This is a genomic window from Streptomyces sp. NPDC014991, from assembly GCF_043080665.1.
In the GTDB taxonomy this organism is placed as follows: domain Bacteria; phylum Actinomycetota; class Actinomycetes; order Streptomycetales; family Streptomycetaceae; genus Streptomyces.
In genome coordinates, this window is record NZ_JBIBVY010000011.1 from 1 (window position 1) to 55,030 (window position 55,030).

Here is a 55,030-nt window from a genome sequence, read left to right on the forward strand (position 1 = left end):
CCGGCTTCTCCTCCTGCGACCCCGGCCGCCTCTTCCTCCCCGCGATCATGGACCCGGTCCACGGCTACCAGGTCACCAACGTCGAGGCCTCCATGTCGTCCCCGTCCAGCCTGCTGCACTGGACCCGCCGCATGATCGAGATCCGCAAGCAGAACCCCGCCTTCGGGCTCGGCTCCTTCACGGAACTGCCGTCGTCGAACCCGGCGGTGCTGGCCTTCCTGCGCGAGTACGGCGACGACCTGGTGCTGTGTGTGAACAACTTCTCCCGCTTCGCCCAGCCCACCGAGCTCGACCTGCGGGCCTACGACGGCCGGCACCCGGTCGAGCTGATCGGCGGGGTGCGTTTCCCCGCCATCGGTGAGCTGCCGTACCTGCTCACCCTCCAGGGCCACGGCTTCTACTGGTTCCGGCTCACCCGAGTCGCATCCCGCATCGGCCGCCGCCGCTGATCCCGGCGCCGAGGAAAGGACGCGTCACCATGCCGAAGACCATCACTCCCCGACCGAGAACCGCCGTCGGCGTCGACGGCCCCCTGGTCTCGCTCGGCGCACTGCTGCGTGAGTGGTTGCCGAGGCAACGCTGGTTCGCGGGGAAGGACCGGCCCGTCACCGACCTGTCGGTGCTGTCCGTGACAGAGCTGTTCCCGGGGTGTCTGCACCTGCTGGTGCACGCCTCGCACGCGCCGGTGCCGGCCCCCGGCGGCACTCCCCCGCCCGGTGACTGCTACCAGCTGCTGCTGGGCCTGCGCCCGCACCTCGCCCCCCGCCTGGAGCGGGCCTTCATCGGGCGGGCGGTGGAGGGCCCGCTGGCCGGGCTCGCCGTCTACGACGCGCTGCACGACCCGCGCGCGGCCCATCTGCTGCTGGAGCGGCTGCGGCAGCCCGGCACGGCGGGCCCGCTGCGGTTCGAGGCGGACCCGGCCGCCCATGTGCCCGGGGAACTGCCGCCACGGCTGCTGGACGCCGAGCAGTCCAACTCGTCGATCGTGTACGGCGACGCCTACATCCTGAAGGTGTTCCGCCGGATCCAGCCGGGCGTCAACCCGGACCTGGAGGTGTCGGCCGCACTGGCCCGGCAGGGCTGCACCCGGGTGCCCCCGCCGGTGGCCTGGTTCACCACGACCGCCCCGCGCCCGGCCACCCTCGGGGTGCTGCAGCCGTTCCTGCCGGACGCCACCGACGGCTGGACGCTGGCGCTGCGCGCGCTCGCCGCGGGCGACGACTTCACCGCCGAGGCCCGTGCGCTGGGCCGGGCGATGGCCGAGGTGCACCTGGCGCTGGCCGGGGCGTTCCCGTCGGCCGGACCGGGTGAGAACAGCGGTACGGCCGAGGCGATGTGCGCGCGGCTGGACGCCGCCGCGCACGCCGTGCCCGCGCTGGCGCCCTTCGTCCCCGGCCTCAGGGCCGCGTTCGGGGCGCTCGCCACCTGCGACACCGGACCGCCCGCCCAGCGCATCCACGGCGACCTGCACCTGGGGCAGGTACTGCGGGCCGGCCGCGACTGGTTCGTCATCGACTTCGAGGGCGAACCCTCCCGCCCGCTCACCGAGCGGCGGGCCCCGCAGTCCCCGGTGCGCGATGTCGCCGGGATGCTGCGCTCCTTCGACTACGCGGCCCGGCAGCGCCGCCCCTGGCGGCCCGAGTGGGCGCGCCGCTGCCGGGAGGCGTTCTGCGCGGGCTACGCGGCCCGCGCGGGCTGGGATCCACGCAAGAAGCACGCGCTGCTGCGCGCGCACGAGACGGACAGGGCGGTGTACGAGGTGCTGTACGAGGCAAGACACCGGCCGGACTGGCTGCCGGTACCGATGGCGGCGATCAAGCGGCTCGCCGTGTGGGGAGGCTGACCCATGGCACTGCGCGACACGACGCCTCCCGAGGCCGCGGGCCCGAGGCCGCCCGAGGCCGACCCTCCCCCGGACGCCGTCCGGGTGGACCCCCATCCCGTTGCGCTGGACCCCGCCGACCGCGGCCGGCTGCTGGCCGGCACGCACCACGATCCGCACGGTCTGCTGGGCGCCCACCCGGTGCCGGGCGGCACCCTGGTCCGGGCGCTGCGCCCGAACGCCCGGGCGGTGAGCGTCCTGGCCGACGGGACGCGCACCGCGCTGACGTCCGAGGGCGACGGACTCTTCGCTGCCGTCCTGCCCGGTTCGAAGATCCCGTCGTACACGCTGCTGGTGGCGTACGACGACGGGGAGCAGGAGGTGCACGACCCGTACCGCTTCCTGCCCGCCCTCGGCGAGCTGGACCTGCATCTGCTCCGGGAGGGCCGGCACGAGCAGCTGTGGCGGGCGCTGGGGGCCGAACCGATGGTCCACCAGGGCGTGGCCGGCACCCGCTTCACCGTGTGGGCGCCGAACGCCCAGGGGGTGCGGGTGGCCGGTGACTTCACGTACTGGGACGGCACCCAGTACCCGATGCGCTCGCTCGGCGCGTCCGGGGTGTGGGAGCTGTTCCTGCCCGGTGTCGGCGAGGGCACCCGGTACAAGTTCGAGATCACCTCCCGGTACGGCCACCGGTTCCTGAAGGCCGACCCGATGGCGCGGCTCACGGAGGTGCCGCCGGACACCGCGTCGGTGGTGACGTCCTCGCGGTACGCATGGGGCGACACGGAGTGGATGGCGCACCGCGGTGACATCCCCGTGCACCGGGCGCCGTTCTCGGTGTACGAGGTGCATCTGCCCTCCTGGCGCCCGGGCCTGACCTACCGCCAGCTGGCGGAGGAACTTCCCGCCTACGTCCGGGAGATGGGCTTCACGCACGTGGAGCTGATGCCGGTCGCCGCGCATCCCTTCAGCGGTTCCTGGGGCTACCAGGTCACCTCCTACTACGCGCCGACGCCCCGGCTCGGCTCGCCGGACGACTTCCGGTACTTCGTGGACGCCTGTCACCGGGCCGGCCTCGGTGTGATCATGGACTGGGTGCCGGCGCACTTCCCCAAGGACGACTGGGCGCTGGCCCGGTTCGACGGTGACCCGCTGTACGAACCCGGGGACTCCCGGCGGGCCGAGCATCCGGACTGGGGAACGTACGAGTTCGACCTCGGGCGGACCGAGGTGCGCAACTTCCTCGTCGCCAACGCGGTCTACTGGTGCGAGGAGTTCCACATCGACGGGCTGCGCGTGGACGCCGTGGCCTCCATGCTCTACCTCGACTACTCGCGCGACTCCGGCCAGTGGGAGCCGAACGTGTTCGGCGGGCGGGAGGACCTGGACGCGGTCGCCTTCCTCCAGGAGATGAACGCCACCGTGTACCGGCGCTGCCCGGGCGTGGTGACCATCGCCGAGGAGTCGACCGCCTGGGAGGGCGTGACCCGGCCGACGGACAGCGGCGGCCTCGGGTTCGGGCTGAAGTGGAACATGGGCTGGATGCACGACTCGCTGGAGTACATCCAGAAGGAGCCGGTGCACCGCAGGTACCACCACAACGAGATGACCTTCTCGATGGTGTACGCCTACAGCGAGAACTACGTCCTGCCCGTCTCCCACGACGAGGTCGTCCACGGCAAGCAGGCCCTGGTGTCGAAGATGCCGGGCGACTGGTGGCAGCGGCGCGCCAACCACCGCGCCTACCTCGGCTTCATGTGGGCCCACCCGGGCAAGCAGCTGCTGTTCATGGGACAGGAGTTCGCGCAGGGGGCGGAGTGGTCCGAGGCGCACGGCCCCGAGTGGTGGCTGCTCGCCGACGACTACCACTCCGCCGGCGACCACCGGGGCGTACAGGACCTCGTACGGGATCTGAACACGGTGTACCGGCAGACGCCGGCGCTGTGGGAGCGGGACACCGACCCGGGCGGCTTCCGGTGGGTGCTGTGCGACGCGGCGGACGACAACGTCCTGGCGTTCCTGCGTCTCGCCGCCGACGGCACCCCGCTGCTGAGCGTGTCGAACTTCTCCCCCGTCGTCCGGCACGGCTACCGCCTGTGGGTGCCCGACGAGGTCCCCGCCTGGCGGCAGGTGCTGAACACCGACGGCGTCCGGTACGGCGGCGGCGGGGTCGGTACCGAGGGGCCCGTCAAGCCCGAGGGCGGGTTCCTGGAGCTGACGCTGCCGCCGCTCGCCACCGTCTGGCTGGGTCCGCAGGGCTGAGCATCCCAGGTGTCGGGGCCGCCCGAGGGGGCAGTCGAGGTCGTACAGACCCGCGACTGCCCCTTGAGGCACTGACAGAAGGGCGGCACCACGTGCGCACCGTCGGAGTGGAGGAGGAACTCCTCCTGGTCGACCCGGACAGCGGCGACCCCAAGGCGCTCGCGGCGCCCGTGCTCGCCCGCGCCGCCCAGGACGATCCCGGTCAGGACGTGTTCGAAAAAGAACTGTTCGGGCAGATGCTGGAATTCGCCACGCATCCGCAGTCGGACATGACGGCCCTCGGCGACGAGATCGTGCGCTGCCGAAAGGAGGCGGCCCGGCACGCCGGCCAGATCGGCTGCGGGGTCGCGGCGCTCGCCAGCTCCCCCCTGCCGGTGAGCCCCTCCCTCAGCATGAACGAGCGCTACAAGTGGCTGGCCGAGCGGTACGGGGTGCCCACCCGCGAGCAGCTCGTGTGCGGCTGTCATGTGCATGTCTCGGTGGAGTCCGACGAGGAGGGCGTGGCGGTCCTCGACAGGATCCGGCCGTGGCTGCCGGTGTTCCGCGCGATCAGCGCGAACTCGCCGTTCTGGCAGGGCCGGGACACCGACTACCACAGCTACCGCAGCCGGGTGTGGGAGCGCTGGCCGTCGGCCGGGCCGACCGAGCTGTTCGGCTCCCCCGAGCGGTACCACGGGCGGGTGACGGACATGGTGGCCACCGGCGCCGTACTCGACGAGGGCATGGTCTACTTCAGCGCACGGCTGTCCGCGGCCTACCCGACGGTGGAGATCCGCGTGTCGGACGTGTGCCTGAACGCGGAGACGGCCGTGCTGATCGCCACGCTGATCCGGGCCCTGGTCGAGACCGCCGCGCGGGACTGGCGGGCCGGCCGGCCGCCGCTCGACCACAGCGTCAGCCTGCTCCGGCTCGCCGACTGGCAGGCCGCCCGCTTCGGCCTCGACCAGGAGCTGCTCGACCCGGTGACCCTGCGGCCGCGGCCCGCGCCCGAGGTGCTGCGCTCGCTGCTGGAGCATGCCGGCGACGCGCTCGCCGACAGCGGTGACGCGGACCGCGCCGAAGAGGCCGTCGCCGGCCTGCTGCGGCACGGCAACGGCGCCCGCGAGCAGCGGCTGCTGCTGGAGCGCACCGGCAGCCTGCGGGACGTCGTGACCGAGTGCGTGCGCCGTACCCAGGGCTGAGCGCCCAGGGCTGAGGGCGCCGGTCAGAGGAGCAGCACCAGGGCGTACACCAGGAAGAAGGCCGCGACCAGTACGACCAGCACCAGGATCAGGGTCAGCGGGGTCTTGGCCCAGCCTCTGCTCCGGGCGTCCGGCTGGCGGGGCCCCGCCTCGGGCATGCTGCTCTCCGCGGGTGGGGTCTCACCGGGCGGGACTCCCCCGCCCGGCTCCAGTCCGGTCGTGCGCTCGGGTTCCGGATCGGGGTTCACATGGCTCATGCCGTACGAGTCCCCAGAACACGACCGGATCATCAGCCGATCACGACTTACCCGTTCCCGGCACCGAACGCGCTCACCTGGGCTACATTCGAGCACCGCCGACACCGAGCCGATCGGCGGAGTGACCCTCCGTACACCCAGGAGCAGCGCATGCGCAACGTCGCCCTCGCTCCGGCCGTCACCCCGCCGCTCACCGGCGGCCTCGCCGACAGCGTCTTCGAGACGGCGGACCGGAACCCCACCCTGCCGATGCTCGCCCGCCGCGCGGACACCGCCGCGACCGGGTGGGAGGAGGTGACGGCGGTCGAGGTGCGGGACGAGGTGCTCGACGTGGCCAAGGGCCTGGTCGCCGCCGGCGTCTCGCCGGGCCACCGCGTGGCCCTGATGGCCCGCACCCGGTACGAGTGGACGGTGTTCGCCCACGCGCTGTGGGCCGTGGCCGCCGAGGTCGTGCCGATCCATCCGGCCGCCTCGCGCGAGCAGGTCGAGTGGATCCTGCGGGACGCCGGCTGCGTGGCCGTGGTCGTGGAGGACGAGCAGGGCGTCATGACCGTCGGCACCGTGTGCGCCCGGCTGCCGTTGCTGCGGCACGTCTGGCAGCTGGACGCGGGCGCGCTGTCCGCGCTGGCCGAGCGGGGTGCGGTGGTGCCGTACACGACCGTGGCGTCGCTGCGCCGGATCGTGCTGCCCGACGCCACGGCGGCCGTCGTCTACACCTCCGGCACCTCGGGCCGTCCGATGGGCTGCGCGCTGAGCCACCGCGGCCTGGCCTACCCCTGCGACACCCTGCTGGCCGGCTGGGGCCACACCGCCGCCCCCGCCGGCGAACAGCCCGCCGTCCTGGCCTTCCTGCCGTTCTCCCACGTCTACGGCATCATGATCATGCTGACGTGCGTGCGCGGCGGGATCCTGCTGGGGCACGAGCCGGAGCTGACGGAGGCGGCGCTGGCGTCGGCGCTGGCCACGTTCCGGCCGACGTACCTGTACGGCGTGCCGTCGATGTTCGAGAAGCTGTACAAGAACTTCCTGCGGGTCGCGGAGCAGGCGGGCCGGGGCGCCCTGTTCGAGCGGGCCGCGCAGACCGCGCGGGACTTCGCCGCGGCCGAGGAGCGCCGGCGGCTGGGCACCGGGCCGGGCCCCGGGTTCGACCTGAGGCTGCAGCACGCCCTGTACGAGCGGACGGTCTACCGCCGGCTGCGGGCGGCGCTCGGCGGCCGGGTGGTGCGCGGCACCTCGGGAGGCTCCTCGCTCGACCGCGGTCTGTCCCTGTTCTACGAGGGCATCGGTGTGTACGTCCACGACGGGTACGGGCTCACCGAGTCCTGCGGCGGGATCACCATGCAGCCGCTGGGCCGGGAGAAGTCCGGGACGGTGGGCCGGCCCCTGCCGGGCACCGACGTGCAGGTGGCGGACGACGGGGAGATCCTGGTGCGCGGGCCGTCGGTGTTCCAGGGCTACATCGGCGACGAGGCGACGACGCGGACCACGCTGCGCGGCGGCTGGCTGGCCACCGGGGACATCGGGCGGCTGGACTCCGAGGGCTATCTGACGATCACCGGGCGCAAGAAGGACATCATCGTCACCAGCGGCGGCAAGAGCGTGGCCCCCGCCCTGCTGGAGCAGCGGCTGCGCATGCATCCCCTGGTGCACCAGGCCGTGGTGATCGGCGACGACCGGCCCTGCGTCGGCGCCCTCATCACTCTGGATCCGGACTTCCTCGCGCACTGGCGGGCCGCCCTGCGGCTCCAGGGCGAGGGCACGGGCCGGGAGGCGCGCGAGGAGAACGCGCTGCGGGAGGAGATCACACGGGCCGTCGCCTCCGCCAACAGCGCGGTGTCCCGCGCGGAGTCCATCAGGGTCCACCGGGTCCTCCAGGAACCGTTCGCACCGGAGAACGGGCTGCTCACGCCGTCCATGAAGCTGCGCCGGGCCGCCGTCGTGCGGCACTACGCGGCCGAGATCGAGGCGATGTACCAGGCGCGTTCCCAGGGGCGGCGGGGCCCGGTGGCGACGGCCGACTGGGACGAGCCGGACGACGTCTTCCGCTGAGCAGGCGCACGCGGGGACCGCTGTGGCAAGGGGGACGGATAGCCTGCCCGGCTTGGGGAACCCGCAGCGCAGGCAGAGATCAGCAACGACGACCGTCCTGGTCGGAAGGGGCCGGGCCGGCCCCTTCTCCGCCCGGACCGGGGAATGCGAGATGGCGACGGAGCCGCGTTGGGACGAGACACCGCCCTCGGAGGAGACGTACGAGCGTACGTTCTCCTTCCCGGGTGAGCTGCGCAACGTCACGGAGGCCCGGGTCGCGGCCGAGGAGTACCTGGGTGGGCTCGCCGTGAGCGCACCGCCGGGCGCGCCGGAGTACTGGGACGACATACTGCTGGTCGTGACGGAGCTGGCCGCGAACGTGATCCAGTACGCGCCCGGCCCGTTCGACCTGCGGATGCGCCGCACCTTCGACGGGGTGCACGTGACGATGCGGGACACGAACACGACCAGACCGGAGCCGCGGCCCTTCCACCCGCGTACGGGCGGCGGCGGCATCGGCTGGCATCTGGTGCACACCCTGTGCACCCAGGTGAGCGTCGTCGTGCACGAGGACGGCAAGGACATCCACGCGTTCCTGCCCTGGTGACAGGTGTTCGACGTGTAGGTGTACGTCAACCGGTTACTCCGCCCGGTGCGGGGGCACGTTGATCCCCACGCGTTCGTCTGCCTGCCGTACCCAGCTGGCGGCACGGCTGGTGCCACGGTGGGATCGGAGTCGGTGTACAGCGATCCAGGGCATGCGAAGGCGTCGAGTCGGACCGCCCGGAGCCGCAGAAAGGGATGAACACCGTGACACGACCCAGGATCCTGGTGGTTGGCGCAGGCTTCGCCGGAGTGGAGTGCGTCCGCCGCCTGGAGCGGAAACTCGCCCCTGGCGAGGCCGACGTCACGCTGGTGACGCCGTTCGCCTATCAGCTCTACCTGCCGCTGCTGCCCCAGGTCGCCTCCGGCGTCCTCACGCCGCAGTCGATCGCCGTCTCCCTGCGACGCAGCAGCAAGTACCGCACGCGGATCATCCCGGGCGGTGCGATCGGGGTGGACCCGAAGGCCAAGGTGTGCGTCATCCGCACCATCACCGACAAGATCGTCGACGAACCCTACGACTACATCGTGCTGGCACCGGGCAGCGTGACCCGCACCTTCGACATCCCGGGCCTGACCGAGCACGCCTTCGGGATGAAGACGCTCGCCGAGGCCGCCTACATCCGCGACCACGTCATCTCGCAGCTCGACCTCGCGGACGCCAGCGACGACCCGGCCGAGCGGGCCGCGCGGCTGCAGTTCGTGGTGGTGGGCGGCGGGTACGCCGGCACCGAGACCGCGGCCTGTCTGCAACGGCTCACGCACGCGGCCGTACAGCGCTATCCGCGCCTGGACCCGGGCCTGATCAAGTGGCACCTGATCGACATCGCGCCCAAACTCATGCCGGAGCTGGGCGACAAGCTCGGCCGCAGCGCGCAGGAGATCCTCAAGCGGCGCGGGATCGAGGTCTCGCTGGGCGTGTCGATCGGCAAGGCCGGCCCGGAGGAGGTCACCTTCACCGACGGCCGGGTCGTGCCGACACACACCCTGATCTGGACGGCGGGCGTGGTGGCCAGCCCGCTGATGGCCACGCTGGGCGCGGAGACGGTCCGCGGCCGGCTGGCGGTCACCGCGGAGATGTGCCTGCCGGGCCACGACGGCGTGTTCGCGCTCGGTGACTCGGCCGCCGTACCGGATCTGGCGAAGGGTCAGGAGGGCGCGGTCTGCCCGCCCACCGCGCAGCACGCCATGCGGCAGGGCCGGAAGGTCGCCGACAACGTCATGGCGGCGCTGCAAGGCCGGCCCCTGCAGCCGTACGCGCACAAGGACCTGGGCCTCGTCGTCGACCTCGGCGGCAAGGACGCGGTCTCCAAGCCGCTGGGTGTCGAGCTGCGCGGGGTTCCCGCGCAGGCCGTGGCGCGCGGCTACCACTGGTCGGCCCTGCGCACCAACGTCGCCAAGACCCGGGTGATGACCAACTGGCTGCTGAACGCGGTCGCGGGCGACGACTTCGTGCGCACCGGTTTCCAGGCCCGCAAGCCCGCCCGGCTGAAGGACTTCGAGTTCACCGACTCCTATCTGACACCGGAGCAGGTCCGGGCCCGGGTGGAGGGCGCGGCCCTCGACCAGCTGTGATGTGACGCGGATCACCGGAGGACCGCCGATCGATCTCGAGGGGACCGGCGGTCTTCTCCGGTGACCGAACACCACGTCACACGGACGGAGCACCCGGCATGACCGAGAAGGACCTCAAGGGCCCGGCGAGCTACTTCCCCTCGATCGAGAGGAAGTACGGCCGTCCGGTCGGCGAGTGGCAGGAGCTGATCCGTTCCTCGCCGCTGACGAGGCACATGGAGCTGGTGGCCTGGCTCAAGTCCGAGCACGGCCTCGGGCACGGGCACGCCAACGCCCTGGTGGCCGCTACCCTGGCCGGGGACGAGTAGCCCGACGCCGCGTGCGATGCTGGGTCGGAGATCATTTTCCGGCACGGGAGAGAGAGCACGGCGGCGTGAGGGCAGCGGGACGGTCGGGGCGGGTACGGATGTGGGACCGGCTCGCGGCTTCGGACCCCGGGCTCCTGCGGGTGACCGCCGGGCTGCGCACGGTCACCGCCATCGCTCTCACCCTCGCGGTACTCGCCGCGCTGCGGGTGCCGGTGCCCCAGCTGGTGGCCGGCGCGATGGCGGCCATGGTCGCCACCTTCGCCGTCCGGGAGAAGCAGCGCGGCCCGCAGGCCGTGACCCTCGCGCTCGGCCTGCCCGTCGCCCTGGCCTCCGTGGCGCTGGGCGCGCTGCTGAACCAACGGGTCGTCGCGGGCGACCTGTTCTTCGTCGCCCTCATCTTCAGCGCCGTCTACGGCCGCCGGTTCGGCGACCGCGGCACGGCCCTGGGGCTGATCGGCTTCCAGATCTACTTCCTCTCCCTGTTCGTGCACGCGACCGTGTCCGCGCTGCCCGCGCTGTCCGGCGTCCTCTGCGTGGCGTTCGCGTGCAGCGCGGCCACCCGGTTCGTGCTGCTGCCGCAGACCCCGGCGGGCACCCTGGACCGGCTGCGGCGGGCGTTCCGCGCCCGGCTGGCCCAGCTCATCGCCACCCAGGCCGAGTTGCTGGACGCCGGACCCGACACGGTCCAGAAGGTCCTGGACGACCTGCGCACCGGCACCGCGCGCCTGCACGAGACGGCCCTGCTGATCCAGGGACGGCTCGAGGACGGCACCTCGGACGCGGGGGTGGCCCGGCTGCTCCAGCGCCGGATCGCCGACGCCGAGATCGCGGCCGAGCGGCTCGGCCTGCTGCTGCTCACCGCGCGCAGCGCCGAGCGGACCGACACCCTCACCCTGCACCTGCCGGGCGCGCCGGTGCCCGCTCCGGGGACGCTGCCGGTGGGGGACGAGGCGACGGCCGCGCTGCGCCGGGACCTGGGGGCGCTGCGGCTGCTGGTGCTGCGGCCCGCCGGGGAGGCGGCGGGGACCGCGCTCGCCCACGTGCGCAACCGGCTGCTCGGCTACCGGGACGAGGAGAACCTGCCCGCGGCGTCCCCGGCCGTGCAGGACGTCTTCCGTGGGCTCGGTGAGGCCGCCCGGGCCGCGCTGGGCCTGCGGCTCGCCCTGGACGGCCCGCAGGACGAGTCGGACGACAGCCCGGCGACCATCCGCTCGCGCGAGGAGCTGGAGGCGGAGGACGCCGCCATCGAGGTGAGCGAGGAGACCGAGCGGGCGGAGGCGGAGCCGGCCGGGCTGCAACGGCCCACCACCCGGGCCGCGGTCCAGGTCGCCGTCGGCTCGGCACTGGCCATCGCCGGCGGCGAGCTGCTGTCCAGCCAGCGCTGGTACTGGGCGGTGCTGACCTGCTGGATCGTGTTCCTCAACACCGCCTCCACCGGCGAGATCCTGGTGAAGGGCTACCGGCGGCTGCTGGGCACGGTGCTCGGCGTGGTGGCCGGCATCGGGCTCGCCGCGCTGGTCGGACACCACACGTGGACGGCTTTCGCGCTGGTGCTGCTGTTCGTCTTCGCGATGTTCTACACCGCGCCCCTGTCGTACACGCTGATGTCGTTCTTCGTCACGGCCATGCTGGGCCTGCTGTACACGCTGCTGGCCACCTACAGCGCGGCGGTGCTGGTGCTACGGGTGGAGGAGACGGCGCTCGGCGCGGCCTGCGGGGTGATCGCGGCGGCGCTGGTGCTGCCGGTCCGCACCGACCGCCGTACCAACGACCTCCTGGTCGCGGTCCTGGACCGGCTCGCCGATGTCACGCGGGGCGCCGTCGACCAGCTCAGCGGCGGAGCGGGCGGCGACCTGGTGGAGCAGGCGCGCGAGCTGGACCAGGCGCTGGCCGACCTGCGCGCGGCCACACAGCCGCTGACCCATCCGATCACCCCGCTGCGCTCCCGGCGGGACACCGCCCGGTACGTGGTCGCGCTCCTGGAGACCTGTGCGTACCACGGACGCTCCCTGGCGGCCACGGCGGAGCTGCTGCCGACGCATCCGGCGATCGCGGCGGACCCGCGGCTGCGCGGGGCGTGCGGGCGGATCGTGCACAACATCGGGGTCATCGCCGCGCATGTGGGGGACCCGAGCTCCACGGCGGAGATGGAGACCGGCCCCAGCATCGCGTCGATGCTGGAGCCGGGCACCCTGCGCACCCCGCGCTACGGCCGCGTGACCGACCGGGTGCTGCGCCATCTCCAGCGCCTGGACGAGGCGGTCTCCGGGCTCGCGCGGCCGCTGGGCGTCACCGGTGGTCCGGCGACGCCGGGCGGATGAGCGCTCACCGCGGCTCGCCGCCGGGACGGCGGTTGCCGAGCACCTCGTCGCGGACGCGGGCGCAGCTGCGGCTGATCAGCCGGGAGACATGCATCTGGGAGATGCCGAGCGTGTCGGCGATGCGGCTCTGCGTCATGTCCTCGAAGAACCGCATGTACAGAATGGCGCGCTCGCGCTCGGGCAGCCGGCGCAGCCCTTCCTTGGCGGCCTCGCGGTCGACGACGACGTCGTACGAGGTCTCCGTAGCGCCGAGCGTGTCGGCGAGGCTGTAACCGTCCTCGGCGGCGGAGAGCTCGGCGTCCAGGGACAGGGTGCTGAAGCTCTCCAGCGCCTCCATGCCCGCGGACACCTCCTCCTCGGTGAGCCCGGTGTGGGCGGCGACGTCGGCGACGGTGGGCTCGGGGCTGCCGGGGTTCTGGGTGAGTTCGCGCCGGGCCACCCGCACCCGGTTGCGCAGTTCCTGCACCCGGCGCGGCACTCTGAGGGCCCACATCCGGTCGCGGAAGTGCCGCTTCACCTCTCCGGTGATGGTCGGCACCGCGTAGCTCTCGAAGGCTCCGCGGGACGGGTCGAACCGGTCGATCGCCTTCACCAGGCCGAGCGCGGCCACCTGGCGCAGGTCCTCGACGGACTCCCCGCGGTCGCGGAACCGGCCGGCGATGCGATGGGCCATGGGCAGCCACGCGGTGACGAGTTCGTCCCTTATGGCATCGCGCTCGGGGCCGTCGTCCAGTTCCGCCAGCCGGGCGAAGAGTTCCGCGGTCTCGGGGGCGTCGTCATGGCTCCGCCGGCCGGGCGCGGCGGGGGCGCCGGCGGTCGTGCCGGGACGGCTTGTCGACATGTCGGTCAGCATGCGGAATCGCTCCTGAACGGGGTTTCAGGGCATCGGCGCCGGAACCTGGTTCCGGGTCCTGGCCCGAACGGTGGTGTCAGGGGTCCCCGCGGGTGAGCCGCCGGCCCGCCGGAAGCGGGCCCGGGCGGCGGTCGTGATACCCGCCGGGCGCGCGCCTCCAGTCCGAAGCACGAGGTTCCGTCTGCCCCTCGCCCTCACGGGCAAACGCCGCTGAGCGGAACTTCGGAAACCGCTTCAGCGCAGCGGTACGACGGCCGTGATGCGCTTGCCGCCGCGGGGCAGCTCCGCCACCCGGACCTCCCGGGCCAGCCGGCACACCAAGGTCCAGCCCCGGCCGCCGGGCCGGGCGCGGTCGTGCCGCTCCGGACGGGGCACCGGGAACGCGTCGCTGCGGTCGCTCACCGAGACCCGGACGCCGCCGGCGTCCACGTCGACGTCGAAGCCGGTTATGCCGCCGCCGTGCACCAAGGCGTTCGTGGCGAGTTCCGAGGTGACCAGGAGCGCGTCCGCCACCGCCCGCGGCGGACAGGGCAGGGAGCGGGCACGGCACCGCTCGGTCACCACGCGCTCCACCGTTCTGCGGGCGTCGGCCGACCGGCGCGGAAGCCGTCGGGGCGGTTCCGCAAGGGGGACGGAGGGGCCGGTGTGATGCATGTCGAGCATCCTTTTCCTCCCTGATCGTGCCCGTTTCACAGTTGCTTCCCTTTTCGCCTGACCCCTCAGGGCGCCCCCAAACACCCGGCATCCCTGTCATCACCGAGCGCCGCGTGGGTATCCGGTCGGCATGACGGATGTCGTGGATGCGGACGAGTTGTTGCGGCGGGTCCGGCGGGGCCGGGACTGTGCGGCCGAGGAGGAACGAGCCTGGCGGGAGCGGGCCCAGGGCCTGACGGCCACGGATCCGGAGGGAGCGCGGGAGGCGGCGGTCCGGGCGGAGACGTACGCGGCGGTGCTGCGGGTGCTGGACGAGGTGGTGAACCCGGGCGGGGACCCGCGCGGACCGGCCGAGTGAAGCAGGTCACCTGACCTGCTTTCGAGGGGGACACCGGCACCCGAGATGGTTTAGTATTCATACATACGTGATGCCGGAGCGGCGCGGAACCGTCCTTCCCCCCTCCCCGCGTCACCGCATACGGCCCTGGCTGGCCTCCCCCGTCCAGCCAGGGCTTTTTGCTGCCCACGGCGGCGCGGGAACATGCGGACCCACTCCCTTCGAGGTGCCCCGCGCGGCGGCAGCGGCTGAAATGGGCTTAGCGAAGTCACCCGAACCGCAACCGCCGCCGGCGAGGAGCCCCGCGCATGACCAAAGCGATCAAACTGCTGACCGCCCTCCCCCAGGCACAGCGCGAGCGACTGATGGAGCTGGCCAAGGAGGCCTCCTTCCCGGAGGACAGCCGCATCTTCGAGGCGGGGGGCACCGCCGACCGGTTCTGGGTGGTCCGTTCGGGCGCGGTCCACCTCGACCAGGAGGTGACAGCCCGGCAGCGGGTGACCGTGGCCACGCTCGGCGCGGGCGACATGCTCGGCTGGTCCTGGTTGTTCCCGCCGTACGAGTGGGACTTCGGCGCCGTGGCGTTCAGCAACGTGCGCGCCTACGAGTTCGACGGGCCGTCGGTGCTCGCGCTGTGCGTGGAGGATCCGCTGCTCGGACTCTCGCTGGTGCGTACGGTGGCCGAGATCCTCGCCCACCGCCTGGAGACGACCCGCGGAAAGCTGATGGACCAGTACGCGATCCGCCGGCGGGGACCGCTGTAGCCGGCCGGGTCCGGGCGGCACACCGCCTGGACCGTCCACGGATTCGCGGGCCGGTGCGTCAGATCCGGTAGCGGCGCAGTGCCGGGACCGCAGCCGCCAGCGCGAGCATCGCGACGACGACCAGCGCGCCGCCGCCCGCGACGGCCGCCCGCGGGCCGAACGCCGAGCCCGCCGTACCGTGCAGCACGTCGGCCAGGCGCGGGCCGCCCGCCACGACCACCGTGAACACCCCCTGCATCCGGCCGCGCATCTCGTCCGTCGCCGCGGACAGCAGAATGGCGCCGCGGAACACCATCGAGACCATGTCGGCGACCCCGGCCACGGCGAGGAAGGCCATGGCCACCCACAGGTTGCCGCTCAGCCCGAACCCCGCGATGGCCACGCCCCAGGCGACGACCGCGCCGATGACCATCCAGCCGTGCCGGCGGGCCCGCGAGAACGCGCCGGAGAAGAGGCCGCCGAGCACCGCGCCGACCGGGATGCCCGCGAACAGCACACCGAGCGCGAGACCCTCGCCGTACGAGCCGTACGTCTGCGCGGCCAGCTGCGGGAACAGGGCACGGGGCATGCCGAGGACCATCGCGACGATGTCGGCGAGGAAGGACAGCAGCAGCACCTTGTGCCGGGCGATGTACCGGAACCCGGCCGCTATCTCGCGCACCCCGGCCCGGCGGGCGGCGGGTCCGCCCAGCGGCGGCAGCGCGGGCAGCCGGAAGACGGCCCAGACGGTCACGCACAGGGCCAGTGCGTCGACGAGGTACAGCGCGGGCAGTCCGATGACCGGGATCAGCGCGCCGGCCAGCAGCGGGCCCGCCACCAGCCCGGTCTGCATCACCGTGGAGCCGAGCGCGTTGGCGGCGGGCAGCTGTTCGGCGGGGACGAGACGGGCGATGGAGGCGCTGCGCGCCGGGGAGTTCAGTCCGAAGAACGCCTGTTGCAGCGCGAGCAGCACCATCAGGACCACGACGGAGTCGAGGCCGGTGACGGCCTGCGCCCAGAACAGCAGCGAGGTCACGGCGATGCCGGCGTTGGTGACCAGCAGCAGCTTGCGGCGGTCCACGGTGTCGGCGACCGCCCCGCCCCACAGCGCGAAGGTCACCATGGGCACGAGGCCCGCGAGGCTCGCGTAGCCGACCCAGGCGGAGGAGTGGGTGATGTCGTAGATCTGCTTGGGTACGGCGACAGCGGTGAGCTGGCTGCCGACGGCGGTGACGATGGTCGACGACCACAGGCGCCGGTAGGCGGGGATCCGCAGGGGGCGGGTGTCCATCGCCCAGCGGCGCCAGCCGGGCCGGGGCGGGGTCTGTGTCACCGGCCCGGCGGGGTCGGTTCCGGCGCTGCTCTCGCTCGTGTCCACGGGTGTCCTGGTTGCTCGTTACATCTTTTTCGCTTCGGGAGCCTGACTATTCCAGGGACTCCTGTGCACGACGAACGAATTCGTCTCAGGAGCCGGCGATCAGAGTCACGCCCAGGATCAGCATGGTGGCGGCGACCAGGCCGTCCAGCACCCGCCAGGCGCCCGGCCGGGCGAGGACCCGGCCGAGCAGCCGGGCCCCGAAGCCGAGGACGGTGAACCAGCACACGCTGGCGAGTGCGGCACCGAGTCCGAACGTCCAGCGCAGCGGGCCGTGGCCGGCGGCGAGGGAACCGACCAGGAACACGGTGTCCAGGTAGACGTGCGGGTTCAGCCAGGTCATCGCCAGGCAGGTGAGCACCGCCCGGCGCCGCGAGCCGGCCGCCTCGCCCTCCGCCCGCAGCCCGGCCCCCGCCCTGAGCACCCGGCGGGTGGCCAGGGCGCCGTAGCAGAGCAGGAAGACACCACCCACGATGCCCACCGCCCGCAGGGCGCCCGGCCAGGCCGTCACGACCGTGCCGACCCCGCCGACCCCGAGTGCGATGAGCAGCGCGTCCGACAGGGCGCAGATGCCGACCACGGTGAGGACGGCGTCGCGGCGCACTCCCTGGCGCAGGACGAAGGCGTTCTGGGCACCGATGGCGACGAGCAGGGAGAGGCCGGTGCCGAATCCGGCGGCCGCGGCGGTCAGGGCGTGGTTCATGCCGTCGACGCTAGGCAAGGCCCGGCCACAAGTACAGCTAAGGATTCTTACGTACCCTTAGCTGCCATGATGAGCGAGCTGCCTCTGGAGCAGGTACGCACCCTGCTGGCCGTGGTGGACGAGGGCACGTTCGACGCGGCCGCCGCCGCGCTGCACGTGACGCCGTCGGCGGTCAGCCAGCGGGTCAAGGCGCTGGAACAGCGCACCGGCCGGGTGCTGCTCCAGCGCACCAGGCCGGTGCGGCCCACGGAGTCCGGCGCGGTGCTGGTGCGGTTCGCCCGGCAGCTCGCCCGGCTGGAGCGGGACGCCTGGGGCGAGCTGGGGCTGAACGGTACCGGCGAGCCGACACGGGTGTCGGTCGCCGTGAACGCCGACTCGCTGGCGACCTGGTTCCTGCCGGCACTCTCCCGGGTCGCGGGCCTCTGCTACGAACTGCACCGGGAGGACGAGGACCACACGGCGGCGCTGCTCCGCGAGGGGCTGGTGATGGCGGCGGTGACCTCGTCCCCCGACCCGGTGCCCGGCTGCACGGTCCGGCCGCTCGGCCGGATGCGCTATCTGCCCGTGGCCGCCCCCGCGTTCGCCGACACCCACCTGGCCGGGCGGCCTCCGGCCGAGGCGCTGCCCCGGGCGCCCGTCGTGGTCTTCGACCGCAAGGACGACTTCCAGGACGGCTTCGTGCGCCGGCTGGGCCGCGGGTCCGCCGGTCCCCACCGGCACCTCGTGCCGACCTCCGAGGGGTTCCTGGACGCGGTCGCCGCGGGGCTCGGCTGGGGCATGGTCCCGGAGGCGCAGGCCGGCCCGCTGCTGGAGCGGGGGCGGCTGGTCGTGCTCGCCCCCGGTGAGTGGATGGACCTCGCCCTGTACTGGCAGCAGTGGAAACTCGACTCGCCGGCGCTGGCCGCCCTGGCCGACGCGGTCTCGGCGTCCGCGGCCGAGGCGCTGCGCCGCTGAGACACCGGCGACGCCGGGACACCGGGACGCCGAGGCACCGGGGAACCGGCGGTCGGTCATCTGCCGGGCCGGCGCGGGCCCGAGGAGCAGCGGACGCGGGCCGACGGTGGGGGGCGGACGACCGACCGCCTGTCACCCGGCCCCAACTCCCCTTCCCCACCGCCCGGTCGGGCTGCCGGCGGGCCGCCGCCCCGCGCCGCCCGGTCAGTTGAGCGCGCACCGCTCGGCGCCTCCCCGCGTGCCGCCCGGGGCGACCGACACGCAGTTGCCGCCCGATCTCCTCAGGTTGTCCCGTTTCACGGCGTCGCGACCGGTCACCCGGACCCCAGCACACTTTCGACAGGCACGGACGACTTCGACCCGATCCAGGAGATTCCGATGGACAACTGGCGCGACCATGCCGCGTGCCGTCAAGAGGACCCCGACCTGTTCTTCCCGATCGGCACCACCGGTCCGGCGCAGGTGCAGACCCAGCAGGCCAAGGCGGTGTGCGGGCACTGCCCGGTCCGGCAGCAGTGCCTCGAATGGGCACTGGACACGGACCAGAGCATCGGCGTCTGGGGTGGCACGACGGAGCTGGAACGCCGGGCGCTGCGCCGCCGCGCCCGCTCCCGGCCCCGCTCGGGGTGACCGGCAGCGACGGCGGGGGCCCAGCGGCCCCCGCGGCCAGGTCAGCGGCCCCCGCGGCGCAGGGTGCCCCACTCCCGCTCCTGCCCGGCCACCTCGGCCTTCGCCGCGTCGATCACGCCACCCGCGATCCAGCACAGCGGCTCGACATCGGCCACGAGCGGTTCGTTGTCAGGGCCCCGGCCCGTCTCCCGGCCCGTAAGGACCCACGGACGGACGCCGGGGCCCTTCTCGTGCGGCAGGTGCGCGTAGTCGTACAGGCGGCGCGCCACCCACAGCTCCCGGGACCGTTCCTCCCACCACGCCTCGACGTCGAGCGGGTTGGCGGACAGTCCGGGCATGGGGACGCCGGTCAGCTCGTCGGTGCTGGAGACGCGGTCGAGGTCGGTGGCGGGCCCCCTGGACCAGCGCACGTACAGGCCCCGGTGTCGTTCCACCAGGCGGGCCACCTCGGCGAGCGTGGACACGACCGGCAGGTCGTCCGCTGTGCTCATGGCATGACCTCCCTCGGCTGCGCGGTGCGCGACCGGAGTACCCCCGGCGCGCGCCGGGAACCGGCCCGGGGGTGTCCGGCTCTCAGGCAGCGTCGCCGGGCGGCGGCGCGCCGGGAAGCCGCAGGGTGAACACCGCGCCCGCGCCGGGCTCGCTCGCGGCCTCGGCCGTGCCGCCGTGCGCGGCGACCAGGTGGCGGACGATCGGCAGGCCGAGGCCGCTGCCGCCGGTGCGGCGGCTGCGGGACCTCTCCGCGCGCCAGAACCGGTCGAAGACGCGTGGCAGGTCCTCGGGCGGGATGCCCCGGCCGGTGTCGGTGACGGTGAGGACGACGTCGTCGCCGTCACGGCGGGCGGCCAGCGTGACGGTGCCGCCGGCGGGGGTGTGCCGCAGCGCGTTGGAGACCAGGTTCCCGAGCGCCTGCCGCATCCGTACCGGGTCGGCGTCCAGCCAGGCCGTGCCACCGGCGTCGGTGCGCAGCGCGACTCCGGCGGCACCGGCGGCGAGCCGGTGCGCGGCGGCGACCTGGTCGATCAGGTCACCGGCCCGCAACGGCTCGCGGTGCAGGCGCAGGGTGCCGGCGTCGGCGGCGGCGAGGTCCTGGAGGTCGTCGATGATCCGCTGGAGGACGAGCGCCTCCTCGTGCAGGGAGTCGAGGAGCGCCGGGTCGGGGTCCACGACACCGTCGCGTACGACCTCCAGCCAGCCGCGGATGTTGGTGAGCGGGCTGCGCAGCTCGTGGGCGATGTCGCTGACCATGGCCCTGCGCTGGGCCTCCAGCCGCTCGCGGCGCTCCGTCAGGCCGTTGAACGCCTCGGCGAGGATGCCGGTCTCGTCCCGCGTGGTCACCGGCACGCGCACGTGCAGCTCGGGCGGCTGCTGCGCGGCCTGGGTCAGCGCGCGCAGGGGCCGTACCAGACGCACGGCGACGACGGCGGTCACGGCGACGGTGACGGCCAGGACCAGCCCGGCCACGCCCACCACCTTGGCCTTGTTGGCCGGTGACATGTCGAAGCGGGCCGGGTTCTGGTCGCCGATGCCGAGGAACAGCTCGGCCGCCGGGGCGGCGTAGGGCTCCAGCTGGGTGCGGCGTGCGGCCAGGACGCAGCGCTGGGCCCGCGCGGCGGCGCCCTTGTCCGGCGCGCCGTACTTGGCGAGGAGGTGGCGGCCGCCGAACGGGTCCTTGCCGCCGGGATCGAAGATGAGGAAGGGCCGGTCGCCGAGTGCCGGGCCCGCCCGGCGCAGACAGGGCCGGACGAGGTCCGACAGCCTGTCCAGGGCCCGTTGTTCCGTGGGCGTGGGGGTGTTGAGCCGGCCGTCCTCGCACACCGTCGCGTCGTACCCGGCAGGGTCGGTGCCGTCCTCGGTGGTGACCACCGGCCGCCCGCTCGTCGTGTGGGTGACCGTGGCCCTGAGGCCGTAGCGCTCGTAGCACCGCTCGCGTACGGCGGCCAGCGCCTCCAGCTTCGTCCGCTCCGCGGCCGGGAGCCGGTACGGGCCCACCACGCGCGGGTCGATGCCGCTGAGCTGGGCGCCGGACTCGGTGTAGGTGTCGGTGCGCAGCGGGTCGACGGTGGCGGCGGGCCGGGGCGGCAGCGGGGTGCCGCGGGGCGCGGAGTCCGTGACGAGGGTACGGTCGGCGGTGGTGAGCGCGATCCGGCGTCCGGTCCGCGCGGCCAGTTCGTGGACGGTGTGCCGGACGCCCGCCCAGTCCGGGTGGGTGGCGGCGTAACCGCTGAGCCGGGCGAGGATGCGGTTGTCGGCGGCCAGGTCCTGGCCCTGCTCCTCCTTCAGCGCGCTCGTGGTGGTGGTCACGGCGAGCCAGGCGGTGGCGGCCACCGAGCAGACGGCGATCAGCGCGGAGCCGAACAGCAGCCGCACCAGTAGCCGCTTGCGCAGCGGGATACGGCGCGTCACGGACACCCCCCGCCCCACAACGGCCTCACGTACGTGCGCCGGTGAGTTTGTAGCCGACGCCGAACACGGTCAGCAGGCGGGCCGGGTGGCGTGGGTCGGCCTCGATCTTGCGGCGGAGGTTCATGATGTGCACGTCGACGGCCCTCTCGGTGGACGCCCGGTCGAAGCCGCGGGTGCGGTGCAGCAGCTGGCGGCGGGTGAACACCCGCTCCGGCTCGCCGGCCATGGCCAGCAGGATCTGGAACTCGGCCGGCGTGCACTCCACCGGCGCACCGTCGCACCGCACCTCGTGCCGCACCGGGTCGACGCTGATGCCGGCGGCCCTCACGACGGGATCCTCGCCCCGGGCGCCGGCGCCCCGCCCGCCGCGTCTGAGGACCGTACGGATACGGGCCATCAGCTCGCGCGGGCTGTACGGCTTGGTCATGTAGTCGTCGGCGCCGAGATCGAGGCCGAGCAGCACGTCGTCCTCGGCGGAGCGGGCGGTGAGCATCACCACGGGGATGTCCGGGCCGGCGTCGTCGCGCAGCGCCCGGCAGACGCCGAAGCCGTCGACGACCGGCAGCATCAAGTCGAGGACGAGGAGGTCGGGCCGCAGCCGGCGGGCCGCGTCGAGCGCCGTCGCGCCGTCGTGCACCACCGTGGCGGTGTGGCCCTCGGCCAGCAGGGAACGGCGGATGAGTTCGGCCTGTTTCTCGTCGTCCTCGGCGACCAGCACATGTGCGCACACGAGTTCGGATCCTAGGCCGCTCAGTGGGCGAGCCAGTCGGCGTACCCCATGGCGACGACCGGATGCCGGTGCGGGTCGAGGGTGCGCAGCAGCGTCTTCATGTGGGCCTTGGCGATGCTGACGCAGCCGTGGGTGGGGCCGCCGTGGTCGACGTGCAGCCAGACCCCGCCGCCGCGTTCCGCGCCGAGGGGCCGGGTCCAGTCCAGGGGTGATGTGCCGCGCCTGCGGTTGTAGTCGATGGCGATGACGTAGTCGAAGGAGCCCTCGAGGGGCTCCCTGCGAAAGCCGGTGCCGGGCGAGCGGAATCCGCCGGAGTGGTGGTACGGGAGTCTGCTGCCCGGGTCCGGGAGCCGGCCGCCGGCGTCGGAGAGGGTGTAGACGCCGAGCGGGGAGCGCAGGTCGCCGGACGTGTGGTGGCCGCTCCAGCCGTGCAGCGCGTTGTGGGCGGGCCAGGCGGGGCCCGCCTGCCATCCGTCGGGGGTGCGCTGGTGCAGGACGACGGTGCAGTGCGGGGAGTCGCCGCCGCGCCCGGTGACGACGACGGCCTGCGTGCAGTGCGCGGGTATCTCCGCGGTCCGTGCGGGGCCGAGCCCGGGTATGCCCCGTGGGGCCGGCCGCGTGGGCGTGGGGTGGGCGGGCGCCGGCGCCGGACGGCGGGACGGCGCCCGGCGCTCGGTCGCCTCGGCTCCGCCGCCGCAGCCGGTGAGCAGCAGCGGGGAGGCGAGGGCGGCGACGGCGGTTCTGCGTCGGATCATGGGTCGATCTTGCTCGCCGGTTGTGTGGAACTGGTCAGGTTTCAGGGCCTGTTCGGTTTGCCCGGCGCGTACAGCCAGGTGTGGAACAGTCCTTTCAGCTGCTTCCCCGAGGTCCGCTCGGCAAGCCTCACGAACTGTGCCGTCGTCCCGTGCCCTCCGCGGTGCCCGGTCGCCCAGGCGCGCAGGACGCGGAGGAAGTCCCGGGCGCCGACGGTCCGGCGCAGCTCGTGCAACGCCATGGCGCCGCGGGCGTAGACGGGCGTGCCGAAGATGCGGGCGCCACTGCCGGGGTCGCCGGGCGGGTAGGCCCACAGCCCGTCGCCCGCGGGGCGGGCGTAGAGGGCGTCGAAGGCCTGCTGGGCGCTTCGGCCGCCGTGCTGCTCGGCGTAGAGCCACTCGGCGTAGGTGGCGAAGCCTTCGTTGAGCCAGATGTCCTTCCAGGCGGTCAGGGAGACCGAGTCGCCGAACCACTGGTGGGCGTTCTCGTGGACGAGGGTGGCGAGGTCGGGTGCGGAGTCGTAGACGGGCCGGGTCTGGGTCTCCAGGGCGTAGCCGACGTCCGGGGCGTGGTCCACGATCGAGCCCGCGGCCCGGAAGGGGTAGGGCCCGAACAGCTTGCTCTCCCACTCCAGTACGGAGGGGAGTTTGCGCAGGACGGGTGCGGCGGCCCGCGCCTCGCGCGCGTCGACGGCGTTGTACACCTGGATGCCGTCGCGGGTGGTGTACCGCTCGACCTGGAACTTCCCGATGGTGGCGGTGGCCAGGTAGGCGGCCATGGGCCGGGTCTCGCGCCAGCGGAAGGTGGTTCTGCCGTGGGCGGTGTGCTGCCCGAGCAGGACGCCGTTGGCGACGGCGGTGCGCCCCTGCGGCACGGTGATCGTGAAGTCGTACGACGACTTGTCCTCGGGGTGGTTGTCGGCCGGGAACCAGGTCATCGCGCCCTGCGGCTCCCCCGCGACGAACGCGCCGTCGTCGGTGGGGATCCAGCCGTCGGCCGAGCCGTCGGGGTCGGTGACCGGCTCGGGGGTGCCGTGGTAGGTGACCGTGACGCGGAACTCCCGGCCCGGGCGCAGGGTGTGGCGCGGGGTGACGACGAGTTCCTGGCCGTCGCGCCGGAACGCCGCCGTGGTGCGGCCGACGGTGACGGAGGTGACCTTCAGACCCTTCAGGTCGAGGTCGAAGCGGGTGAGCCGCTGGGTGGCGCGGGCGGTGAGGACGGCGGTGGCGTCCAGGCGGCGCGAGGCGGTGTCGTAACGGAGTGTCAGGCCGTAGTGGCGGACGTGGTAGCCGCCGTTGCCGCTGAGCGGGAAGTAGGGGTCGCCCGCGCCGGACGCGCCGGTCGTGCCCGGCGCGGCGGGTCCGGCGGCGCCGATCAGGGCCGCGACGGCGACGGGGACGGTGGCGAGGGCGGCGGTACGGCGTCGGGCGGTCTGGGTGCGCGGTGGCGTCACGTGCGTTCCTCCGGGGTGGCCGGTGATCGACTTGCCGCCAGACTAGGCCGGGCCGGGCCCCGGTCTCCCCCTTGTTCCGGTCAAGTCGTGCCGGTGCCCCGGGTGAGGCCTCCGGCCAGGTCGGGTCGCGTCGCCGCGTGGTGGGCGGGGCGCGCCGCAGTACGCTCGCGGGACCGTCCGCGACCCGAGAGGGGGCCCAGCGTGAGCGTGCGCCTGCGCCGGATCTACGAACCGCCCGAGCCGGACGACGGCCTGCGCGTCCTGGTCGACCGGCTGTGGCCGCGCGGCCTCGCCAAGGACGCGGCGCACGTCGACGAGTGGCCCAAGGCGCTCACCCCGTCCACCGAGCTGCGCCGCTGGTACCACGCCGGCGAGGGCGGGTACGAGGAGTTCCGCCGGCGGTACGAGGCGGAACTGGCCGCGCCGGAGGCCGCCGAGCTGCTCGACGGCCTCCGGGAGTCGGCCCGTGGGGGACCTGTGACGCTGCTGACGGCGTCGAAGGCACCCGACACGAGTCACGCCCACGTCCTACTGGACCTGTTGCGGAGCTGACGTTCAGGCCGTGAGCCGGGCGGCGTGCCGGCCCGCCGCCCGGCCCGAGAACAGGCAGCCGCCGAGGAAGGTGCCCTCCAGGGCGTTGTAGCCGTGCACGCCGCCCCCGCCGAACCCGGCCACCTCGCCCGCCGCGTACAGGCCCTCGATCGGCGTGCCGTCGGTGCCGAGGGCGCGGGAGTCGAGGTCGGTCTGGATACCGCCGAGGGTCTTACGGGTCAGCACGTGCAGCCGGACCCCGACGAGGGGGCCCGCGGCCGGGTCGAGGATGCGGTGCGGGGCGGCGACCCGGCCGAGCCGGTCGCCGATGTAGCGGCGGGCGTTGCGGATGCCCTGGATCTGGGCGTCCTTGCTGTAGGGGTTGGAGATCTGCAGGTCGCGGGCCTCGATCTGGCGGCGCACCTCGGCCGCGTCCAGCAGGTCCCTGCCGGTGAGCGCGTTCATCCGGGCGACCAGCTGCTCCAGGTTCCCGGCGGTGACGAAGTCGGCACCGTGGTCGAGGAAGGCGCGCACCGGTCCGGGGGCGCCCTTGCCGAGCAGCCGGTCGCGCAGGACGGCCTTGCGGTCCTTGGCGGTGATGTCGGGGTTCTGCTCGGACCCGGAGAGCGCGAACTCCTTCTCGATGATCTTCCGGGTGAGGATGAACCAGGAGTGGTCGTACCCGGCGATGTCCTCGGTGGTGCGCAGGTGCCGGAGGGTGCCGAGGGTGTCGTAGCCGGGCAGGCAGGGGTCGGGCAGCCGGCGGCCGAGGGCGTCCAGCCAGACGGAGGAGGGGCCGGGCAGAATGCGGATGCCGTGGCCGGGCCAGACCGGGTCCCAGTTCTCCAGGCCCTCGGTGTAGTGCCACATGCGGTCGCGGTTCACGAGCCGTACACCGGCCTCGGCGCTGATGTCGAGCATGCGGCCGTCGACGTAGGCCGGGACTCCGGTGACCATCTCGGCGGGGGGTGTGCCGAGCCGCTCGGGCCAGTACCGGCGGATGATGTCGTGGTTGGCGCCGATGCCGCCGGTGGTGACGACGACGGCCTGGGCGGTCAGTTCGAAGTCACCGGCCCGGTCGCGGCCGGAGGGGGCACCGCGCGGGGAGTCGTCGGGGGTCAGGACGGTGCCCCGCACCCCGCTTGCCGTGCCGTCCTCGATGACCAGTTCGTCCACCCGGTGGCGGTGGTGGAAGGTCAGCAGCCCGTCCCGGGCGGCCTGCCGGGCGTGACGCACGAAGGGCTCGACCACACCGGTCCCGGTGCCCCAGGCGATGTGGAAGCGCGGTACGGAGTTGCCGTGCCCGTCCGCCCGCAGGTCGCCGCGCTCGGCCCAGCCGACCGTGGGCAGCAGCTCGATGCCGTGCCCCTGGAGCCAGGACCGCTTCTCGCCGGCCGCGAACTCGACGTAGGCGCGGGCCCAGCGCACCGCCCAGCTGTCCTCGTCCTCGAGCCGGTCGAACCGCGCGCTGCCGCGCCAGTCGTTCCAGGCCAGGTCGAAGCTGTCCTTGATGCCGAGCCGGCGCTGCTCGGGCGAGTCGACGAGGAAGAGCCCGCCGAAGGACCAGAACGCCTGGCCGCCGAGGTTGGCGGCGTTCTCCTGGTCGACCAGGGCCACCCGGCGGCCCCGGCTGGTGAGTTCGTGTGCCGCGACCAGGCCGGCGAGGCCCGCTCCGACGACGATGACGTCCGCGTCCATGACGACTGTGTCCTTCCTGACGGTGCTCGCAGCCGGCCGTGCCGGTGGTCAAGCGGGGATGCTGCTGCCGTCCGTGAGCAGCGCGGTGAGGAGTTGCTTGAGCCAGGCCCGGGCGGCCTCGGCGTCCCGGTCCAGCAGCAGCTGGGTGGTGACCCCGTCGTACGCGGCGACCACGGCGTGCGCGGCGCCGTCCACGTCGCCCAGTACGGCGGGGAGTTCGGTGTGGCCCCGGGCCCGCAGGAGCCGGTCGGCGACGGCCCGCCGGAGCCGGGTGCGGTGGTCGAGGAGGGTCCGGGCGACCGCCGGGTCCCGGGCCGCGTGCACCAGGAAGTCGGTCTTGACCAGCAGCCAGTCCACGTCGAGCAGCAGCACCTCGGTGACCCGGTCCACGGAGGCGGGCACGTCCAGGTCGGGCCCGTCCTGGGCCAGCGCGTCGGCCACCTGGGAGGCGATGAGGTCGGCGCGTTGCCGGTAGAGGGCGAAGAACAGCTCGTCGAGGGTGGCGAAGTTCGAGTAGAAGGCACCCCGGCTGTACCCGGCCGCCTCGCAGACCTCCTCGATGGAGACCCGCCCGAAGCCCTTGGCCGCGAACACCTCGAACGCGGCGTCGAGCAGCCGGGCGCGGGTGCGGACCCGGCGCCGGGTGACGCGTCCGGGTGTGTCGTTCTCCATCGGCAGCGGACCTCCGTTCGATACGCGAATGTATCGGATGCATCGATGTATCGAAAGGCGTACGGGGGCGGCCACCGCCGGGCCGGGTGAAATCGATAGGAACGTATTTTCGATTTCGGAGTACGCTGGACGCATGGCCACGCACCTCCAGGGCTCCCTGTTCGACCAGACCGACGAGCTGCGGCTCGGCCCGCTCGGCGGCCTGCGCCGGACCGATCTGGGCTCCGGCGCCTGGATCGACGTCCTGCCCGGCTGGCTGAGCGGGGCCGACGCCCTCTTCGAGCGGCTGGCGGCGGACGTGCCGTGGCGGGCGGAGCGCCGGGCGATGTACGACCATGTGGTGGCCGTGCCCCGCCTGCTGGCCTTCTACGGGGCGGCGGACCCGCTTCCCCACCCGGTCCTGGACGAGGCCCGCGCCGCCCTGTCCCGGCACTACGCCCAGGAGCTGGGTGAGCCCTTCACCACCGCCGGGCTCTGCTTCTACCGCGACGGCCGGGACAGCGTGGCCTGGCACGGGGACCGGATCGGGCGCGGTGCCCGCCAGGACACCATGGTGGCGATCCTCTCCGTCGGCGCGCCCCGGGACCTGCTGCTGCGCCCCGCCGGCGGAGGCGGCGGCACGCTGCGGCGGCCCCTCGGCCACGGCGACCTCATCGTGATGGGCGGCTCCTGCCAGCGCACCTGGGAGCACTGTGTGCCCAAGACCACCCGGGCCGCGGGGCCACGCGTCAGCATCCAGTTCCGGCCGCACGGCGTCCGCTGACGTCCGGAACCGGCTCCCGCCCGCCGGGTCTCCGTGCGGGGCGGCACCCCGTCTGGTTGGCTGTCCACGACGACCGCCGCTCGAGGTTCGGGGAGAACATGCGGGCAGACGTGCACCAAGTCGCCGAGGGCACCTACCTGGTGCACGGCCACCACACCAACTGGGTCATCCTCAAGGACGGCGACGCCGTCACACTGGTCGACACCGGGTACCCGGGAGACCGGCAGGGACTGCTGGAGTCCCTCGCGCGGGTGGGCAGTTCACCGGAGGCGGTCGCGGCCGTCCTCATCACGCACGCCCACAACGACCACCTGGGTTCGGCCGAGCACCTGCGCACCACCTACGGCACGCCGGTCCGGCTGCACCCCGCCGAGGTCCCGCACGCCCGGCGGGACTTCCTGCAACAGGCCACCATCGCCGACGTGGTCCGCAACGCCTGGCGGCCCGGCGTCCTGCCCTGGGCGGCGCACGTCGTCCGTGCGGGCGGCACGGAGCACCACCCTGTCACCGCGCCCGAGCCGTTCCCGGCCGAGGGCCCGCTCGACCTGCCGGGCCGGCCGGTCCCGGTGCACACCCCCGGACACACGGACGGCCACTGCGTCTACCACCTGCCCGGAGCGGGCATCGTGATCTCCGGGGACGCCCTGGTCAGCGGGCACGCCACCTCGCGGATCAAGGGGCCGCAGCTGCTGCCGGACTTCTTCCACCACGAGCGCGCGCGGGCGGTGGCCTCCCTGGAACTGATCGCCGCGCTCGACGGCGACGCGCTGCTGCCCGGGCACGGGCCCCTCCACCGCGGCTCGGTGCGGGCCGCCGCCGAACAGGCCGGGGCACGCGCCTCGGGGAACAGGCGTACGGGGCCGTAAGGTTCGTGCCATGGCCTTGCAGATCAACGCCACGAACCCGGAGCACCCCGCCCTCCTGCTCGCCCTGCCCTGGGACACGCCGCTGGAGGAGTGGCCCGAGGAGTACCTCGTGCCGCTCCCCCGCGGCATCTCCCGGCACGTCGTGCGGTACGCACGCGCCGGCGACGAGGTGATCGCCGTCAAGGAACTGGCCGAACGGCCCGCGCTGCGCGAGTACGAGCTGCTGCGCGACCTGGACCGGCTCGGCATCCCCGCCGTCGACCCGCTGGCCGTGGTCACCGGGCGCACCGGCCGCACCGGCACGCCGCTGGAGCCCGTGCTGGTCACCCGGCATCTGCGCGGCTCGCTGCCGTACCGGTCGATGTTCGAGACGACCATGCGCCCGGCGACCATGCACCGGCTGATGGACGCCCTCGCCGTGCTGCTGGTGCGGCTGCATCTCGCCGGGTTCGCCTGGGGCGACTGCTCGCTGTCCAACACCCTGTTCCGGCGGGACGCCGGGGCCTACGCGGCCTATCTGGTCGACGCCGAGACCGGTGACCTGCACCCCCGGCTCAGTCCGGGACAGCGGGAGTACGACCTCGACCTGGCCCGGGTGAACATCAGCGGCGAGCTGCTCGACCTGGAGGCGTCCGGCGCGCTGCACCCCTCCGTCGACCCGGTCGACTTCGGCCACGAGATCTGCACCCGCTACCAGGGGCTGTGGCAGGAGCTGACCCGCACCTCGGTGTACCCGGCGGGCAAGTACCACTACATCGAACGCCGTATCCGCCGCCTGAACGAACTCGGGTTCGACGTGGCGGAGATGCAGATCGAGCACTCCTCCAGCGGCGACACCGTCACCTTCGTGCCGAAGGTCGTCGACGCCGGTCACCACCAGCGGCAGCTGCTCCGGCTGACGGGGCTGGACGCCGAGGAGAACCAGGCGCGGCGGCTGCTGAACGACCTGGAGAGCTGGATGGCCACCCAGGACGACTACGCCCCGGCCGATCCCCTCGCCGCCCGCCCGGAGGTGCTGGCCCACCGCTGGGTGCGGGACGTGTTCCGGCCCACCGTGCGGGCGGTGCCGCCGGAGCTGCGCGGCTCCATGGACCCGGCGGAGATCTACCACGAGCTCCTCGAACACCGCTGGTACCTGTCCGAGCGCGCCCAGCACGACATAGGCCTCGGCACCGCGGTCACGGACTACATCGACCGGGTGCTGCCCAAGGCCCGGACAACGCTGGAGCCGACGGGCCCCGAGTAGCTCAGGGGTGCGGGACCACGGCCACCGGGCAGTCCGCGTGGTGCAGCACGCCGTGCGTGACCGAGCCGATCCGGGCGCCGACGGCCGTGCGGTGCGCCCGGCGCCCGACGACCACCAGCTGGGCCCGTCCGGCAAGCGACAGCAGCACCTGGCCCGCGCTGCCCATCTCGATGTGCTCCGCCACGGGCACCTCGGGGAACCGCTCCCGCCACGGCTGGAGGGCCGCGGCCAGCGACTGCCGCTCGTACGGTTCGAGGCCGCCCGCGTCGTCGAGCAGCCTCAGCGAGCCGGGGCTGTAGGCGAACACCGGCGGCAGGGTCCACGCCCGGACGGCCCGGACGGCCGCGCCGCGGGCCGCCGCCGTCTCGAAGGCGAACCGCAGCGCCGCCGCACTGTCCTCGGGGCCGCCCTGCTGGCCGACCACGACGTCCCGCCCGGCCGCCTCGGCCGCGGCCTCGTCCGTCGCGCGCACCAGTACCACGGGGCGGGCCGCCTCCGCGATGACCTGCTGGCCGACCGAGCCGAGCAGGAAGCCGACCACGGGTCCGTGCCCGCGCGAGCCGAGCACGAGCATCTCGGCGTCGGCCGCCGCGCCGGCCAGCGCCTCCGCGGCCCCGCTCTCCACCACGTCGACGGTCACCGTCAGCCGCGGGTGCCGCGCGGAGACGGCGCGCACGGCCTCCGACACGCCCTGGGAGACCCAGTCGTGCTGGGTGTCGCGGTCGGCGGCGGCGAGCGTCTCGGCATAACGCCACGCGTGGACCACGCGCAGCGGCAGCCCTCGGCGTACGGCCTCCCGGGCCGCCCAGTCCAGCGCGGCCAGACTCTCCTCCGTACCGTCCACCCCTGCCGTGATCGGGCGTGTCATCCCTGGGCCTCCTCGTCGCCGGTCCTTCTGGTGCTGGTGCCCACTATCGGGCACGGGTGCGCACGGCAACGCCGATCCCCTGGCCGAGCCGTCCGCGTCCCACCGGGGCGGAGCGCGCGCTGATCACTCTCCTCCGTACACGTGAGCGAACCCCGGCGATCGAACATACGATGGCTGCGAACCGGTGCGGTGGTCCCGACGACACCGGCCCGTGGGATCCGATACCCGGGGTGGGAGACGTATGGCACAGGCCGCCGAAGCAGCGCGGACCGTCATCCTGACCGTGGACGACGACCCGGGGGTCTCCCGCGCCGTCGCCCGCGATCTCAGGCGGCGCTACGGCGCGTCGTACCGGATCGTCCGCGCGGAGTCCGGGGAGTCCGCGCTGGAGGCGCTGCGCGAGCTGAAGCTGCGCGGCGACCTGGTGGCCGTGATCCTGGCCGACTACCGGATGCCGCAGATGAACGGCATCGAGTTCCTGGAACAGGCGCTCGACGTGTATCCGGGCGCGCGCCGGGTGCTGCTGACCGCGTACGCCGACACCGACGCGGCGATCGACGCCATCAACGTGGTCGACCTGGACCACTACCTGCTCAAACCGTGGGACCCGCCGGAGGAGAAGCTCTACCCGGTCCTGGACGACCTGCTGGAGGCCTGGCGCACCCGCGCCTACCGGCCGGTGCCCAGCACGAAGATCGTGGGCCACCGCTGGTCGGCCCGGTCCTCGGACGTGCGCGAGTTCCTGGCCCGCAACCAGGTGCCCTACCGCTGGTACTCGGTGGAGGAACCGGAGGGGCGGCGGCTGCTGGCGGCGGCCGGGCAGGACGGGCAGCGGCTCCCGCTGGTGATCACCGCGGACGGCAGCGCCCTGGTCGAGCCGGAGGCGCCCGAGCTGGCGGCCCGGGTGGGCCTGGCGACGACGCCGACGGCCGAGTTCTACGACCTCGTCGTGATCGGCGGCGGACCGGCCGGGCTCGGCGCCGCCGTGTACGGGGCGTCGGAGGGTCTGCGGACCGTGCTGGTGGAGCGGTCGGCGACCGGCGGGCAGGCCGGGCAGAGCTCCCGCATCGAGAACTACCTCGGCTTCCCCGACGGCGTCTCCGGTGCCCAGCTCACCGACCGGGCGCGGCGGCAGGCGGCCAAGTTCGGTGCCGAGATCCTGACCGCGCGCGAGGTGACCGGGCTGGAGGCCTGCGGTGCCGCGCGGGTCATCCGGTTCGCGGACGGCTCGGCGATCGCCGCGCACAGCGTGATCCTGGCGACCGGGGTGCAGTACCGGCAGCTGGACGCCGCGGGCTGCGCCGACCTCACCGGCTGCGGGGTGTTCTACGGCTCGGCGCTGACCGAGGCGGCCTCCTGCCAGGGCGAGGACGTGTACATCGTCGGCGGCGCCAACTCGGCGGGGCAGGCGGCGATGTACCTGTCCCGGGGCGCCAAGTCGGTGACGCTGCTGGTACGCGGCACGGACCTGTCGGCGTCCATGTCGTACTACCTGATCCAGCAGATCGGCGAGGCCCCGAACATCTCGGTGCGCTGCCACACGGTCGTCGACGAGGCGCACGGCTCCGGCCGCCTGGAGCGGCTGACGCTGCGTGACACGGTGACCGGGGAGACCGAACAGGTCGACGCGCAGTGGATGTTCGTGTTCATCGGCGCCGCCCCGCTGACCGACTGGCTGGGCGAGGCGGTGCTGCGCGACGGGCGCGGCTTCATCCTGGCCGGTCCCGACCTGACCGCGGACGGGCGCCCGCCGGCCGGCTGGGAGCTGGACCGGCCGCCGTACCACCTGGAGACCAGCGTTCCCGGCGTGTTCGTGGCGGGCGACGCCCGCGCCGAGTCCGCCAAGCGGGTCGCGTCCGCCGTCGGAGAGGGAGCCATGGCCGTGATGCTCGTCCACCGGTATCTGGAGCAGTCATGAGCGGGCAGGTCATGCCGTGCAGCCCGGGAGAGATCGGCTCGCTGTTCCTCTTCGAGAAGCTGAGCCCGCAGCAGCTGGGCCGGCTGTGCGGCGCGGGGCGGGTGGAGCTGTTCCAGCCCGGCCCCGTGTACACCGAGGGCGACCCCGCCACCTGCTTCTTCGTGATGGTGCGGGGCACGGTCGTGCTGTCCCGCCGGGTCGGCGGTGACGACGTGGAGGTCTCCCGGACCTCCCAGCCCGGGGTGTACGCGGGCGCGATGCAGGCCTACCTCGGCGACCGGGTGCCGCAGGTCTACAACAACTCGATGCGGGTGACGGAACCGACCCGGTTCTTCGTGCTGCCGGCGGACCTGTTCGCGGACGTGATGCGTGAGTGGTTCCCGATGGCCGTGCACCTGCTGGAGGGACTTTTCTTCGGCTCGAAGAACACGCAGGCCATGATCGGGCAGCGGGAACGGCTGCTCGCCCTCGGCTCGTTGTCGGCCGGGCTCACGCACGAGCTGAACAACCCGGCGGCAGCGGCCGTCCGGGCCACGTCGGCCCTGCGGGAACGGGTCGCGAAGATGCGGCACAAGCTCGGCGTGATCGCCGGGGGGCCGTTCACCCGTGAGGCGCTGGCGAGCCTGATCGAGATCCAGGAGCGCACCGCCGAACGGGTGGCGAAGGCGCCGGTGCTCGGCCCGCTGGAGGCGTCCGACCGGGAGGACCAGCTCACCGACTGGCTGGCGGACCACGGCTTCGACCAGGGCTGGCAGGTGGCACCCACCTTCGTGCAGGCCGGACTCGACGTCGACTGGCTGGAGCAGGTCGCGGCGGCCGTGGACGAGGAGCTCCTGCCGGGCGCGGTCGGCTGGCTGAACTACACCATCGAGACCGAGCTGCTGATGAGCGAGATCGAGGACTCCACCACCCGCGTCTCGCATCTGGTCGACGCGGCCAAGCAGTACGCGCAGCTGGACCGGGCGCCGTACCGCGAGGTGGACGTCCACGAACTCCTCGACAGCACGCTGCTGATGCTGTCGGGGAAGACCGGCCCGGGCATCACGGTCGTCAAGGATTACGACCGCACGCTCCCGCCGGTGCCGGCCTACCCGGCGGAACTGAACCAGGTGTGGACCAACCTCGTCGACAACGCCGTCTCGGCCGTCCGCAGCGCCGGCGGGGAGGGCACACTGACCGTGCGGACCGCGCTCGACCACGAGCGGCTGCTGGTGGAGTTCCGGGACACCGGGCCCGGTGTGCCGCCGGAGATCAGGGACCGGATCTTCGACCCGTTCTTCACCACCAAGCCGGTCGGCGAGGGCACCGGGCTCGGCCTGGACATCTCCTGGCGGATCGTCGTCAACAAGCACCACGGCACGCTGCGAGTGGAGTCGGTGCCCGGCGACACTCGTTTCCAGGTGCTGCTGCCCCTGACCGCCGAGACGCACGAGGAGGAGCGGGAGTGAACGACGCCGAAGGAATCGACCCCCGGGTCCCGCCCAGCGGCACGGGCTGCGTGGAGTGCGAGGAGGCCGGCGGCTGGTGGTTCCACCTGCGGCGGTGCGCGCGGTGCGGGCACATCGGCTGCTGCGACGACTCCCCCGGCCGGCACGCCACCGCCCACTACCGGGAGACGGGGCACCCGGTGATCCGCAGCTTCGAGCCGGGCGAGGCCTGGTTCTGGAACTTCGCCACGGAGGAGCTGTACGACTCCGGGCCAGATCTCGCTCCCCCGGCCGGCCACCCCGCCGACCAGCCGGCGCCCGGGCCTGCCGGCCGGGTCCCGGCGGACTGGGCGCGGACCCTGCGCTGAGCCGCCGGCGCCCCGCGCACCGGCCCGCGCGTCCGCCGGGACCCTGACGGCGCCGGGCCGCCCCGCGCGGGGCCGGGAACACGGATGCCCCGCGCGGGGCGGGGCATCCGGTGCTGCCGGGTGTGCTGCCGTCCGTCAGTGGCGGGCGGCCGGCGTGTTGGCGGCGGTGACGTTGACCGCCGACCACGACCTGTCCACCGTCTTGTACTCGGTGCTGTTCGCGCCGTACAGGTCCTTGGCCGCCTTCAGCGTCGCGAGGCGCGCCTGGTGGAAGTCGGTGTCGGAGACCATGTAGCGGGTGAGCGCACGGTAGTAGATGGCGGTCGCCTTGGTGCGGCCGATGCCCTTGACCGTGATGCTGTGGTACGTCGGCGAGTTGTAGGTGACGCCGCCGATCGTCTTCTTGCCGCTGCCCTCGGCGAGGAGGTAGTAGGCGTGCGAGGAGACACCCGAACCGGCGTGCACCTCGGTGCCGTACACCTCCGGCTTCCAGTAGTCGATGGTGCCCTCGAGCTTGTCGAGCGAGGGGTGGTCGAGGCGGCGCAGGAACTTCTGGGCGAGGCCCAGCTTCTCGCCGACCAGGTAGTCCGGCGTGTCCTTCGTGTTCTTGGCGTAGAACTCGACGTTCGAGCCGAAGATGTCCGCCAGCGACTCGTTCAGCGAGCCGGGCTCGCCGTACTGGTTGCCGTACTGGTCGACGATGGTCGGCTGGAGGTTGGCGGTCGCCTCCACCACGCCGTGGGTCAGCTCGTGACCGGTGACGTCGAGGACGACGAGCGGCTTCTTGAACATGTCGCCGTCGCCGTCGCCGTACAGCATGCAGTTGCAGGTCGGGTCCCAGAAGGCGTTGCCGACCTTCTTGCCCCAGTGGACCATCGCCTGGGCGGCCTTGCTGTTGTTGGCGATGCCCTTGCGCCCGAACGTGCCCTTGTAGAAGTCCAGGGTCTTGGTGATGCCGTACTGGGCGTCGGCGGCGGCGCTCACCCGGCTGGTGGTCTTGCCGTTGCCCCACACGTCGGTCGTGTTGGTGAACTTCGCGCCGGCGCTGAACTTCTCCGTCTCCGAGCCCTTGGCGTCCCGGGTCTCGGTGCCGTACCGGTTCGGGTCCTTGAGCTGGAAGTGGCCGCGCGAGGTCTGCGTGGTGGTCAGACCGACGGTGCCCACGAAGAGCGTCTTGCCGGTGCCCTTGGCGGCCGACGGGTAGTGCGTGGCGCCGGAGACGCCGGAGCCGAGCAGGCCGGAGGCGGTGGAGGCGGAGCCGATGCCGGTGGCCGGGTCGGCGCTCTCGCCGCGTTCGCGCAGGGTGTCGACCAGCTTCGGCGACAGGAACTCGTCCCGGACGGGCGTGTTGCTGCGGACCTTGCCGGTGACCGCGTCCACGACGACCGTGTGGGAGTTGTCCTCGGCGGTGACGGTGACCTGGTAGGCGAGCGCGGAGGCGCCGCCCCGGGCGTCCACCACGAGCTGGGCGCCGCCCGCCTCGCCCTTGGCGGCCTGGGCGGCCTTGGCGGCGGCCTGGGCCGGCGTCAGCCTGGCCTTGGCGGCCGGCTCGACGGTGTGGTCGGCCGCGCGGGTCACGCCCGTGTAGCCGAGCCCCCGGTCGAGGTGGACGATGAGGTCGCCACCGAGCACCGGCAGGTCGCCGTGCGTCCGGACGAAGCGGACGTGCCGGGCACCCTCCGGGTCGATCATGACGTCCTGGGCGTGCAGTTCGTCGCCCTTGGTGACGCCGGTCGCCGAGGCGTGCGTGAAGGCCGCGCTGCGCGCCGCCTCCACCACCAGCGTGGCGTTCGAGGCGGCGGAGGCGGCGGTCCGCTCCACCCCCGTGGAGGGACCCGCGAAGGCCGTACCGGCCAGGCCCGTGGCAGCCGTCGTCACCGCGATGGCGATCGCCACGGAGCGTATGTGCGCTCTACGCAATCTGATCAGGGTTCCTTCGTTCGAAGGCGGCTGGGGACACCAACCGCCTTGTGAAATGGCGCAGTTGGGCGCCATAGGGGCTTGTCTGGCGCCCCCGGGGGGTAACCCTGTCGGATCAGTCATGTGCACGTAAAGCCGGAATGATCCATTTCGCGAACTTCTATGGCAATCCTTTACGAATGGCCGCCACAGAGTGATCACTGGACCACCAACTGTGTGTCGACTGGGGAGACGTTGCCTCAATCCCCTAGGTTCCCAGGGCGGAATGTGACCGATATCGCATCAGGAACCGAACCGATGGGAGTGGAAACCGGATGGTCTCAGCAACGGTGGGACGGGGAGCGGTCCTCGGGGCGGTCGCGCTGTCACTCCTCGCGGTCCCGGTGCGGGCCGTGGCCGCGGAGCACGACACCCCGGCACCGGCGACTCTCCCGGCGCCGGACACGGCGGGGCTGGCCGCGGTGCTGCGGTCGGCGGTGGACCGGGGCGCACCGGGCGCGCTGGCCCGGATCGACGACCACGGGCGGACGTACCGGGTCACGCTCGGCGTCGCGGACCGGGGCAGCGCGCGGGCCATCAGCACGGAGGACCGGTTCCGGGTCGGCAGCATCACCAAGACCTTCTCGGCCGTCGTCCTGCTCCAGCTCGCCGACGAGCACCGGCTCTCGCTCGACGCGCCGGTCAACCGGTACCTGCCGAAGCTGTTGCCCGACGACCGGATCACGGTCCGTCAGGTGCTCGGCCACCGCAGCGGACTGTACGACTACACGAACGACATGTTCGCCCACAGCGTCTCCGGCTTCGAGGCGGTGCGGAACAAGGTCTTCACCTACCGTCAGCTGGTCGCCCTCTCCCTGAAGAAGCCCCGCACCAACGCGCCGGGCGCCGCCTACGCATACTCCAACACCAACTTCGTCGTCGCCGGCCTGCTCATCGAGAAGCTCACGGGCCGGTCCGTGGCGACGGAGTACCAGGACCGCGTCATCGGGCCCCTGGGACTGGGCGACACGTTCTACGTCCATCCGCGGACGGCGATCCCGGGTCGGTACGCGCGCGGGTACCTGACACCGGACACGGCGGGCGCCGCGCCGGTCGACGCGACCGCCCAGACCGTGTCCTGGGCACAGAGCGCGGGGGCGGTCATCTCCAGCGCGCGGGACCTCGACACGTTCTACGGCGCGCTGCTCGGGGGAAAGCTGATGTCCGCCGCGCGGCTCGCCGAGATGGAGCGGTTCACCCCGGTGAACAGCACGACGGCGTACGGACTGGGGCTGCGGCGGCGGGACCTGTCCTGCGGGGTGTCGGTGTACGGGCACACAGGGGCCGTGCAGGGGTACTACACGTACGCGTTCGCCACGAAGGACGGCGGGCGCAGCCTCACGGCGATGGCCAACACGTCGAACAACGGGAAGGTGCTCGACACGCTGGCGGGCGCCCTGGACTCGGCGTTCTGCGGCAAGGCGAAAGCGGTCGAGCCGTAGCGGCTCTTCCGTGGCCGAACCGGTACGTCGCGTGATCTTGGCGGAACACTGTCGTCCGGGACACCATGCCCCGCATGAAGGGTGAGCTTTTCTCCAGTCAGCATGTGGTCCAGCCGGCCCTCGAGCCGGGGATGTCCGTCGAGAACGCCAAGTGCCTCAGATACGCGGTGAACGGTGAGATGTACGCCCGGCAGGGCGCGATGGTCGCCCACCGCGGCGACCTGAGGTTCGAGCGCAAGGGGCAGGGCGTCGGCGGCATGCTGAAGCGTGCGGTCACCGGTGAGGGACTGCCCCTCATGGCGGTGCGCGGGCAGGGCGAGGCCTGGTTCGCGCACGAGGCGCAGAACTGTTTCATCGTCGAGGTGGAGGCCGGTGACCGGTTCACGGTCAACGGCCGCAACGTCCTGTGTTTCGACGCCTCGTTGTCGTACGAGATCAGGACGGTGAAGGGGTCGGGCATAGCCGGCGGCGGCCTGTTCAACAGCGTCTTCAGCGGCCAGGGCCGGCTCGGCCTGGTCTGCGACGGCAACCCGCTGGTGATCCCCGTGACCGCGCAGGCGCCGGTGTACGTCGACACGGACGCGGTGGTGGGCTGGACCGCGCACCTGGAGACCTCGCTGCACCGCTCGCAGTCCATCGGCTCGATGCTGCGCGGCGGTTCCGGTGAGGCCGTGCAGCTGATGCTCCAGGGCGAGGGGTACGTGGTGGTACGGCCGAGCGAGCTGACGCCCCACAAGCCCCAGCAGCACTGAACCTTCACAAGTGAGCCGCGTCGCCCGCGCAACCCCCGCCGTCGTACCGGCGTCTTGATCGACAACAGACCGAGCCCCGGCCCCTCGGGCCGGGGCATTCTTCCGAGACGCTATGCACGCTATGTATACACTCCGTGTATAGAAGGGTACGCATGTACGGCAAGGCTTCCGCCCCGGAGTACCAGGGCGCCCTGACCACCCTCTCCGTGAACTCCTCGCTGGTCGACGTGCTGGCCGAGGGCACCGAACGGCTGCGCGAGGCCGAGCGGGCCGGACTGCCCGGCGAGGCGGCACGCTGCGGCCTCGCCGTCGCCGAGGCGCACCGGCGGCTCGGCCATGTGCGGGACGCCGACCGGGCCTGGAAGGCGAGTTACCGCGCCGCCCGGGAGGCCGGCGACACCGCCGCGATGGCCTGGGCACTGTGGAGCGGCGGCACTCTGGCCCGTCAGCGTGGGGCGTTCCCGCTGGCCTGGCGGCTGCTGAAGCTCGCCGCCGACCTCGGCGAGCGCGGCGGGGACGTCGTGGTCCGCGGCTACTCGCTGGCCGGCCTCGCCGAGACCGGCCGCATCCAGGGCGACTACGAGGCGGTCGGCCGGCTGCACGAGCAGCTGCTGGCCGAGGCCCGCAAACGGGGAGAGGCCCGGCACACGGTGTGGGCGCTGGAGGGCATCGCCCAGATGCATCGCAACACCGGTGACTTCGACCGCGCGTACGCGTTGTTCGAGGAGGCGGCGGAGATAGCCGGCCGGGCCGACGACCGGCGCGGACACGCCTGGGCGCTGCGCGGACTCGCGGACGTCCTCTCCGTGCGCGACGGCGCCACCGCGCGGGCCCTGGAACTGCTGGCCGAGGCGGAGGCCGGCTGCCGCGAGATGAACCTGTCCAGCGCGCTCGCCTACAACCACAAGATGCAGGGCAACGTCCTCTACCGCGCCGGGCGGTACGCCGAGGCCCGGGACCGCTACGAGCTGGCGCTCGCGGAGTTCCGCACGATGAGCGAGCCGCGCGGCGAGGCGCTGTCCCGGCTCGGCCTCGCCAAGTCCCTCGCCCGCCTCGGCCGCGACCGCGCCGAGACGGCCGCCGAACTCGCCGGCCTGGCCCGGACGCTGGAGCGCAGCGGGCTGCGGCACGCCCGGGAGATGGTGGCCCGGGCCCAGCGGGAGTTCGGTCTCGACGCGGAGGTCGCCCGGTGACGGCGCTCGGCTCGCCGGTGCAGGACCCGGCCGTGCTCACCCTGACCCGCAGCCGGGAGCTGGTACGGCCCGCGCTGGAGGACGCGGTGGGACGGCTGCACCCGTGGGTGGCCGAGATGGCCGCCTACTCCTTCGGCTGGTGCGAGATCGGCGGAGCACCCGCCAGCGCCCCGGGCGGCAAGGGCGTACGGCAGGCGCTGGCCGTGCTGGGCGCCGAGGCCGCGGGCGCCGACGGGCGGACCGGGGTGCCGGCGGCGGTCGCGGTGGAACTGGTACACGCCTTCTCGCTGCTGCACGACGACATCATGGACGGGGACGCGGTCCGGCGCGGGCGCCCCACCGTGTGGCGGGCGTACGGCACGGGTCCGGCCGTACTGGCCGGGGACGCCCTGTTCGCGCTGGCGGTGGACGTCCTCGCCGCGGCCCCCGAGGGCCCCGGCGCGGTACGGCTGCTCTCCTCGGCCCTCGCCGATCTGGTGCGCGGACAGGCCGACGACCTGCTGTTCGCCACCCGGCCGTGGACCGGGCCGGAACGGGTGACGGCAGCGGAGTACCGGGTGATGGCGGAGGGCAAGACCGGCGCGCTCCTGGGCTGTGCCGCCGCGCTGGGTGCCGCGCTCGCCGGGGCGCCCCGGGCCACGGTCGGCGCCCTGGACCGGGCCGGGCGGCACCTCGGGGTCGCCTTCCAGCTGGTCGACGACGTGCTGGGCATCTGGGGCGATCCAGCCGTCACCGGCAAGCCGGTGGGCGGTGACCTGCGGGAGCGGAAGAAGACGTATCCGGTGCTGGCCGCACTCGGCTCACCGGCGGCCCGGCACCTGCCCGCGCTGCTGGACTCGCCCGGACGGACCGGGGAGGCCGCCGCGCTGGTCGAGGCGGCGGGCGGCCGGGCGGCGGCGCTGGCCGAGGCCCGCACCCACACGGCCTCCGCCCGGGAGCTGCTCGCCGGCGTGCCCCTGGCCGGCGGGGCCGCCGGGGAACTGGCACGTCTGCTGGACCTGCTGGCGGACCGCGCCCGGTAACCATCATCCGGTACGGCGTTGACCTGGGGCGTCCCGGCGGGTCACAGTGCGTTCCGGCGCGGCTCCGCACTCCGCGCCGGAAGGACGGAGCACCGTGATCGGCATCTCGGACATCGAAGCCGCCGCACAGCGGATCGCCGGGCACGTCGTCAGGACGCCGACGGTGCCGAGTCCCGGCCTCGGCGCCCTGCTCGGCGTCCCGGTCACCGTCAAGCTCGAACTGCTCCAGCGGACCGGCTCGTTCAAGGCCCGCGGGGCCACGGCGAAGCTGCTGTCGCTGAGCGCGGCGGAGCGCGCGGCGGGCGTGGTCGCCGTCAGCGGCGGCAACCACGGCGTGGCGCTCGCGGTGATGGCGGCGGCCCTCGATGTGAAGGCGACCGTGGTGATGCCGCGGACCGCACCCGCGCGGTCCCTCGCGCTCGCCGAGGACGCCGGGGCGTCGGTGCGGCTCACCGACGGCATGGACAGCGCCTTCCAGCTGGTGACGCGGTTGCGCGACGAGGGGCTCACCCTGGTCCACCCGTTCGACGACCCGGTGGTGATCGCCGGACAGGGCACCGTGGGGCTGGAACTGGCCGAGGACGCCGGGGAGCTGACGGACGTCGTGGTCAGCGTCGGCGGCGGCGGTCTGATCGCCGGGGTCGCGGCGGCCCTGAGCGCCCTGCGCCCGGGGGTACGCGTGTGGGGCGTGGAGACCGAGGGCGCGGAGGCGATGTCCGGCGCGCTGCGGGCGGGCGGCCCGGTACCGGTGCCGCTGTCCTCCCTGGTCACCACCCTGAGCGCCCCCTCGGTGGCGCAGCTGACGTACGACCATGTGTCCGCGCTCGTCGAGGACGTCCTGGTGGTCCCGGACCGGGACGCCGTGCAGGGCTGCCTGGACCTCGCCGACCACGCCAAGGTGTGGGCCGAGCCGGCCGCGGGATGTCTGCTGCCGGCGGCCCGGCAGGTGGCGGCGCGGGCCGGCGACGGCGCCCGGATCGGACTCGTGGTCTGCGGGGGCAACACGACGCCCCGGGAACTGCACGGCTGGGCGGAAGGTTTCGGGCTGCTGTGAGACGGCTGCCGGGCGGCCGATCCGACACCGTACCGGCCTTCGAACTTGTGAATGAAAGACGGGAAGGGGGCGTGAATCGACGATTCGCTGAACGCACCCCCGCGCGCCCCGCGTACCTATGGAAAAGACGCCGCAGGGCTTCAGCGAGGGATGACCATGGTCGAGGCGCACGTCTCCGCACACGAGTGGGTCGCCGGACGGTACCGGCTGCTGGAGGTCTTCGCCCAGGAGACCAACCGCCTGTGGTGGTATGCCGAGGACACGGCGGCCGAGCAGCCCCGCCTGGTGACGCAGACGACCCTGCCGGAACCCGTCACCGAGGACACCGCGCGCCGCGTCACGGCCCGGGTCGTCCGCACCTCCGAGACCATGCGGCTGCTCCGCCCCGGCCAGGTCGCCGCGGTCGTCGACGCCGTGGTGCAGGACGGCACCCTGTGGACGGTCACCGAGTGGATCGACGGCACACCGCTCGGCGAACTCCTCGCCCAGGAGGGCTCCCTCCACCCGGTGCGCGCCGCACGCACCGGCCTGGAACTGCTCGACGTGCTGCGGGCGGCGCACGACGAGGGCATCACGCACGGGGAACTGAGCCCCGGCCAGGTCTTCGTACGGGACGGCGGCCCGGTCGTCGTCACCGGGTTCGGACTGGCGGGCGCGACCCTCGTGCCGCGGCTCACGGCACCCTCGTACGCCTCGCCGGAGCAGGCCCGCGACGAACGCGTCGGCCCCGCCGCCGACCTGTGGGCGCTGGGAGCGCTGCTGTACACGATGGTCGAGGGCCGGCCGCCGTTCCGGGACCGCGGCCGGCCCGACGCCACGCTCAAGGCCGTCGACCGGCTGCCGTTGCGCACCCCGCTGCGCGCCGGCCCGCTCACCCGGGCGGTGCAGGGGCTGCTGCGCAAGGACGCGCGGGAGCGGCTGACCCGGCCGGTGGTCCACGAGGCCCTGACCCGGGCACTGACCGAGGACACGGACGCCGACCACCAGCCCGCGCCCGCCCCCCGGGTGCGCGGTGCGTACCGGGGCGCCGTCGTCACCGCCGGCCCCGGGCGCGGCCGGCGGCTCCTGGCCGTCGGCGCCGCACTCGCCGCGGCCGCCGTCGCCGCCGCGGTGCTGGCCTCGGCCGGCGCGCTGCCGGGCACGGACACCGCCGGGCCACCGCGCCGGGCCACCGCCCCGGCCGGCCGGCACACCGGCGGCACCACCACGCCCGCCGCCACCCCCGTCCCGGCCCCGTCGGCCTCCCCCGCCCTGCCGGCCGGCTATCACCGGTACACCGCCCCCGAGGGCTTCTCGGTGGCGCTGCCCGACGGCTGGCGGCGGCTGGCCACCTCCCGGGTGGCCGACCTCGCCTACCGCGTGACCTTCGGCCGCGGCGGCGACTCGACCGCCCTCGCCGTCACCTACAGCGAGCGCGTCGGCCCGGACCCGGTCGCCGTCTGGCGGGACGACGTCGAGCCCGGGCTGGCGAGGCTGCCCGGCTATCACCGCGTCGGCGCCGTCCGGGCCACCACCTACCAGGGCCGCAGGGCCGCCGACCTGGAGTGGCTGGCGGGATCGGGGCGCTCGCGGACCCACACCTTCGGGCGGGGGTTCCTGCTGGGCGGGGCCCGGGGCTTCTCCCTGCGCTTCACCACCCCGGCCGGGGCCTGGGGGAACGCGGCCGGCCGGCTGGCGCTGCGGACGTTCCTCGCGACGTTCCGTGCGCCGAAGGGCTGACCGGAGGCCCGCCGGCCGTTTTCCGGCGGCCGAGCCGGGGACTCGCTCCCCATGGTGCGAATCGGATACACGATGATGACGGAGCAGGCCGGACCCCGGGACCTGGTGAACCACCTGGTGCGGGCCGAGGAGGCGGGGTTCGACTTCTCGGTGACGTCGGACCACTACTTCCCGTGGCTGCGCTCGCAGGGACACGCCTCGTACGCGTGGAGTGTGCTCGGCGCCGCCGCCCAGGCCACCTCGCGGATCCCGCTGATGACCTACGTCACCTGCCCCATCCTGCGCTACCACCCGGCGGTCGTGGCGCAGAAGGCGGCGACGGTGCAGCTGCTGTCCGAAGGCAGGTTCCGGCTCGGCCTCGGCGCCGGCGAGAACCTGAACGAGCACGTCGTGGGCGGCGGCTGGCCGCCGGTGGACGTACGCCACGAGATGCTCGAGGAGGCCGTGCAGATCATCCGCGCGCTGTTCGAGGGCGGCCACGTGACGCATCACGGGCAGCACTACGACGTGGAGTCGGCCCGGCTGTGGGACCTGCCGGACGAGGCGCCGCCGATCGGTCTCGCCGTCTCCGGTGAACGGTCGTGCAAGCTCGCCGGGCACCTCGCCGACCTGGTCATCGCGACGGAGCCGAAGCGGGGCCTGCTGGAGGCCTTCGACCGGCACGGCGGCAGCGGCAAGCCCCGGGTCGGCCAGCTTCCCGTGTGCTACGACACCGACCGGGAGAGGGCGATCAAGCGCGCCCACTCCCAGTTCCGCTGGTTCGGCCTGGGCTGGAAGGTGAACGCCGAGCTGCCGCACCCCGACTCCTTCGAGGCCGCGACCCAGTTCGTCACCGAGGACGACGTCGCCTCCGCCATCCCGTGCGGCGACGACCCGGAGGCGTTCGTGGAGGCCGTGCGGCCGTACGCGGAGGCCGGGTTCGGGGAGATCGCCCTGGTGCAGATCGGCGGCGACTCCCAGCCGGAGTTCATCGACTGGTCGGCGAAGACCCTGCTGCCGGCCCTGCGGGAGGCCCTCGCCTGAGGCCCGCGGGGACGCCCCGGCCGGGCGCGTCGCGCACGGTTCAGCGACTTCGGTCACACGGATGAGCTTCTCGGGCGTTACCGGGGTACTAGAGGGCTCTACGCCGATCGTCCCCGGAGGCCCCCGCGTGAACTCGTTCGTGCACAAGACCCTGGTGGTGCAGCTGCTTGCGCACGGTACCGGCCGGTGTCCGGTGCTGGCCCACCTCAGCTACGACGTCGACGACCCGTTCGCCGTCACCGCCGCCTTCGCGCACGACGGTCATGTGCTGGCCTGCTGGCGGCTGGACCGGCAGATGCTCTCCGACGCTCTGGTCAGGCCGGTGGGGGTCGGTGACGTGCGGATGCGGCCGGAGGCCACCGGACTGTGGCACGAACTGCGGCTGGAGTTCCTCGGGGACACGCGGGCGGACGGCGGCCGGCACCACGCGGTCGTGTTCGCCTGGGCGCCCGCGATCGCCTCGTTCCTGCGCGAGACGTACCAGGTCGTGCCGCCGGGGCGGGAACGCGTCGCGGTGGACGAGCTGCTGGAGGAGATCCTCTCCGCGGCTGAGTAGCCGTACTCATGCCCGCGGTCCCGGCCCGGCGCCACGATGGGTTCCCCCGACGCCCCTCAGGCAAGGAGCCCCGCCGTGACCGCAGCGCCACCCCTCCCGCTCCGCGCGCCGCGCCGCGTACCGCCCGCCCTCTTCGCCTCCGTGGTGGCGGTGGGCCTGGCCGCGTCCGCGTGGGGTGCGCGCGACCGCACCACCTGGTTCCTGGAGACGGTGTGGGTGCTGGCCGGGCTGCCCCTGGTCGTACTGGCCTGGCGGCGCTTCCCGCTGACGGGACTGCTGTGCGGGCTGCTGACCGTGCACGCGCTGGTCCTCGCGGCCGGCGGTCACTACACCTACGCACAGGTACCGGTGGGTGACTGGGTACGCGACAGCTTCGGCCTGGACCGCAATCCGTACGACCGCTTCGGTCACCTGATGCAGGGCTTCGTCCCGGCCGTGCTGGTGCGGGAACTGCTCAGCCGTACCTCGCCGTTGCGCGGCAGCCGCTGGCTGGCGCCGCTCACCGTGTGCGCCTGCCTCGCGTTCAGCGCCTGTTTCGAACTGCTGGAGTGGCTGGCGGCGGAGATCGGCGGGCACGGTGCCGACGCCTTCCTCGCCACCCAGGGCGACGTGTGGGACACCCAGTGGGACATGTGCTGCGCGCTGATCGGATCCGTGCTGTCACTGCTGCTGCTCAGCCGGGTCCACGACCGTCAACTGCGCGCGTGGTGACGACAATCCGGTGGCGGACCGGGGCCGCCGCGGACCATCATGCGGGGCATGAGTGACCGACCCGCACGATGGACCCGGGCGACCGTCTACCCCGACATGTGGACCGACCCGGCCGACGACCCCCGCGACAACGGCGCCAGCCCGGAGGGCGAGCGGGCGACGCTGTCGGACTACCTGACGAACTACCGCATCACCCTGCGGATGAAGTGCGAGGACCTGGACCCGGAGCAGCTGGCCCGGCGCTCGGTCCCGCCGTCCACGATGTCACTCCTCGGCCTGCTCAGGCACCTCGCGGAGGTGGAACGCGACTGGCGCAACTGGATCAGCGAGGCCGACCCGCTGCCGAAGCTGTACGGCGAGGGGGACGCGGACTTCGACGGAGCGGTCGCGGAACAGGCCGTGGTCGACGCCGCGTACGCCGATCTGGAACGCGAACAGGCCGCGACCGACGCCGCACTGGCCTCACACCCGGACCTCGGGGAGCGGGTGGGAAGGGAGCGGATCGCGGTCCGGGAGCTGCTGGTGCACCGGATCGAGGAGTACGCCCGGCACTGCGGCCACGCCGACCTGCTGCGCGAGCGCGTCGACGGACGGGTGGGCCAGTGACCGGCCGGGCGGTCCCCGGTGTCTGCCGTCCGGATCAGGCCGGGCTCGCGGGCCTGATCCGGAGGGAGGATCCTAGTCGTCCGTCCGGTCCGTGTGCTTGCGGCGGGCCCACAGGGGCAGGCCGTACCAGCACACGAGGTACCAGGTGACGACGCCCGAGACCAGGTACGGCACGTATCCGTCGTGCGTGGCCACCCGGAGGATCAGCAGCAGCGACGACGTCATCGTGGCGAGCAGCAGCAGCAGGCCGACGAACGTCAGCCGGGAGGCCAGCCGCACGGCCTGCGGCTTGACCCGGCGGCCGGAGACCAGGCGGTGCAGGGAGACCGGTCCGATGAGGGCGCCGGTCGCGCAGGCGCCCAGGACGACGGTCACGATGTAGATGACCTGATCGGTGTCGGTGAGCCGCACGTACTTCGGCTGGAAGACGACGGTCAGCAGGAAGCCGAACAGGATCTGCACGCCTGTCTGCGCCACACGGACCTCCTGGATGAGTTCACCCCACTTCCGGTCCGCCCGCTCCTCCTCGGTCTCGTCGCGTCCTGTGCGCTGTCCTGCTTCCGTCATGCGGTGCGTCTAACCGCACGGTCGTTCGTTCAAACGGTCCGCGCGCCGGGGTCTACCAGCGGTGTTCGACCTGGTCGCTGATCCGGCGCTCGTACAGCTCCCGGATCGCCGTGACCGTCTCCTCCGGCAGCGGCGGCAGCTTGGCCGCGGCGGCGTTGGCGCGGGCCTGCTCCGGGTTGCGCGCGCCCGGGATCACCGTGGTCACGCCGTCCTGCTCGATGATCCAGCGCAGCGCCAGCTGGGCCGGGGTGTACCCCTCGGGAGCGAGCGCGGCGAACTCGGCGGCGGCCTCGACCCCGGTGGCGTAGTCGACGCCGGAGAAGGTCTCGCCCTGGTCGAAGGCCTCGCCGTGGCGGTTGAAGGAGCGGTGGTCGTTGGCCGCGAACACCGTGTCGCGCGTGTACTTGCCGGACAGCAGCCCGGAGGCGAGCGGCACGCGCGCGATGATGCCGACACCGGCCTCGCGGGCGGCGGGCAGCACCTCGTACAGGGGCTTCATGCGGAAGGGGTTGAGGATGATCTGCACGCTCGCCACGTTCGGCCGGGCGATCGCGGTGAGCGCCTCCGCGCAGGTCTCCACGCTCACCCCGTACGCGGCGACGCGCTCCTCCTCCACCAGGGTGTCCAGGGCGTCGAACACCGCGTCGGAGGAGTAGACCGGGGTGGGCGGGCAGTGCAGCTGGACCAGGTCGACGCGGTCGACGCCCAGGTTGCGGCGCGAGCGGTCGTTCCAGGCGCGGAAGTTGTCCAGGACGTAGTTACCGGGGATCTGTTCGACCCGGCGGCCCATCTTGGTGGCCACGAGCACGTGCAGGTCGGGACGGCCGCGCAGGAACGAGGCGATGGTCTCCTCGCTGCGCCCGTCGCCGTACACGTCGGCCGTGTCGAAGAAGGTGACCCCCGACTCGGCCGCCGTCTCCAGGACGGCCAGGGCCTCCTTGTCGTCCACGTCGCCCCAGTCGGCGCCCAGCTGCCATGTGCCGAGACCGACCACCGATGCCCACTGACCCGACCTGCCGATTACGCGTTCGTCCATGGCCTCAGTCTGTCATCCGGCACGGCGCCCCGCGGAACGGGCCGCTCCGGTGGGCACCCCGGCGTGGGCCGCCGGCTCAGCGGCCGGGCGTCAGCTGGGCCTGTACGGCGGGCCCGTAGCGGTCGGCGACGGTGTCGGCGTCGGTCTGCCGCAGGTGCGGGCCGCGGGCGATGCCGTACATCACGCCCAGGCCGACGAGCGCGGCGACGGCGAGTTCGGCGCGCAGTCCCGCGTCGGGGCCGGTGAGCCGGGCGGCGAGGCGCTCGGTCACCTGGGCGCGGAAGTTGGCCCGCAGGACGTCACCGTGGTCGCCGTGCAGCGGGGCGAAGGCGATACGCAGCAGCGGGTCGGCGCCGCGGTCGCGCTGACTGGACAGCACGTGCCGGACCATGTGCCGGCCCAGGTCGTGCAGCGGGGCGTCCAGCAGGGCGTCGGCGTCGGTGTCGAAGGACATCACCCGGGCGAAGAGGGCGTCCTTGTTGCCGAAGTACTTCAGGATCAGGGGCGGGCTGACACCGGCCCGTTCGGCCACGGCCCTGAGGGTGATGTCGGCGTGGGCGTGCCGGGCCAGGAGGTGGCGGGCCGCCTTCAGGATGGCGGCCCTGGTGGCCTCGGCGTCCCGGCGTGCGGGGGCGGCCTCACGGCCGGCCGGTGCGGTCATGCCGCTCATGCTCCCTCCATCGCCCCGTCGCGCGCGCCCCGGGTGGCCCCGCGGGCGCGCCGGCCGCCGTCGGCGGGCTCGTCGCCCGGGATGGTCAGGGCCGCCACGCAGGCCGCGAGGGCGATGGCGCCCGCCATCGCGAAGGCGAGCAGGTAGCCGTGCAGGGTGGGCACGGGTACGCCGTCGAGGGGGCTGGTGTGGTGGACGAGGACGGCGGCGACCGCCGCGCTGGAGACGGCCTGGCCGATGGTGCGCATGAGGACGTTGACGCCGTTGGCGGAGGCGGTCTGCGCGGCCGGGACGGCGCGCAGGATCAGGGTGGGCAACGCCGAGTAGGCGAGCGTGGTGCCGGTCGCGACCACGGTGGCCCCGAGGATGATCATCCACAGGTCGCGGCTGTCGGCGATGCGCAGCGCGTACCCGCAGGCGATGGCGGCGGCGCCCAGGGCGAGCGTGACGCGCGGGCCGCGCGCGGCCGAGATCCGGGCCGACAGCGGAGAGAACAGCAGCATGGTGACGCCGCCGGGCAGGAGGCACAGTCCGGTGGCGACGATGGACAGGCCGAGGCCGTAGCCGGTGGCCTCGGGCGCCTGCACCAGCTGGGCGGTGACCAGCGAGTTGGCGTAGAAGGCGAACCCGGTCAGCAGGGCCGCCACATGGGACAGGCCCACCCGTGGCCGGGTGACCAGGCGCAGATCGACCAGCGGCCGTGCGCCGCGCAGCTGCTGCCACCACCACAGCGCGAGGACGGCGACGGCGGCCAGGAACAGCCCGAGGACCCGCTCGCTCCCCCAGCCCCAGGTGCCGCCCTGGGAGACGCCCAGCAGCAGGCAGACCAGCCCGGCGGCGAGCCCCAGCGCGCCGAGGACGTCGAAGCGGCCGGGTTCCCGCACCGGTGACTCCCTGACCGCCCACCAGGTCGCCGTGACCCCGAGCGCACCGAGCGCACTGGTCAGCCAGAACATCGTGTGCCAGTCGGCGTACTGCACGACCAGCGCGGCGAGCGGCAGCCCGAGGGCGGCGCCGATGCCGACGGTGGAACTCATCAGCGCCACCGCCGATCCCCGGCGCTCGGACGGCAGTTCGTCGCGCAGGATGCTGATGGAGAGCGGGACGACGGAGGCGGCGGCGCCCTGGAGGGCGCGGGCGGCGATGAGCACGCGGATGTCGGAGGACAGCGCGCACAGGACCGAGCCGACGGTCATCAGGGCGAGCGCGGTGGTGAGCACCCGGCGCTTGCCGTACATGTCACCGGCCCGGCCGAGCACGGGGGTGAGGACGGCGCCGGCGAGCAGCGTCGCGGTGACCATCCAGGAGACGGCGGCCGGTGACGATCCGGTGAGCCGGGGCAGGTCCGGCAGGAGCGGTACGACCACGGTCTGCATGACCGCCATGAGGATGCCGCCCGACGCGAGCACCGGGATGGTGAGCCGGTCGCGCAGCCGGGGCGGCGTGCCGGTGCCGGGCGGCGGGGGTATGGCGGCTGGCTGGTCCATCGGGGCTCCTGCGGGCAGCACGGCGGCGAGGTGAATAACAATTCACCTTATCGGGTGAATGGCCATTCACCAACGCCTCCGTCCGGCCGCGGCCTGGCGGTGGGGACACGGGTCCGGAAGGGTCAGTCCCGGCGGGCGGTGGTCCGGGCGTGCAGGGCGCGGGCGGCGCGGGGGCCGAGCCAGCGCTTGAGCCGGCGGAGCGCCTCCAGCCGTCCGGCCGCCCGGTCCAGGCCGTAGTACAGCTGCGGGGGGACGTACGGCAGCAGGGGCGAGTGGCGCTGGCCGAGCAGGGCGAACATCCGGTGCGGGGGCAGGTGGATGTAGCGGGGCAGGTTCTCGTACCACTGGGCGCTGTAGCGGGCCGCGCTCTGCACGGACAGCAGCTCGGCCTGGCGCCGGCGCTCGTAGGCGGCGAGGGCGTCGGGCAGGGCGGCGTGCTCCTTCAGGGCGCCGGCCAGGCACATGGCGTCCTCCAGGGCGAGGGTGGTGCCGGCGCCGATGGAGTAGTGCGTGGTGTGGGCGGCGTCGCCGAGCAGGACGAGGTTGCCGCGGTGCCAGGTGCGGTTGGTGAGGGTGCGGAAGGTCAGCCAGGAGGCGCCGGGGCGGGCGATGAGGGGGTGGCCGTCGAGGATGCCGGCGAAGAGCCTCTCCAGCAGCACCAGGCCCTCCGCCCGGTCCGCCCGGTCCAGGCCGAGGCCGGTGAAGGTCTCCGGGGAGCACTCGACGACACAGGTGCTGCGGCCGCCGCCGTAGCCGTAGCCGTAGGCCCAGATCCAGCCGTGCCCGGTCTCGGTGAAGGCGAACGTGAAGGCGTCGAACACCTTGGTGGTGCCGAGCCAGATGTAGTGGTTGCGGCCGGAGGTGATCCGGGTGCCGAAGTGCCCCGCGTGCCGGGTGCGCAGGGCGCTGTGCACGCCGTCGGCCGCGACGACGAGGTCGGCTCCGGCGGGTGGTCCGCCGATGTCGCTCTCGAACTCCAGGCGGACGCCGAGGGCGCGGGCCCGGCCGGCGAGCAGTTCGAGCAGCCGGTGCCGGCCGATGCCGAACCCCTCGTCCCCGTGATGGCGGGCCGCCAGGTCCCGGACGTGGGCGACCCCCTCGTTCCAGCGGACGGAGTGCTCCTCGACCGCTCGCGCCGACTCGGGGTCGTGCGCCTGGAGCTTGTCGAGGAGGCCCCGCCAGTACGTCACGCCCCAGCCGTAGGTGGAGCCCTCGGGGTCGCGTTCGTGGACGGTGATGTCGTGGGACGGGTTCTGCCGTTTGAGCAGGATGGCGAGGTACAGGCCCGCGGGCCCGCCTCCGACACAGACGATCTTCACGTGCGCACCCCTGACTGTCACCGGACGTGGTCGACCGGCACCGGACGGTAGCAGTCCCGGCGACCCGCTCGATCGCGTCAGCCTGGCGTGGTGAGCCGCGCCACTCGGACGGGCGGCGCCCGGAAAGGATCACCGGGAAGCGGGGTGCCCCGGCAAGGAATTCCCCGTTCCGCACCAGATCGGCAGCGGGTCACAGCAAGATCATCTTAGTTCAACTCTGTATGACATGTGGTTAATTGTCCGGATCACAGCCAACCCGTTCCGGGCGATTTCTTCCGTTCCCGTAACGCCCGATAGGCATGCGTCGTCACACTCCACCACTCCTGAGGAGGACCCGCATGCCCGGCATCACCCGGCGCCGTGCGCTCACCGCGGCGGCCGCCGTCGCCACGACGGCCACGGCCGCCACCCTCGTCGCCCCGGCCGCGTCCGCCGCCGGCCACCACGAGCCCGCCGCACCCGAGTCCTTCGACGAGGTCTACAAGGGCCGCCGAATACAGGGCCGCGTGTCGAGCGGTGGCGGACACCACCACGAACACGGCGGTGGCTACGCGGTGTTCGTCGACGGGGTGCAGCTGCACGTGATGCGCAACGCCGACGGCAGCTGGATCAGCGTCGTCAGCCACTACGACCCGGTGCCCACCCCGCGCGCCGCCGCCCGGGCCGCGGTGGACGAGCTCCAGGGCGCCGCGCTGCTGCCGTTCCCCGCCAACTGACCGCCCCCGCAAGGAATCCCGGAGCACCCCGCACCATGACGGTACGCAAGAACCAGGCCGCCCTGACCGCCGACGAGAAGCGGCGGTTCGTCGCCGCCGTCCTCGAACTCAAGCGCGGCGGACGCTACGACGAGTTCGTCCGCACGCACAACGAGTTCATCATGGCGGACACCGACACCGGCGAGCGGACCGGCCACCGCTCGCCCTCCTTCCTGCCCTGGCACCGCAGATTCCTGCTCGACTTCGAGCAGGCGCTCCAGTCCGTGGACTCCACGGTCACCCTGCCGTACTGGGACTGGAGCACCGACCGCACGGTGCGCGCCTCCCTGTGGGCGCCGGACTTCCTCGGCGGCACCGGGCGCAGCAGCGACGGCCGGGTGATGGACGGCCCGTTCGCCGCGTCCACCGGGAACTGGCCGGTGAACGTGCGGGTCGACGGCCGCACCTTCCTGCGGCGTTCGCTCGGCACGTCCGTGCGCGAGCTGCCGACGCGCGCCGAGGTCGAGTCGGTGCTGTCCATGGCGACGTACGACATGGCGCCGTACAACAGCGCCTCGGACGGTTTCCGCAACCACCTGGAGGGCTGGCGCGGGGTCAACCTGCACAACCGGGTCCACGTCTGGGTCGGCGGACAGATGGCCACCGGGGTCTCCCCGAACGACCCGGTGTTCTGGCTGCACCACGCCTACATCGACAAGCTGTGGGCGGAGTGGCAGCGGCGCCACCCGGGCGTCGGCTACGTGCCGGCGGGCGGCACACCGGACGTGGTGGACCTGAACGACACCATGAAGCCGTGGAACACCGTGCGCCCGGCGGACCTGCTGGACCACACCGCGTTCTACACGTTCGACGCCTGATCAGGACTCGGCGGTACGGCACTCCGGGTGGCCCCAGCCCTGCGCGTTCTTGGCGATCTTCTCGCCGGCCGCGTAGGACCGGCCGCACGGACAGCGGCCGGGGAACTTGGCCTTGATGGTGCGGGCGGCCGCGGCGCCGCCGGTGCGGCGGGGCGTCTTCCGGCGCGGCGCCCCGGCCGCCGCCGGGGTGTCCGGCGACGGCGGGGGTTCCGGCGAACCCAGCTCGCTGCCGGCGGGCTCCTGCACGATGGCCGCCTGGCTGGCCGCGCGGTCGGCGAAGTCGTTCAGCGGGTCGCCGTCGGCCTGGTGGGCGGGCACGTAGCGGAACTCGACGGACCGGCCGCCGAGGAGCTCGTCGATGCGGACGACCAGGTCCTGGTTGGCGACGGGCTTGCCGGCGGCGGTCTTCCAGCCGTTGCGCTTCCAGCCGGGCAGCCAGGTGGTGACGGCCTTCATCGCGTACTGGGAGTCCATGCGGATCTCCAGCGGCACGTCCGGGTCGACGGCCGTGAGCAGCCGCTCCAGGGCCGTCAGTTCGGCGACGTTGTTGGTGGCCCGGCCGAGCGGGCCCGCCGCCCAGCCGACGGGGGTCCGCTCGTCGTCGTCGGAGATCACCCACGCCCATCCGGCCGGTCCGGGGTTGCCCTTCGAAGCCCCGTCGCACGCGGCCACCACACGTTCACGCATGCACACGATCATGCCATGGCCGCGGAGGCGGCCGGACGGGGTCCGCTCAGACGTCCCTGGTCTTCGGCATCCCGCCCTCGGTGGTCGTGACGTCGATCACCGAGAAGTTGGCACCCTGCGGGTCGCTGAGCGCGGCGAACCGGCCGAAGGGGCTGCTCATGGGGCCGAAGCGGAGGACCGCGCCGAGCCCGGTGGCCCGGGTGACGGCCGCGTCGCAGTCGTCCACGGTGAAGTAGACGTTGATGTACGAGGGCACCTCGGGCGGAAAGTCGTCGGTCATCCGCATCCGGCCGAGGACCGTGTCCTCCCCGACCTGGAACATCCGGAAGTCCACCGCGTCGTCCTCGATCTCCTTCATCCGGTACGGGAACACGGCGGACAGGAAGGCGTCCGCCCGCTCCGGTTCCCGGGTGAAGAGCTCCGCCCAGCAGTAGGCGCCGGGCGTGGCCGTCGCCTCGAAGCCCTCGTGCCTGCCGGCCTGCCACACACCGAACACGGCTCCGCTGGGTTCCCGGCCCAAACACATCGTGCCGAGGTCGCCGACCTGCATCGGTTCCATCAGCACTTCGCCGCCGTTGTGCCGGATCCGCTCAGCGGTCGCGGCGGCGTCCGGCGAGGCGAAGTACAGGCACCACTGCGACTGGCCCTCCTGGCCGGGCATCGGCGGGACCACGGCGGCCACCGCCCTGCCGTCCGCGTAGGCCTGCGTGTAGTTGCCGTACTCCGACGACGACTCGCCGAAGGTCCAGCCGAGCACCTCGGCGTAGAACCGCTTGGCGCCCTCGACGTCACTGAACATCGCGTCGGCCCAACAGGGCGTTCCCTCGGGCTGCACGGCCATGGTCGCGACCCTCCTGGTGTGGTGTGTACCGGTTTGTTCACGCTAGCCATGCGGGGCCGGGCCCGCGCGCCGAGCCGCGCCGGGTTCACCCGGCCGACCGCCCCGGCCCGGCGGGCCGGGGCGCGCCCCCGCTACTCCCCCGCGTACGCCTTCTCCAGCGCGGCGGCGTCCAGCTTGCCCATGGCCATCATGGCCCGGGTGGCACGCGCGGCCTTCTCCGGATCCGGGTCGCCGACCATGTCGAGCAACCGGGCGTAGACCACCTGCCAGGAGACGCCGTACCGGTCCTTGAGCCAGCCGCAGGAGCCGGCCTCGCCGCCGTTCTCGGTGAGCTTCGTCCAGTAGTGGTCGATCTCCTGCTGGTCGGAGCAGAGGATCTGGAAGGAGACCGCCTCGGTGAACCGGTACTGGGGGCCGCCGTTGAGCGCGAGGAACCTCTGGCCGTTGGCCGTGAACTCCACGACCAGCACGGAACCGGCCGTGCCGGGCCCGGCCTCGGTGTGGC

General features: G+C 73.3%; 54 protein-coding genes (1 of these 54 cut by a window edge). 32 read left to right on the forward strand and 22 right to left on the reverse strand.

Annotated elements, in window-relative coordinates; all coding sequences use genetic code 11:
• From ACF1BE_RS18310 to ACF1BE_RS18325, 4 genes are all read left to right on the forward strand, one after another.
• Positions 1–449 (forward strand): alpha-glucosidase C-terminal domain-containing protein (locus ACF1BE_RS18310; RefSeq protein WP_392200058.1); only part of this gene is annotated, 449 nt, incomplete at its 5' end.
• Between the two features lie 29 nt (positions 450–478).
• Entirely contained in the window at positions 479–1,843 is a 1,365-nt protein-coding gene (locus tag ACF1BE_RS18315; protein ID WP_392200059.1) for a maltokinase, read from the forward strand.
• A 3-nt stretch (positions 1,844–1,846) separates the two neighbouring features.
• Complete coding sequence (gene glgB, locus ACF1BE_RS18320) at positions 1,847–4,087, forward strand: 1,4-alpha-glucan branching enzyme (RefSeq protein WP_392200060.1); 2,241 nt, start codon at positions 1,847–1,849, stop codon at positions 4,085–4,087.
• Positions 4,088–4,179: 92 nt separating this feature from the next.
• Positions 4,180–5,268 (forward strand): glutamate--cysteine ligase, encoded by a 1,089-nt coding sequence (locus ACF1BE_RS18325; protein ID WP_392200061.1) that lies wholly within the window; start codon positions 4,180–4,182, stop codon positions 5,266–5,268.
• Between the two features lie 23 nt (positions 5,269–5,291).
• Here the strand turns inward: ACF1BE_RS18325 and ACF1BE_RS18330 are convergent, their stop codons facing one another.
• Positions 5,292–5,525 carry a DUF6480 family protein gene (locus tag ACF1BE_RS18330; RefSeq protein WP_392200062.1) on the reverse strand — a complete coding sequence of 78 codons (234 nt, stop codon included), beginning with the start codon at positions 5,523–5,525 and terminating at the stop codon, positions 5,292–5,294.
• Between the two features lie 150 nt (positions 5,526–5,675).
• Between ACF1BE_RS18330 and ACF1BE_RS18335 the strand changes: the two genes are divergently transcribed.
• From ACF1BE_RS18335 to ACF1BE_RS18355, 5 genes are all read left to right on the forward strand, one after another.
• Positions 5,676–7,574, forward strand: a complete 1,899-nt coding sequence (locus tag ACF1BE_RS18335) for an AMP-dependent synthetase/ligase (protein ID WP_392200063.1) — start codon at positions 5,676–5,678, stop codon at positions 7,572–7,574.
• Positions 7,575–7,725: 151 nt separating this feature from the next.
• Complete coding sequence (locus ACF1BE_RS18340) at positions 7,726–8,160, forward strand: ATP-binding protein (RefSeq protein WP_392200064.1); 435 nt, start codon at positions 7,726–7,728, stop codon at positions 8,158–8,160.
• A gap of 194 nt (positions 8,161–8,354) precedes the next feature.
• Positions 8,355–9,731, forward strand: a complete 1,377-nt coding sequence (locus ACF1BE_RS18345) for an NAD(P)/FAD-dependent oxidoreductase (protein ID WP_392200065.1) — start codon at positions 8,355–8,357, stop codon at positions 9,729–9,731.
• 98 nt (positions 9,732–9,829) lie between these two features.
• Positions 9,830–10,039, forward strand: a complete 210-nt coding sequence (locus ACF1BE_RS18350) for a DUF4287 domain-containing protein (protein WP_392200066.1) — start codon at positions 9,830–9,832, stop codon at positions 10,037–10,039.
• A 98-nt stretch (positions 10,040–10,137) separates the two neighbouring features.
• Complete coding sequence (locus tag ACF1BE_RS18355) at positions 10,138–12,360, forward strand: FUSC family protein (protein ID WP_392200275.1); 2,223 nt, start codon at positions 10,138–10,140, stop codon at positions 12,358–12,360.
• Positions 12,361–12,364: 4 nt separating this feature from the next.
• Here ACF1BE_RS18355 and ACF1BE_RS18360 read toward each other — a convergent pair whose 3' ends face one another.
• Positions 12,365–13,213: a SigB/SigF/SigG family RNA polymerase sigma factor gene (locus tag ACF1BE_RS18360; protein ID WP_392200067.1), complete on the reverse strand. Its 849-nt coding sequence runs from the start codon at positions 13,211–13,213 to the stop codon at positions 12,365–12,367.
• A 234-nt stretch (positions 13,214–13,447) separates the two neighbouring features.
• Complete coding sequence (locus tag ACF1BE_RS18365; protein ID WP_392200068.1) at positions 13,448–13,876, reverse strand: ATP-binding protein; 429 nt, start codon at positions 13,874–13,876, stop codon at positions 13,448–13,450.
• Positions 13,877–13,997: 121 nt separating this feature from the next.
• Here ACF1BE_RS18365 and ACF1BE_RS18370 point away from each other — a divergent pair, with 121 nt between their 5' ends.
• Both ACF1BE_RS18370 and ACF1BE_RS18375 read left to right on the forward strand, forming a co-directional pair.
• Positions 13,998–14,225: a hypothetical protein gene (locus tag ACF1BE_RS18370; protein ID WP_392200069.1), complete on the forward strand. Its 228-nt coding sequence runs from the start codon at positions 13,998–14,000 to the stop codon at positions 14,223–14,225.
• Positions 14,226–14,512: 287 nt separating this feature from the next.
• Complete coding sequence (locus ACF1BE_RS18375; protein WP_392200070.1) at positions 14,513–14,968, forward strand: cyclic nucleotide-binding domain-containing protein; 456 nt, start codon at positions 14,513–14,515, stop codon at positions 14,966–14,968.
• Between the two features lie 58 nt (positions 14,969–15,026).
• Here the strand turns inward: ACF1BE_RS18375 and ACF1BE_RS18380 are convergent, their stop codons facing one another.
• Positions 15,027–16,325: an MFS transporter gene (locus ACF1BE_RS18380; protein ID WP_392200071.1), complete on the reverse strand. Its 1,299-nt coding sequence runs from the start codon at positions 16,323–16,325 to the stop codon at positions 15,027–15,029.
• Positions 16,326–16,410: 85 nt separating this feature from the next.
• Positions 16,411–17,025, reverse strand: coding sequence for a LysE/ArgO family amino acid transporter (locus ACF1BE_RS18385; RefSeq protein ID WP_392200072.1), 615 nt, complete (start codon positions 17,023–17,025; stop codon positions 16,411–16,413).
• Between the two features lie 66 nt (positions 17,026–17,091).
• On the opposite strand from ACF1BE_RS18385, the gene ACF1BE_RS18390 reads away from it, so the two are divergent.
• Together ACF1BE_RS18390 and ACF1BE_RS18395 are read left to right on the forward strand one after the other, a co-directional pair.
• Positions 17,092–17,979, forward strand: coding sequence for a LysR family transcriptional regulator ArgP (locus ACF1BE_RS18390; protein WP_392200073.1), 888 nt, complete (start codon positions 17,092–17,094; stop codon positions 17,977–17,979).
• A 378-nt stretch (positions 17,980–18,357) separates the two neighbouring features.
• A complete protein-coding gene (locus ACF1BE_RS18395) occupies positions 18,358–18,609 on the forward strand; it encodes a WhiB family transcriptional regulator (RefSeq protein ID WP_392200074.1) in 252 nt (83 codons plus the stop codon).
• Positions 18,610–18,650: 41 nt separating this feature from the next.
• Here ACF1BE_RS18395 and ACF1BE_RS18400 read toward each other — a convergent pair whose 3' ends face one another.
• The 5 genes from ACF1BE_RS18400 to ACF1BE_RS18420 form a co-directional block, all read right to left on the reverse strand.
• The gene (locus ACF1BE_RS18400; protein WP_392200075.1) at positions 18,651–19,100 is read right to left on the reverse strand and encodes a DUF6098 family protein; all 450 of its coding nucleotides are present in this window, start codon (positions 19,098–19,100) and stop codon (positions 18,651–18,653) included.
• Between the two features lie 82 nt (positions 19,101–19,182).
• Positions 19,183–21,015 (reverse strand): sensor histidine kinase, encoded by a 1,833-nt coding sequence (locus tag ACF1BE_RS18405; RefSeq protein WP_392200076.1) that lies wholly within the window; start codon positions 21,013–21,015, stop codon positions 19,183–19,185.
• Between the two features lie 25 nt (positions 21,016–21,040).
• On the reverse strand, positions 21,041–21,745 hold the full coding sequence (locus tag ACF1BE_RS18410) for a response regulator transcription factor (protein WP_392200077.1): 705 nt from the start codon (positions 21,743–21,745) through the stop codon (positions 21,041–21,043).
• Positions 21,746–21,765: 20 nt separating this feature from the next.
• A complete protein-coding gene (locus ACF1BE_RS18415; protein ID WP_392200078.1) occupies positions 21,766–22,500 on the reverse strand; it encodes a L,D-transpeptidase family protein in 735 nt (244 codons plus the stop codon).
• A gap of 41 nt (positions 22,501–22,541) precedes the next feature.
• Positions 22,542–23,951 carry a M1 family metallopeptidase gene (locus ACF1BE_RS18420; protein WP_392200079.1) on the reverse strand — a complete coding sequence of 470 codons (1,410 nt, stop codon included), beginning with the start codon at positions 23,949–23,951 and terminating at the stop codon, positions 22,542–22,544.
• Positions 23,952–24,152: 201 nt separating this feature from the next.
• Between ACF1BE_RS18420 and ACF1BE_RS18425 the strand changes: the two genes are divergently transcribed.
• Positions 24,153–24,503, forward strand: a complete 351-nt coding sequence (locus tag ACF1BE_RS18425) for a DUF488 domain-containing protein (RefSeq protein ID WP_392200080.1) — start codon at positions 24,153–24,155, stop codon at positions 24,501–24,503.
• A 3-nt stretch (positions 24,504–24,506) separates the two neighbouring features.
• Here the strand turns inward: ACF1BE_RS18425 and ACF1BE_RS18430 are convergent, their stop codons facing one another.
• Both ACF1BE_RS18430 and ACF1BE_RS18435 read right to left on the reverse strand, forming a co-directional pair.
• Positions 24,507–26,180 (reverse strand): FAD-binding dehydrogenase, encoded by a 1,674-nt coding sequence (locus ACF1BE_RS18430; protein WP_392200081.1) that lies wholly within the window; start codon positions 26,178–26,180, stop codon positions 24,507–24,509.
• 48 nt (positions 26,181–26,228) lie between these two features.
• Positions 26,229–26,852, reverse strand: a complete 624-nt coding sequence (locus tag ACF1BE_RS18435; RefSeq protein WP_392200082.1) for a TetR/AcrR family transcriptional regulator — start codon at positions 26,850–26,852, stop codon at positions 26,229–26,231.
• Between the two features lie 133 nt (positions 26,853–26,985).
• Here ACF1BE_RS18435 and ACF1BE_RS18440 point away from each other — a divergent pair, with 133 nt between their 5' ends.
• From ACF1BE_RS18440 to ACF1BE_RS18450, 3 genes are all read left to right on the forward strand, one after another.
• Positions 26,986–27,615, forward strand: coding sequence for an alpha-ketoglutarate-dependent dioxygenase AlkB (locus ACF1BE_RS18440; RefSeq protein ID WP_392200083.1), 630 nt, complete (start codon positions 26,986–26,988; stop codon positions 27,613–27,615).
• A gap of 98 nt (positions 27,616–27,713) precedes the next feature.
• Entirely contained in the window at positions 27,714–28,481 is a 768-nt protein-coding gene (locus tag ACF1BE_RS18445; protein WP_392200084.1) for an MBL fold metallo-hydrolase, read from the forward strand.
• A gap of 10 nt (positions 28,482–28,491) precedes the next feature.
• Positions 28,492–29,727, forward strand: coding sequence for a DUF4032 domain-containing protein (locus ACF1BE_RS18450; protein WP_392200085.1), 1,236 nt, complete (start codon positions 28,492–28,494; stop codon positions 29,725–29,727).
• Position 29,728: 1 nt separating this feature from the next.
• On the opposite strand, the gene ACF1BE_RS18455 is transcribed toward ACF1BE_RS18450, so the two are convergent.
• Positions 29,729–30,595 (reverse strand): universal stress protein, encoded by an 867-nt coding sequence (locus ACF1BE_RS18455; protein ID WP_392200086.1) that lies wholly within the window; start codon positions 30,593–30,595, stop codon positions 29,729–29,731.
• Positions 30,596–30,836: 241 nt separating this feature from the next.
• On the opposite strand from ACF1BE_RS18455, the gene ACF1BE_RS18460 reads away from it, so the two are divergent.
• From ACF1BE_RS18460 to ACF1BE_RS18470, 3 genes are read left to right on the forward strand one after another with little or no spacing between them, the layout of a single operon-like run.
• Positions 30,837–32,513 (forward strand): FAD-dependent oxidoreductase, encoded by a 1,677-nt coding sequence (locus ACF1BE_RS18460; RefSeq protein WP_392200087.1) that lies wholly within the window; start codon positions 30,837–30,839, stop codon positions 32,511–32,513.
• Positions 32,510–33,961: an ATP-binding protein gene (locus ACF1BE_RS18465; protein ID WP_392200088.1), complete on the forward strand. Its 1,452-nt coding sequence runs from the start codon at positions 32,510–32,512 to the stop codon at positions 33,959–33,961. Before ACF1BE_RS18460 ends, ACF1BE_RS18465 begins: the two co-directional genes overlap by 4 nt.
• Positions 33,958–34,308, forward strand: a complete 351-nt coding sequence (locus ACF1BE_RS18470) for a UBP-type zinc finger domain-containing protein (RefSeq protein ID WP_392200089.1) — start codon at positions 33,958–33,960, stop codon at positions 34,306–34,308. Before ACF1BE_RS18465 ends, ACF1BE_RS18470 begins: the two co-directional genes overlap by 4 nt.
• Before the next feature lie 135 nt (positions 34,309–34,443).
• On the opposite strand, the gene ACF1BE_RS18475 is transcribed toward ACF1BE_RS18470, so the two are convergent.
• Positions 34,444–36,204 (reverse strand): M4 family metallopeptidase, encoded by a 1,761-nt coding sequence (locus ACF1BE_RS18475; RefSeq protein ID WP_392200090.1) that lies wholly within the window; start codon positions 36,202–36,204, stop codon positions 34,444–34,446.
• A 338-nt stretch (positions 36,205–36,542) separates the two neighbouring features.
• Between ACF1BE_RS18475 and ACF1BE_RS18480 the strand changes: the two genes are divergently transcribed.
• The 10 genes from ACF1BE_RS18480 (at position 36,543) to ACF1BE_RS18525 (ending at position 46,345) form a co-directional block, all read left to right on the forward strand.
• Positions 36,543–37,709: a serine hydrolase domain-containing protein gene (locus ACF1BE_RS18480; RefSeq protein ID WP_392200091.1), complete on the forward strand. Its 1,167-nt coding sequence runs from the start codon at positions 36,543–36,545 to the stop codon at positions 37,707–37,709.
• Positions 37,710–37,783: 74 nt separating this feature from the next.
• On the forward strand, positions 37,784–38,461 hold the full coding sequence (locus ACF1BE_RS18485) for an AIM24 family protein (protein ID WP_392200092.1): 678 nt from the start codon (positions 37,784–37,786) through the stop codon (positions 38,459–38,461).
• A gap of 152 nt (positions 38,462–38,613) precedes the next feature.
• A complete protein-coding gene (locus ACF1BE_RS18490; protein ID WP_392200093.1) occupies positions 38,614–39,654 on the forward strand; it encodes a tetratricopeptide repeat protein in 1,041 nt (346 codons plus the stop codon).
• Positions 39,651–40,676, forward strand: a complete 1,026-nt coding sequence (locus ACF1BE_RS18495) for a polyprenyl synthetase family protein (protein ID WP_392200094.1) — start codon at positions 39,651–39,653, stop codon at positions 40,674–40,676. The genes ACF1BE_RS18490 and ACF1BE_RS18495 overlap by 4 nt, the downstream gene beginning before the upstream one ends.
• A 94-nt stretch (positions 40,677–40,770) precedes the next feature.
• Positions 40,771–41,730, forward strand: coding sequence for a threonine/serine dehydratase (locus ACF1BE_RS18500; protein WP_392200095.1), 960 nt, complete (start codon positions 40,771–40,773; stop codon positions 41,728–41,730).
• A gap of 150 nt (positions 41,731–41,880) precedes the next feature.
• The gene (locus ACF1BE_RS18505) at positions 41,881–43,449 is read left to right on the forward strand and encodes a serine/threonine-protein kinase (RefSeq protein WP_392200096.1); all 1,569 of its coding nucleotides are present in this window, start codon (positions 41,881–41,883) and stop codon (positions 43,447–43,449) included.
• A 51-nt stretch (positions 43,450–43,500) separates the two neighbouring features.
• Positions 43,501–44,472, forward strand: a complete 972-nt coding sequence (locus ACF1BE_RS18510) for an LLM class F420-dependent oxidoreductase (RefSeq protein ID WP_392200097.1) — start codon at positions 43,501–43,503, stop codon at positions 44,470–44,472.
• A 127-nt stretch (positions 44,473–44,599) separates the two neighbouring features.
• Positions 44,600–45,028: an SsgA family sporulation/cell division regulator gene (locus ACF1BE_RS18515; protein WP_392200098.1), complete on the forward strand. Its 429-nt coding sequence runs from the start codon at positions 44,600–44,602 to the stop codon at positions 45,026–45,028.
• A gap of 36 nt (positions 45,029–45,064) precedes the next feature.
• Positions 45,065–45,739 (forward strand): DUF2238 domain-containing protein, encoded by a 675-nt coding sequence (locus ACF1BE_RS18520; RefSeq protein WP_392200099.1) that lies wholly within the window; start codon positions 45,065–45,067, stop codon positions 45,737–45,739.
• A 39-nt stretch (positions 45,740–45,778) separates the two neighbouring features.
• Positions 45,779–46,345 carry a DinB family protein gene (locus ACF1BE_RS18525; protein WP_392200100.1) on the forward strand — a complete coding sequence of 189 codons (567 nt, stop codon included), beginning with the start codon at positions 45,779–45,781 and terminating at the stop codon, positions 46,343–46,345.
• A 72-nt stretch (positions 46,346–46,417) separates the two neighbouring features.
• Here ACF1BE_RS18525 and ACF1BE_RS18530 read toward each other — a convergent pair whose 3' ends face one another.
• The 5 genes from ACF1BE_RS18530 to ACF1BE_RS18550 form a co-directional block, all read right to left on the reverse strand.
• The gene (locus ACF1BE_RS18530; protein ID WP_392200101.1) at positions 46,418–46,912 is read right to left on the reverse strand and encodes a DUF6328 family protein; all 495 of its coding nucleotides are present in this window, start codon (positions 46,910–46,912) and stop codon (positions 46,418–46,420) included.
• 52 nt (positions 46,913–46,964) lie between these two features.
• Positions 46,965–47,948 carry an aldo/keto reductase gene (locus tag ACF1BE_RS18535; RefSeq protein WP_392200102.1) on the reverse strand — a complete coding sequence of 328 codons (984 nt, stop codon included), beginning with the start codon at positions 47,946–47,948 and terminating at the stop codon, positions 46,965–46,967.
• A gap of 76 nt (positions 47,949–48,024) precedes the next feature.
• Positions 48,025–48,618: a TetR family transcriptional regulator gene (locus ACF1BE_RS18540; RefSeq protein WP_392200103.1), complete on the reverse strand. Its 594-nt coding sequence runs from the start codon at positions 48,616–48,618 to the stop codon at positions 48,025–48,027.
• Positions 48,615–50,105 carry an MFS transporter gene (locus ACF1BE_RS18545; RefSeq protein WP_392200104.1) on the reverse strand — a complete coding sequence of 497 codons (1,491 nt, stop codon included), beginning with the start codon at positions 50,103–50,105 and terminating at the stop codon, positions 48,615–48,617. Before ACF1BE_RS18545 ends, ACF1BE_RS18540 begins: the two co-directional genes overlap by 4 nt.
• Positions 50,106–50,227: 122 nt before the next feature.
• Positions 50,228–51,424 (reverse strand): FAD-dependent monooxygenase, encoded by a 1,197-nt coding sequence (locus ACF1BE_RS18550; RefSeq protein ID WP_392200105.1) that lies wholly within the window; start codon positions 51,422–51,424, stop codon positions 50,228–50,230.
• 338 nt (positions 51,425–51,762) lie between these two features.
• Between ACF1BE_RS18550 and ACF1BE_RS18555 the strand changes: the two genes are divergently transcribed.
• Positions 51,763–52,140 carry a tyrosinase cofactor gene (locus ACF1BE_RS18555; RefSeq protein ID WP_392200106.1) on the forward strand — a complete coding sequence of 126 codons (378 nt, stop codon included), beginning with the start codon at positions 51,763–51,765 and terminating at the stop codon, positions 52,138–52,140.
• Positions 52,141–52,175: 35 nt separating this feature from the next.
• Entirely contained in the window at positions 52,176–52,997 is an 822-nt protein-coding gene (locus tag ACF1BE_RS18560; RefSeq protein ID WP_392200107.1) for a tyrosinase family protein, read from the forward strand.
• Here the strand turns inward: ACF1BE_RS18560 and ACF1BE_RS18565 are convergent, their stop codons facing one another.
• The 3 genes from ACF1BE_RS18565 to ACF1BE_RS18575 all read right to left on the reverse strand — a co-directional run.
• Complete coding sequence (locus ACF1BE_RS18565; RefSeq protein WP_392200108.1) at positions 52,998–53,696, reverse strand: ribonuclease H; 699 nt, start codon at positions 53,694–53,696, stop codon at positions 52,998–53,000.
• Between the two features lie 34 nt (positions 53,697–53,730).
• A complete protein-coding gene (locus ACF1BE_RS18570; RefSeq protein WP_392200109.1) occupies positions 53,731–54,525 on the reverse strand; it encodes a VOC family protein in 795 nt (264 codons plus the stop codon).
• A gap of 131 nt (positions 54,526–54,656) precedes the next feature.
• Positions 54,657–55,030, reverse strand: partial view of a VOC family protein gene (locus tag ACF1BE_RS18575; protein WP_392200110.1) — the 3' portion only. 109 nt of this gene lie beyond the right edge of the window; 374 of the gene's 483 nt are visible here — the last part of the coding sequence; its start codon lies beyond the right edge, outside the window — the gene reads right to left on this strand; the stop codon is at positions 54,657–54,659.

Bases quoted from the DNA above. Each gene is read 5' to 3' on its own strand.
- ACF1BE_RS18315 (WP_392200059.1), top strand. From the start codon at position 479: ATGCCGAAGACCATCACTCCCCGACCGAGAACCGCCGTCGGCGTCGAC.
- glgB (WP_392200060.1), top strand. From the start codon at position 1,847: ATGGCACTGCGCGACACGACGCCTCCCGAGGCCGCGGGCCCGAGGCCG.
- ACF1BE_RS18330 (WP_392200062.1), bottom strand. From the start codon at position 5,525: ATGAGCCATGTGAACCCCGATCCGGAACCCGAGCGCACGACCGGACTG.
- ACF1BE_RS18335 (WP_392200063.1), top strand. From the start codon at position 5,676: ATGCGCAACGTCGCCCTCGCTCCGGCCGTCACCCCGCCGCTCACCGGC.
- ACF1BE_RS18340 (WP_392200064.1), top strand. From the start codon at position 7,726: ATGGCGACGGAGCCGCGTTGGGACGAGACACCGCCCTCGGAGGAGACG.
- ACF1BE_RS18345 (WP_392200065.1), top strand. From the start codon at position 8,355: ATGAACACCGTGACACGACCCAGGATCCTGGTGGTTGGCGCAGGCTTC.
- ACF1BE_RS18350 (WP_392200066.1), top strand. From the start codon at position 9,830: ATGACCGAGAAGGACCTCAAGGGCCCGGCGAGCTACTTCCCCTCGATC.
- ACF1BE_RS18355 (WP_392200275.1), top strand. From the start codon at position 10,138: ATGTGGGACCGGCTCGCGGCTTCGGACCCCGGGCTCCTGCGGGTGACC.
- ACF1BE_RS18360 (WP_392200067.1), bottom strand. From the start codon at position 13,213: ATGCTGACCGACATGTCGACAAGCCGTCCCGGCACGACCGCCGGCGCC.
- ACF1BE_RS18365 (WP_392200068.1), bottom strand. From the start codon at position 13,876: ATGCTCGACATGCATCACACCGGCCCCTCCGTCCCCCTTGCGGAACCG.
- ACF1BE_RS18370 (WP_392200069.1), top strand. From the start codon at position 13,998: ATGACGGATGTCGTGGATGCGGACGAGTTGTTGCGGCGGGTCCGGCGG.
- ACF1BE_RS18375 (WP_392200070.1), top strand. From the start codon at position 14,513: ATGACCAAAGCGATCAAACTGCTGACCGCCCTCCCCCAGGCACAGCGC.
- ACF1BE_RS18385 (WP_392200072.1), bottom strand. From the start codon at position 17,025: ATGAACCACGCCCTGACCGCCGCGGCCGCCGGATTCGGCACCGGCCTC.
- ACF1BE_RS18390 (WP_392200073.1), top strand. From the start codon at position 17,092: ATGATGAGCGAGCTGCCTCTGGAGCAGGTACGCACCCTGCTGGCCGTG.
- ACF1BE_RS18395 (WP_392200074.1), top strand. From the start codon at position 18,358: ATGGACAACTGGCGCGACCATGCCGCGTGCCGTCAAGAGGACCCCGAC.
- ACF1BE_RS18400 (WP_392200075.1), bottom strand. From the start codon at position 19,100: ATGAGCACAGCGGACGACCTGCCGGTCGTGTCCACGCTCGCCGAGGTG.
- ACF1BE_RS18415 (WP_392200078.1), bottom strand. From the start codon at position 22,500: ATGATCCGACGCAGAACCGCCGTCGCCGCCCTCGCCTCCCCGCTGCTG.
- ACF1BE_RS18430 (WP_392200081.1), bottom strand. From the start codon at position 26,180: ATGGACGCGGACGTCATCGTCGTCGGAGCGGGCCTCGCCGGCCTGGTC.
- ACF1BE_RS18435 (WP_392200082.1), bottom strand. From the start codon at position 26,852: ATGGAGAACGACACACCCGGACGCGTCACCCGGCGCCGGGTCCGCACC.
- ACF1BE_RS18440 (WP_392200083.1), top strand. From the start codon at position 26,986: ATGGCCACGCACCTCCAGGGCTCCCTGTTCGACCAGACCGACGAGCTG.
- ACF1BE_RS18445 (WP_392200084.1), top strand. From the start codon at position 27,714: ATGCGGGCAGACGTGCACCAAGTCGCCGAGGGCACCTACCTGGTGCAC.
- ACF1BE_RS18450 (WP_392200085.1), top strand. From the start codon at position 28,492: ATGGCCTTGCAGATCAACGCCACGAACCCGGAGCACCCCGCCCTCCTG.
- ACF1BE_RS18455 (WP_392200086.1), bottom strand. From the start codon at position 30,595: ATGACACGCCCGATCACGGCAGGGGTGGACGGTACGGAGGAGAGTCTG.
- ACF1BE_RS18460 (WP_392200087.1), top strand. From the start codon at position 30,837: ATGGCACAGGCCGCCGAAGCAGCGCGGACCGTCATCCTGACCGTGGAC.
- ACF1BE_RS18465 (WP_392200088.1), top strand. From the start codon at position 32,510: ATGAGCGGGCAGGTCATGCCGTGCAGCCCGGGAGAGATCGGCTCGCTG.
- ACF1BE_RS18480 (WP_392200091.1), top strand. From the start codon at position 36,543: ATGGTCTCAGCAACGGTGGGACGGGGAGCGGTCCTCGGGGCGGTCGCG.
- ACF1BE_RS18485 (WP_392200092.1), top strand. From the start codon at position 37,784: ATGAAGGGTGAGCTTTTCTCCAGTCAGCATGTGGTCCAGCCGGCCCTC.
- ACF1BE_RS18490 (WP_392200093.1), top strand. From the start codon at position 38,614: ATGTACGGCAAGGCTTCCGCCCCGGAGTACCAGGGCGCCCTGACCACC.
- ACF1BE_RS18505 (WP_392200096.1), top strand. From the start codon at position 41,881: ATGACCATGGTCGAGGCGCACGTCTCCGCACACGAGTGGGTCGCCGGA.
- ACF1BE_RS18510 (WP_392200097.1), top strand. From the start codon at position 43,501: ATGGTGCGAATCGGATACACGATGATGACGGAGCAGGCCGGACCCCGG.
- ACF1BE_RS18520 (WP_392200099.1), top strand. From the start codon at position 45,065: ATGGGTTCCCCCGACGCCCCTCAGGCAAGGAGCCCCGCCGTGACCGCA.
- ACF1BE_RS18525 (WP_392200100.1), top strand. From the start codon at position 45,779: ATGCGGGGCATGAGTGACCGACCCGCACGATGGACCCGGGCGACCGTC.
- ACF1BE_RS18530 (WP_392200101.1), bottom strand. From the start codon at position 46,912: ATGACGGAAGCAGGACAGCGCACAGGACGCGACGAGACCGAGGAGGAG.
- ACF1BE_RS18535 (WP_392200102.1), bottom strand. From the start codon at position 47,948: ATGGACGAACGCGTAATCGGCAGGTCGGGTCAGTGGGCATCGGTGGTC.
- ACF1BE_RS18540 (WP_392200103.1), bottom strand. From the start codon at position 48,618: ATGAGCGGCATGACCGCACCGGCCGGCCGTGAGGCCGCCCCCGCACGC.
- ACF1BE_RS18545 (WP_392200104.1), bottom strand. From the start codon at position 50,105: ATGGACCAGCCAGCCGCCATACCCCCGCCGCCCGGCACCGGCACGCCG.
- ACF1BE_RS18555 (WP_392200106.1), top strand. From the start codon at position 51,763: ATGCCCGGCATCACCCGGCGCCGTGCGCTCACCGCGGCGGCCGCCGTC.
- ACF1BE_RS18560 (WP_392200107.1), top strand. From the start codon at position 52,176: ATGACGGTACGCAAGAACCAGGCCGCCCTGACCGCCGACGAGAAGCGG.
- ACF1BE_RS18565 (WP_392200108.1), bottom strand. From the start codon at position 53,696: ATGATCGTGTGCATGCGTGAACGTGTGGTGGCCGCGTGCGACGGGGCT.
- ACF1BE_RS18570 (WP_392200109.1), bottom strand. From the start codon at position 54,525: ATGGCCGTGCAGCCCGAGGGAACGCCCTGTTGGGCCGACGCGATGTTC.